51 protein-coding genes and 1 tRNA gene (2 of these 52 cut by a window edge) are annotated in these 57,671 nt (G+C 43.7%); 15 read left to right on the top strand and 37 right to left on the bottom strand.

The window, feature by feature from the left end:
* Both AC1DOV_RS19090 and AC1DOV_RS19085 read left to right on the top strand, forming a co-directional pair.
* Positions 1-583, top strand: partial view of an alpha/beta hydrolase gene (locus AC1DOV_RS19090; protein ID WP_477550762.1) — the 3' portion only. Its footprint begins 437 nt before the window's first position; the window shows 583 of its 1,020 coding nt (coding positions 438-1,020); the start codon falls outside the window, past its left edge; the stop codon is at positions 581-583.
* A 94-nt stretch (positions 584-677) separates the two neighbouring features.
* On the top strand, positions 678-1,535 hold the full coding sequence (locus AC1DOV_RS19085; protein ID WP_477550761.1) for an SDR family oxidoreductase: 858 nt from the start codon (positions 678-680) through the stop codon (positions 1,533-1,535).
* A gap of 119 nt (positions 1,536-1,654) precedes the next feature.
* Here the strand turns inward: AC1DOV_RS19085 and AC1DOV_RS19080 are convergent, their stop codons facing one another.
* Positions 1,655-1,975, bottom strand: coding sequence for a hypothetical protein (locus AC1DOV_RS19080; protein ID WP_477550760.1), 321 nt, complete (start codon positions 1,973-1,975; stop codon positions 1,655-1,657).
* Positions 1,976-2,385: 410 nt separating this feature from the next.
* Positions 2,386-2,598, bottom strand: a complete 213-nt coding sequence (locus tag AC1DOV_RS19075) for a VOC family protein (protein ID WP_477550759.1) — start codon at positions 2,596-2,598, stop codon at positions 2,386-2,388.
* Between the two features lie 336 nt (positions 2,599-2,934).
* On the opposite strand from AC1DOV_RS19075, the gene AC1DOV_RS19070 reads away from it, so the two are divergent.
* Entirely contained in the window at positions 2,935-3,396 is a 462-nt protein-coding gene (locus AC1DOV_RS19070) for a VOC family protein (RefSeq protein ID WP_477550758.1), read from the top strand.
* Between the two features lie 97 nt (positions 3,397-3,493).
* On the opposite strand, the gene AC1DOV_RS19065 is transcribed toward AC1DOV_RS19070, so the two are convergent.
* Together AC1DOV_RS19065 and AC1DOV_RS19060 are read right to left on the bottom strand one after the other, a co-directional pair.
* On the bottom strand, positions 3,494-4,108 hold the full coding sequence (locus tag AC1DOV_RS19065; RefSeq protein ID WP_477550757.1) for a glycerol-3-phosphate acyltransferase: 615 nt from the start codon (positions 4,106-4,108) through the stop codon (positions 3,494-3,496).
* The gene (locus AC1DOV_RS19060) at positions 4,105-5,199 is read right to left on the bottom strand and encodes a glycosyltransferase family 2 protein (protein ID WP_477550756.1); all 1,095 of its coding nucleotides are present in this window, start codon (positions 5,197-5,199) and stop codon (positions 4,105-4,107) included. The genes AC1DOV_RS19065 and AC1DOV_RS19060 overlap by 4 nt, the downstream gene beginning before the upstream one ends.
* Positions 5,200-5,532: 333 nt before the next feature.
* Between AC1DOV_RS19060 and AC1DOV_RS19055 the strand changes: the two genes are divergently transcribed.
* Positions 5,533-6,282 carry a class I SAM-dependent methyltransferase gene (locus AC1DOV_RS19055; protein WP_477550755.1) on the top strand — a complete coding sequence of 250 codons (750 nt, stop codon included), beginning with the start codon at positions 5,533-5,535 and terminating at the stop codon, positions 6,280-6,282.
* Between the two features lie 56 nt (positions 6,283-6,338).
* Here the strand turns inward: AC1DOV_RS19055 and AC1DOV_RS19050 are convergent, their stop codons facing one another.
* The 8 genes from AC1DOV_RS19050 to AC1DOV_RS19015 form a co-directional block, all read right to left on the bottom strand.
* Complete coding sequence (locus AC1DOV_RS19050) at positions 6,339-7,700, bottom strand: sodium-dependent transporter (protein WP_477550754.1); 1,362 nt, start codon at positions 7,698-7,700, stop codon at positions 6,339-6,341.
* Positions 7,701-7,942: 242 nt separating this feature from the next.
* Positions 7,943-8,914, bottom strand: a complete 972-nt coding sequence (locus AC1DOV_RS19045; protein WP_477512163.1) for a hypothetical protein — start codon at positions 8,912-8,914, stop codon at positions 7,943-7,945.
* Position 8,915: 1 nt separating this feature from the next.
* Positions 8,916-9,401: an RNA polymerase sigma factor gene (locus AC1DOV_RS19040; RefSeq protein WP_441882875.1), complete on the bottom strand. Its 486-nt coding sequence runs from the start codon at positions 9,399-9,401 to the stop codon at positions 8,916-8,918.
* A 163-nt stretch (positions 9,402-9,564) separates the two neighbouring features.
* On the bottom strand, positions 9,565-10,917 hold the full coding sequence (locus AC1DOV_RS19035) for a HAMP domain-containing sensor histidine kinase (protein ID WP_477550753.1): 1,353 nt from the start codon (positions 10,915-10,917) through the stop codon (positions 9,565-9,567).
* Positions 10,914-11,588: a response regulator transcription factor gene (locus AC1DOV_RS19030; protein ID WP_441882871.1), complete on the bottom strand. Its 675-nt coding sequence runs from the start codon at positions 11,586-11,588 to the stop codon at positions 10,914-10,916. The genes AC1DOV_RS19035 and AC1DOV_RS19030 overlap by 4 nt, the downstream gene beginning before the upstream one ends.
* 56 nt (positions 11,589-11,644) lie before the next feature.
* A complete protein-coding gene (locus AC1DOV_RS19025) occupies positions 11,645-13,603 on the bottom strand; it encodes a serine hydrolase domain-containing protein (RefSeq protein ID WP_477550752.1) in 1,959 nt (652 codons plus the stop codon).
* Between the two features lie 167 nt (positions 13,604-13,770).
* A complete protein-coding gene (locus AC1DOV_RS19020; RefSeq protein WP_477550824.1) occupies positions 13,771-15,276 on the bottom strand; it encodes a M56 family metallopeptidase in 1,506 nt (501 codons plus the stop codon).
* 13 nt (positions 15,277-15,289) lie between these two features.
* Positions 15,290-15,664 (bottom strand): BlaI/MecI/CopY family transcriptional regulator, encoded by a 375-nt coding sequence (locus AC1DOV_RS19015; RefSeq protein ID WP_430060724.1) that lies wholly within the window; start codon positions 15,662-15,664, stop codon positions 15,290-15,292.
* 243 nt (positions 15,665-15,907) lie between these two features.
* On the opposite strand from AC1DOV_RS19015, the gene AC1DOV_RS19010 reads away from it, so the two are divergent.
* Both AC1DOV_RS19010 and AC1DOV_RS19005 read left to right on the top strand, forming a co-directional pair.
* Positions 15,908-16,804 (top strand): diacylglycerol/lipid kinase family protein, encoded by an 897-nt coding sequence (locus tag AC1DOV_RS19010; RefSeq protein ID WP_477550751.1) that lies wholly within the window; start codon positions 15,908-15,910, stop codon positions 16,802-16,804.
* Between the two features lie 1,656 nt (positions 16,805-18,460).
* Positions 18,461-19,537 (top strand): protein kinase family protein, encoded by a 1,077-nt coding sequence (locus AC1DOV_RS19005; RefSeq protein ID WP_477512166.1) that lies wholly within the window; start codon positions 18,461-18,463, stop codon positions 19,535-19,537.
* Positions 19,538-20,484: 947 nt separating this feature from the next.
* Here AC1DOV_RS19005 and AC1DOV_RS19000 read toward each other — a convergent pair.
* The 5 genes from AC1DOV_RS19000 to AC1DOV_RS18980 all read right to left on the bottom strand — a co-directional run bounded on the left by AC1DOV_RS19000 (position 20,485) and on the right by AC1DOV_RS18980 (position 25,579).
* Positions 20,485-21,687 (bottom strand): trans-sulfuration enzyme family protein, encoded by a 1,203-nt coding sequence (locus AC1DOV_RS19000; RefSeq protein WP_477550750.1) that lies wholly within the window; start codon positions 21,685-21,687, stop codon positions 20,485-20,487.
* Positions 21,688-21,694: 7 nt separating this feature from the next.
* Positions 21,695-22,522, bottom strand: a complete 828-nt coding sequence (locus tag AC1DOV_RS18995) for a carbohydrate ABC transporter permease (protein ID WP_076269999.1) — start codon at positions 22,520-22,522, stop codon at positions 21,695-21,697.
* A gap of 1 nt (position 22,523) precedes the next feature.
* Positions 22,524-23,414, bottom strand: a complete 891-nt coding sequence (locus tag AC1DOV_RS18990) for a carbohydrate ABC transporter permease (protein ID WP_339209580.1) — start codon at positions 23,412-23,414, stop codon at positions 22,524-22,526.
* A gap of 60 nt (positions 23,415-23,474) precedes the next feature.
* Entirely contained in the window at positions 23,475-24,803 is a 1,329-nt protein-coding gene (locus AC1DOV_RS18985) for an ABC transporter substrate-binding protein (protein WP_144376838.1), read from the bottom strand.
* Between the two features lie 95 nt (positions 24,804-24,898).
* The gene (locus tag AC1DOV_RS18980; RefSeq protein WP_441909769.1) at positions 24,899-25,579 is read right to left on the bottom strand and encodes a FadR/GntR family transcriptional regulator; all 681 of its coding nucleotides are present in this window, start codon (positions 25,577-25,579) and stop codon (positions 24,899-24,901) included.
* A gap of 274 nt (positions 25,580-25,853) precedes the next feature.
* Between AC1DOV_RS18980 and AC1DOV_RS18975 the strand changes: the two genes are divergently transcribed.
* The gene (locus AC1DOV_RS18975; protein ID WP_076270002.1) at positions 25,854-26,648 is read left to right on the top strand and encodes a lipid II flippase Amj family protein; all 795 of its coding nucleotides are present in this window, start codon (positions 25,854-25,856) and stop codon (positions 26,646-26,648) included.
* A 35-nt stretch (positions 26,649-26,683) separates the two neighbouring features.
* Positions 26,684-27,400, top strand: a complete 717-nt coding sequence (gene uppS, locus AC1DOV_RS18970; protein WP_477550749.1) for a polyprenyl diphosphate synthase — start codon at positions 26,684-26,686, stop codon at positions 27,398-27,400.
* Between the two features lie 474 nt (positions 27,401-27,874).
* Here uppS and AC1DOV_RS18965 read toward each other — a convergent pair whose 3' ends face one another.
* Positions 27,875-30,424: an adenosylcobalamin-dependent ribonucleoside-diphosphate reductase gene (locus AC1DOV_RS18965; protein WP_477550748.1), complete on the bottom strand. Its 2,550-nt coding sequence runs from the start codon at positions 30,422-30,424 to the stop codon at positions 27,875-27,877.
* A 277-nt stretch (positions 30,425-30,701) separates the two neighbouring features.
* On the opposite strand from AC1DOV_RS18965, the gene AC1DOV_RS18960 reads away from it, so the two are divergent.
* The 3 genes from AC1DOV_RS18960 (at position 30,702) to AC1DOV_RS18950 (ending at position 34,499) form a co-directional block, all read left to right on the top strand.
* Positions 30,702-32,525 carry a DEAD/DEAH box helicase gene (locus tag AC1DOV_RS18960; RefSeq protein ID WP_076270007.1) on the top strand — a complete coding sequence of 608 codons (1,824 nt, stop codon included), beginning with the start codon at positions 30,702-30,704 and terminating at the stop codon, positions 32,523-32,525.
* Positions 32,522-33,481: a YqhG family protein gene (locus AC1DOV_RS18955; RefSeq protein ID WP_477550747.1), complete on the top strand. Its 960-nt coding sequence runs from the start codon at positions 32,522-32,524 to the stop codon at positions 33,479-33,481. The genes AC1DOV_RS18960 and AC1DOV_RS18955 overlap by 4 nt, the downstream gene beginning before the upstream one ends.
* A 124-nt stretch (positions 33,482-33,605) precedes the next feature.
* Positions 33,606-34,499, top strand: coding sequence for a hypothetical protein (locus tag AC1DOV_RS18950; protein ID WP_477550746.1), 894 nt, complete (start codon positions 33,606-33,608; stop codon positions 34,497-34,499).
* On the opposite strand, the gene AC1DOV_RS18945 is transcribed toward AC1DOV_RS18950, so the two are convergent.
* Positions 34,490-34,684, bottom strand: coding sequence for a YqzE family protein (locus tag AC1DOV_RS18945; protein ID WP_339208618.1), 195 nt, complete (start codon positions 34,682-34,684; stop codon positions 34,490-34,492). The two genes, AC1DOV_RS18950 and AC1DOV_RS18945, sit on opposite strands and share 10 nt — an antisense overlap.
* A 136-nt stretch (positions 34,685-34,820) precedes the next feature.
* Between AC1DOV_RS18945 and AC1DOV_RS18940 the strand changes: the two genes are divergently transcribed.
* On the top strand, positions 34,821-35,522 hold the full coding sequence (locus AC1DOV_RS18940) for an N-acetylmuramoyl-L-alanine amidase family protein (protein ID WP_441882839.1): 702 nt from the start codon (positions 34,821-34,823) through the stop codon (positions 35,520-35,522).
* Here AC1DOV_RS18940 and AC1DOV_RS18935 read toward each other — a convergent pair.
* Positions 35,487-36,392 (bottom strand): divergent polysaccharide deacetylase family protein, encoded by a 906-nt coding sequence (locus AC1DOV_RS18935; protein ID WP_477550745.1) that lies wholly within the window; start codon positions 36,390-36,392, stop codon positions 35,487-35,489. The genes AC1DOV_RS18940 and AC1DOV_RS18935 overlap by 36 nt on opposite strands.
* Positions 36,393-36,599: 207 nt before the next feature.
* Positions 36,600-37,190, bottom strand: a complete 591-nt coding sequence (locus tag AC1DOV_RS18930) for a xanthine phosphoribosyltransferase (protein WP_441882835.1) — start codon at positions 37,188-37,190, stop codon at positions 36,600-36,602.
* Between the two features lie 82 nt (positions 37,191-37,272).
* On the opposite strand from AC1DOV_RS18930, the gene AC1DOV_RS18925 reads away from it, so the two are divergent.
* Positions 37,273-37,356: transfer RNA gene (locus tag AC1DOV_RS18925), tRNA-Leu, on the top strand.
* Positions 37,357-37,555: 199 nt separating this feature from the next.
* On the opposite strand, the gene AC1DOV_RS18920 is transcribed toward AC1DOV_RS18925, so the two are convergent.
* Complete coding sequence (locus AC1DOV_RS18920; protein ID WP_477550744.1) at positions 37,556-38,050, bottom strand: DUF2199 domain-containing protein; 495 nt, start codon at positions 38,048-38,050, stop codon at positions 37,556-37,558.
* 262 nt (positions 38,051-38,312) lie between these two features.
* Between AC1DOV_RS18920 and AC1DOV_RS18915 the strand changes: the two genes are divergently transcribed.
* Positions 38,313-38,921 carry a transglutaminase-like domain-containing protein gene (locus tag AC1DOV_RS18915; RefSeq protein ID WP_477550743.1) on the top strand — a complete coding sequence of 203 codons (609 nt, stop codon included), beginning with the start codon at positions 38,313-38,315 and terminating at the stop codon, positions 38,919-38,921.
* Positions 38,922-38,962: 41 nt separating this feature from the next.
* On the opposite strand, the gene AC1DOV_RS18910 is transcribed toward AC1DOV_RS18915, so the two are convergent.
* The 7 genes from AC1DOV_RS18910 to AC1DOV_RS18880 all read right to left on the bottom strand — a co-directional run bounded on the left by AC1DOV_RS18910 (position 38,963) and on the right by AC1DOV_RS18880 (position 45,865).
* Positions 38,963-39,847 carry a GNAT family N-acetyltransferase gene (locus AC1DOV_RS18910; RefSeq protein ID WP_477550742.1) on the bottom strand — a complete coding sequence of 295 codons (885 nt, stop codon included), beginning with the start codon at positions 39,845-39,847 and terminating at the stop codon, positions 38,963-38,965.
* Positions 39,848-39,969: 122 nt separating this feature from the next.
* Positions 39,970-40,173 (bottom strand): hypothetical protein, encoded by a 204-nt coding sequence (locus AC1DOV_RS18905; RefSeq protein WP_339208612.1) that lies wholly within the window; start codon positions 40,171-40,173, stop codon positions 39,970-39,972.
* Positions 40,174-40,309: 136 nt separating this feature from the next.
* A complete protein-coding gene (locus AC1DOV_RS18900; protein ID WP_477550741.1) occupies positions 40,310-41,689 on the bottom strand; it encodes an ADP-ribosylglycohydrolase family protein in 1,380 nt (459 codons plus the stop codon).
* A gap of 30 nt (positions 41,690-41,719) precedes the next feature.
* Complete coding sequence (locus AC1DOV_RS18895) at positions 41,720-42,526, bottom strand: MBL fold metallo-hydrolase (RefSeq protein WP_477550823.1); 807 nt, start codon at positions 42,524-42,526, stop codon at positions 41,720-41,722.
* Positions 42,527-42,612: 86 nt separating this feature from the next.
* Positions 42,613-43,455, bottom strand: a complete 843-nt coding sequence (locus AC1DOV_RS18890; protein ID WP_477550740.1) for a sugar phosphate isomerase/epimerase family protein — start codon at positions 43,453-43,455, stop codon at positions 42,613-42,615.
* Positions 43,456-43,492: 37 nt separating this feature from the next.
* Complete coding sequence (locus tag AC1DOV_RS18885) at positions 43,493-44,452, bottom strand: Gfo/Idh/MocA family protein (RefSeq protein WP_477550739.1); 960 nt, start codon at positions 44,450-44,452, stop codon at positions 43,493-43,495.
* Positions 44,453-44,497: 45 nt separating this feature from the next.
* A complete protein-coding gene (locus tag AC1DOV_RS18880) occupies positions 44,498-45,865 on the bottom strand; it encodes an N-acyl-D-glucosamine 2-epimerase (protein ID WP_477550738.1) in 1,368 nt (455 codons plus the stop codon).
* 312 nt (positions 45,866-46,177) lie between these two features.
* Here AC1DOV_RS18880 and AC1DOV_RS18875 point away from each other — a divergent pair, with 312 nt between their 5' ends.
* A complete protein-coding gene (locus tag AC1DOV_RS18875; RefSeq protein ID WP_477550737.1) occupies positions 46,178-47,716 on the top strand; it encodes a DUF4127 family protein in 1,539 nt (512 codons plus the stop codon).
* Positions 47,717-47,806: 90 nt separating this feature from the next.
* Here the strand turns inward: AC1DOV_RS18875 and AC1DOV_RS18870 are convergent, their stop codons facing one another.
* The 8 genes from AC1DOV_RS18870 to AC1DOV_RS18835 form a co-directional block, all read right to left on the bottom strand.
* Entirely contained in the window at positions 47,807-48,868 is a 1,062-nt protein-coding gene (locus AC1DOV_RS18870; protein WP_477550736.1) for a Gfo/Idh/MocA family protein, read from the bottom strand.
* 3 nt (positions 48,869-48,871) lie between these two features.
* A complete protein-coding gene (locus tag AC1DOV_RS18865) occupies positions 48,872-49,924 on the bottom strand; it encodes a DUF4855 domain-containing protein (RefSeq protein WP_477550735.1) in 1,053 nt (350 codons plus the stop codon).
* A gap of 18 nt (positions 49,925-49,942) precedes the next feature.
* A complete protein-coding gene (locus tag AC1DOV_RS18860) occupies positions 49,943-50,626 on the bottom strand; it encodes an N-acetylmannosamine-6-phosphate 2-epimerase (RefSeq protein WP_477550734.1) in 684 nt (227 codons plus the stop codon).
* Between the two features lie 98 nt (positions 50,627-50,724).
* Positions 50,725-51,720: a carbohydrate ABC transporter permease gene (locus AC1DOV_RS18855; RefSeq protein WP_477550733.1), complete on the bottom strand. Its 996-nt coding sequence runs from the start codon at positions 51,718-51,720 to the stop codon at positions 50,725-50,727.
* A gap of 15 nt (positions 51,721-51,735) precedes the next feature.
* Positions 51,736-52,638: a carbohydrate ABC transporter permease gene (locus AC1DOV_RS18850; protein WP_076270024.1), complete on the bottom strand. Its 903-nt coding sequence runs from the start codon at positions 52,636-52,638 to the stop codon at positions 51,736-51,738.
* Between the two features lie 2 nt (positions 52,639-52,640).
* Positions 52,641-55,196, bottom strand: a complete 2,556-nt coding sequence (locus AC1DOV_RS18845; protein ID WP_477550732.1) for a DUF5696 domain-containing protein — start codon at positions 55,194-55,196, stop codon at positions 52,641-52,643.
* A 4-nt stretch (positions 55,197-55,200) separates the two neighbouring features.
* On the bottom strand, positions 55,201-57,264 hold the full coding sequence (locus tag AC1DOV_RS18840) for a YIP1 family protein (protein ID WP_477550731.1): 2,064 nt from the start codon (positions 57,262-57,264) through the stop codon (positions 55,201-55,203).
* Positions 57,265-57,284: 20 nt separating this feature from the next.
* Positions 57,285-57,671, bottom strand: partial view of a carbohydrate ABC transporter permease gene (locus AC1DOV_RS18835; RefSeq protein WP_477550730.1) — the end only. The gene runs 486 nt beyond the window's last position; the window shows 387 of its 873 coding nt (coding positions 487-873); its start codon lies beyond the right edge, outside the window; it ends in the stop codon at positions 57,285-57,287.

Here is a 57,671-nt window from a genome sequence, read left to right as displayed (position 1 = left end):
GCTCATGCCTGATGATCGAGGTCATGGCGATAGTGAAGGCGATTACATCGGCTTCGGCTGGCCAGATCGGAAGGATTATCTCCTTTGGATAGACGAGGTCGTACAGAGACTTGGTGAATCGGTGCAAATCGTGCTGCACGGCATTTCGATGGGTGGAGCGACTGTGATGATGGTAAGCGGTGAAAACGTTCCAAAACAAGTCAAGGTCATTGTGGAGGACTGCGGCTATACGTCCGTTACCGATCAGCTCTCTTATCAACTAAAGCGGATGTACAAGCTGCCTGCTTTTCCGATTTTGCCTGCAACTAGCTTATTAACCCGCCTTAAAGCAGGTTATAGCTTCGAGGAGGCATCTGCAATCAAGCAGCTGGATAAAAATAAGCTGCCCATGTTCTTTATTCATGGTTCCGCCGATACTTTTGCACCTACAGAAATGGTGTGGAGGCTTTATGAAGCTTGTAAAGCTGACAAAGATATTTATATCGCCGAGGGTGCTGGTCACGGCATGTCCTATGGTACGGATACAACAGCCTATGAACAAAAAGTGGCGGCATTTCTCAGTCGATATGTTATGAATGGATAGTGTCTAAATGATTCTTTATTTTGCACATAACCTATACCACTCCCTGATATGAATAAACAGACAGAATCATTCTGATTCAGAGGAGGGTGTGCATTTGGGACCATTTACAAACGATTTATTGCAAGGAAAGGTCGTTCTCATAACGGGAGGAGCGACCGGGCTTGGACGCGCCATGGGTGAGAAATTTGTTGCGTTAGGTGCTAAGCTCGCAATTGCCAGCCGCCGTGAGGCGGTATTGAAGCAAGCTGCTGAAGAAATGAGCTTGCCCACCAGCACCGTTTACTACAAAAGCTGTGACGTTCGTGATCCATCACAAGTTCATGAGCTGATTGAAGCCGTCGAGAACCATTTTGGACATATCGATATCCTCGTCAACAACGCTGCTGGAAATTTCATCAGTCCTACCGAGAGGCTCTCTCCAAGAGCAGTAGATACGATCTTACATATTGTTTTACACGGCACCTTTTATACGACTCTGGAAGTGGGCAAGCGGTGGATTGAACAAGGAAGAGGCGGTACGATGTTGAACATCGTCACCACCTATGCTTCTACCGGCTCGGGATATGTTGTACCTTCCGCTGCTGCAAAAGCTGGCGTTCTTGCGCTTACAAGATCGCTCGCCGTTGAATGGGCACCTTACGGTATTCGCCAAGTTGCGATTGCACCAGGTCCCTTTCCGACAGAAGGCGCTTGGTCTCGCCTCTCTCCCACTCCTGAGCTTGAAGAGAAGTTGATTAGCCGCATCCCCTTAAAACGTGTTGGCGATAAAGAAGAACTAGCTAATTTAGCCGCCTATTTAGTTTCGGATTTCGCGCATTATTTGAACGGTGAAGTTGTAACGATTGATGGCGGCGAGTGGCTGCAAGGTGCAGGGCAATTCAACAGCTTAGCAGAGGTGTCCGATAAGCAATGGGATGAGCTGGCTGTAATGACGCGCAAGGGTAAAGATTGAGTCGATCAGCCGCATACTATGAATCTTTGAAAAGAAAAGCAGCTCATTTCTCTAAGAGTCATGAGCTGCCATCTTGTTCAAGCATAGTTTCTACAAAACTATAGCTTCATATGCGTCAATTAAACTTCGTTGCCTGGAGCTGTGTCACCTAAAGGATAGCCGCCTGTGCGGTTTCCTCCGGTACGATTTCCACCAGTACGGTTGCCTCCGGTACGGTTTCCACCAGTACGGTTTCCTCCCGTGCGATTACCGCCTGTACGGTTGCCGCCTGTGCGATTGCCTCCTGTTCGGTTACCTCCAGTACGATTTCCGCCTGTGCGATTACCACCTGTACGATCGCCGATGGTATTGTTGCCACCTGTTTGGTTACCCCCAGTACGATTGCCTCCTGTTCGGTTGCCTAGTGAACTGTTTTTTGCATTTTTCTTTTCTTTTGGCATATGCGTAATTCCTCCTCTTAGAAGATACTTACAACATATGAATCATCTCTATCATTTGCAACCTGACATTTGATTGATTTATAGATTTGGTTTAGTACCTATATGCTAGAACCCTACATTCATGATAATGTTTCGAATATTACTCCGAGAAAACAGGGTACGTATATTAGACGTGCTGTTTTCCTTGAAACATTCACATTGTGCTTGGATTAATGCTGCTATGAAATGAGAAGCTTGTTCCGGATATTAAAACCCTAAATCCCATCCCGCAAAACAAAGCTGTTTTCCCCATTTCTTCACTTTTTCCAAGATGCTCGTTAATTATCAGGAAGATTGAATCGTTTCGTCGTTGTCCACAAATCCCTTGCCCCACCGCTTGAATTTGAAGCTCTATTATTCATTTGACCATGTTACACAGCCTTTTTAATTTCTATTCGGTTTCCTTCAGGGTCAATCACAACTCCGATGGTTCCCCAGCTATGTCTATGAATCTTAACTTCAACTTTACGATCCATTAATTCTTTCATAGTATTATCAAAATCAATTACATCGAACCTTAATACTGTTGGGTTTTGAGCTCTTGTTTTTTCAGTGGTCGAGGACACACCATTATCCTCAATCATGAGATAGCTTCTTCCAAAATCAAATATAGTCTAATCCTCCTTCTGTTCTCTAACGGGAAGTCCTAATTTAACCTTATAGAAGTCTAAAGTTTCCTTATAATTTTCCATAAAAATAATGATCCCAGCTTCGTGTAAGTTCATGTGTACCTCCTACAACGATAATTTTAAATTTATTATATTCTTATGTATAAAAATAGACAATAGAAGTCTTACTATGATTATTGTAAAACCAGATTACACACCAAACTTTGAAAAATCTTGCAGGAAAACATTGGTAGATAATCGAATATAGTCAAAAATGCTTAATAAAATTTCTGGTGACAAAGGAGAAATAAAATGAGCGAGCAAGCTGCAAAGACACTTACAGGTCAAAAAGCAAAATTCGGTCACACCATTCAAGTTCGGCTGGTCTCGGACTTAAAGAAATCCCAAGAATACTACCGTGATGTGCTCGGCTGCCATATCGATAACTGGGGGCATGCGGAAAGAGACGGAATGACCGTCATTCTGCAGCAGGCGGCTTCCGCTGAAGATGTGCGGCCTAACGCACGCGCACAAAAACGTCCAGATTATCCTACAGAATGGGAAGGCCCCGACTATGGATGGGACACATTTATTCATGTAAGCTGGGATGACTTGGACTCACTTATTGAGGAAGTGCGTAGACTAGGCGGACATATTGCGGTCGAACCGTTTACTGATGCTCACGGCAATCACGAATTTAAAAACGCTTATATCAAAGACCCAGATGGATATCACATCGTATTGGGCGCTATGCGTGAAAATTCCCGTTCGTAGTATAAATACAACTCCTGATGAAGGCTTGTTTGGCGGGAAGTTAATTAAAGAGATTGTCTCGAAAGGCATCACCTTAAGAGACAATCTCTTTTTCATTTTAGACACCTTTGTCATATCCTTTTTTCCACGACTTCCCTATTTCAACTCTGTGCTTATAAACAAGAATTGCAAAATTTCCAAGCCATACGAGGAGTATGGCAACTGAAAACATCCTTATATACAAATAAACGGAAAGAAGCAGCATGCCAACAACAACCTGCAAGCCATCCGCCTCGGTGGATTTAGGCTTTTTTTTATATATCATACGGCTCACACCGGCCATCAGCGCAAGAATTACGGCATAAGCCAAAGAAACCTCAAACCCCGTGAGCGCACTCCATATACCGAATGAGACAGCAATAGCTTTGCCGCCCTTCCCTTTCAAGAAAGGAGAAAAGGCATGCCCTGCTACAGGCGCGATGGCAAGCGGAACGATTAGATAACCATAATTATAGCTGCTGCCCATTATAAAAAGCACGGGCAAGTATCCTTTCAAAAAATCCAATAAAATACCGGCCACACCGAATTTATATCCAGATGACTTCCAAAGATTCAAAGCACCAGGGTTGCCGTCGCCAACCGTTTTTATGTTTTTTTTGCGAAGTAGACCAAGCCAATACGAAAACATAAGAGAACCCGATAGAAATGAACCCGCAATCCATAATATGATCATAGGTCCCTCTTGCCCCCTACCCGGATGTGCCTGCCTTTCCAGCTTACATGCCCTAGAATAAGCACCTGATACATGGAATAAAGCATAACAATGATAAAAAATAACGAAGCAAAAACATGGAGCATCGGAATAACGATCCCAAAAGCGCCTACATACTTCGTGAAGTAAAATAATTGAAACATATAGACAAAATAACCGATTAAGAGAGGCAAAGCCCATGAAGTATTCGCAAAAATAAACACCGTTTCCGATAGAAGCAGTCCTAGCACCCAAATAGCTATCGGGATAATCGTCCACGGACTAAGCGTCGAAGTGCTTAATACCGCCCCTTTGCTAAATCCTTCAATTTCGCTTTGAATGCCTTGCGGATACATGCGGAAAGAAACCAAGCCATATCCGATAAAATTAGTGACTGGTACCCCCGCTGCCATAAATTTGGAGCCTAGAAACAAATCGTCCAGCACTTCAGCTTTTACGCTTTCGTGGCCATTGATTTTTTCGTAATCCTCCCTTAAAGCAACAATGCAGGAGCCATAGAGCCCTTTCATCCGGTTTTTCTTTTCAAAGACCGATGTAAACGCAAATATCCCAAGCACATTCATAATCAAAGCAAGTTTCTCATATAGCTTCTCGGTGTGATGAAAAGGAACAACTGAAATCACACCCTTCGATCGCTCCCTAGCCTTTATTAATGAAGCCAAGGCGTTAGGCGCCAGTCTTATATCCGCATCTAAAAATACAAACATATCACCAGAGGCATGCAAATATCCATTCCATACCGCCCAGTTCTTACCTGTCCAGCCTTTAGGGAGGCTGCTATTTGAAATAATATTCACCCCATAGCCTTCAGCTATTTCTTTGGTTCGATCATCGGAATAATCATCTACCACAATAATTTCAAAGGGTTGAACCGTTTGCGACTTAAGGGATTCAAGCAAATGTGGTAAATTACATTCTTCATTTCTAGCTGGAATAATAATGGACAGTTTCCGCACGCTCTGATCTGTCTGATTAGTGACGGTCAGAGTATTTTTTCTGAACAGAAAAAAACCAGAGAGACATCCGACTAGCATTAGAATGAGCATCCACATTTTCTAATCCCCCCTCATGTATTTATGTATATGAAGGGGCCGTCTGTATTATTTTAGTTTCATTGATTCCTCCATCCATATGGGATCGGTACACTTTGCACGATGGCTTGATTGATAAGCTCACTTAGCCATATAATGAGAACAATCTTTCAATCGAGGTGAATGGAATGTCTTTCCGAATGGTTCGAAGTAATTAGTTTCCGGGCTGGATAAAACGCGTACCAGCTGCAGAGGGGATCGTCTGTCCTTCTGACCACATGAAACTAAATTTTGAACGGATATCGGCAGCAATCCATTCGTTTTTTATTATCCTCATTGGAAGGTGGAAGAAATATGAATGCAGTAGAATACAAACAATTTTATGATCAAGTCGGGAAAATCAACGGTTGGGATTTCAGCAAAGTGAAATCTGTCTCAGAAGGAATCGCATGGGATTTTTATGATGAAGTCATCCAGTCGTGCAAGAAGTCTGATCTTTTGCTTGATATCGGCACTGGCGGCGGAGAAGCATTATTATCAATAGCAGATTCAGCATTGCTTCTAATTGGCATTGATCTTTCCACAGGCATGATTGAAACCGCATTAAATAACGTAAAACAATCAAATAAATCAAATATACGCTTTTTACAAATGGATGCGGAGAAGCTCGATTTTCCTGACCACTTTTTCAATGTAGTCTCTTGCAGACATTCCGCATTTTCTGCCAAAGAAATCGCAAAAGTATTGGTGAACGATGGTGTATTTTTTACCCAACAGGTTAGTGAGCACGATAAGCTCAACCTTAAAGAGGCATTCGGAAGAGGACAGTCATTTGGTACAAAAAAAGGTGTCTTGAAAAATCAATATATTGCGGAGTTAGCTGATGCAGGCTTCACAGACATTCAGTCATTTGAATACAACGCAACCGATTATTTTGAGACGGCTGAAGACTTCATTTTTCTATTGAAACACACGCCAATTATTCCGAACTTCGGACAATCCGAGACAGATTTTCAAATCCTTCAACAATTTATAAAAAACAACCAAACCGAAAAAGGAATCAGAACAAATTCAGAACGATTTATGATTACAGCAAGGAAATAAAATAGAAAGGGATACCCGGTTATGGGTATCCCTTTCTATTGCTTATAATGTGGATACTACAATAATGAAGTTATTTTATCAAGCACCCCAGTAATATCAAGAAATACGATGATAATGACTAGAGGAATAATAAACCTGATAATAAAAAACCAAATAGTAAAGGCAGTAGCGCCAAAACGAGAATGCTGCAATAACTCCTCTCGCAGAGTGCCTTTCTTCATTTTAAGCGGTACAAAAATCGATATCAAAAACACGCCGAGCGGCATCAAAATATTACTAACTAAATAATCTACTGAATCAAATAGATTTTTCGAAAAGATTAAAATGTCGGCAAAAGCACTATAGGATAACGCAGACGGAATGCCTACCGCAAAAATGAATGCACCAAGCATATAGGCATATTTTGTTCTCTTCTCCTCTTTGCCTTTAACCATAGAAGCTACAATGATTTCTAGCATCGAGAAGGCCGACGTTAATGTTGCAAATAAAAATAATGCTAAAAAGCCTAATAAAAAAACTTCCCCAAAAATAATTTGATCAAATACCGCGGGCAATACAACAAACAACAAGCCAGGTCCTTCCGCTGGTTCTAAACCTAGTGAAAATACAGCCGGAAAGATGGCCAATCCCGCTAATAATGCAATCAGCAAATTCATGGTTACGATGGAAATAGCCGGTTGAATCAAGCTTTCCTTTTTGGACAAATAAGAGCTGTATGTAACCATTACGGATACTCCGACACTTAAGGAGAAAAACGCTTGACCCATCGCAAACAATACACTTTGGGATGTGATCCTTGAGAAATCAGGTGCTAGAAAAAACTTCACACCTTCCATCGCGTTATCCAGTGTAAGTGAGCGAATGATGAGTACGATAAAGAGTACAAATAAAGCTGGCATCAAAATTTTGCTCACCTTTTCAATCCCATTTTGTATCCCTTTTGCCACTACAACAACTGTCAAAGCCAAAAAAACAAATTGTGCCGCAATAACTAAAATAGGATTAGCAATGGTATCGTTAAAGACCGCTCCATAATTTGCACCTTCACTAATGATTCCGCCAAACAAACCTTTTGCAAAATAAATAACAATCCAACCGCCAATAACGCTATAAAAAGACAATAAAAGAAAGCAGGTAAATACCCCGAGCTTTCCGATCCAATGCCAATTGCTATGAGGAGCTAAGCTGCGATACGCACTAATGGCTTCTTTTTGTGTGCTTCTCCCGATTACAAACTCTGCTAATAACAATGGGAAACCCATAAAAAAAGTGAATAAAATAAATAAGAGAAAAAATGCCCCTCCTCCGCTTATTCCCGTAACATAGGGGAGCTTCCATATTGCGCCTACTCCAATAGCAGAGCCTGCCGCGGATAAAATAAAACCAATCTTCGATGTCCATTGCGCTGATGTTTGCATACAAATCAATCCAGTCTATTTTTATTATGTCTTTTTTTAATAATGTAAAAGACAAAAAAAGCCACATCTCTATCTTTAACGATAGGGACGAGGCTATTCACACGGTATCACCCTAATTGAAAACAAATTTTTGTTTCCTGCTTATCGCTCTTACGCTATTAATAGTATACGGAATTATAGTACGGCAACAACGAAAGGTCAACCTTTATTGTCGATATTTTATTACCAAAAAACTTGCTGCCTTATTGCAAACGATCCCATAGCGCTGAGAAAGCTGCCGGCTCTAACTGAAAAAAGACAGGTGCATTTGAATATTTCACATAGTTTCCTTTAAACAACCACATCTGCACTTCCGTCTGATCCTCCAGCTTAAAGAACAAAACCTTCTGATTTTGTGCACCTTCGTTGTATATGCCTTCCTTGTAGAGCTTATCCCCATCAATAGGTTTAGCATCATATAATGCTGTCATGAACACATGAAGCGTTTGATCAATTGGGAACTTATTAAATTGCGGCTTGCTATAATTCCAGCTATTATAATCCTGCCATCTTACTGATTCCATATGATCCTTTACTTTCGTTTTTCCTATTAAATCTTCGCCATTCGCAATCGTAATGCCATTTAGATGTTCATACAATTCAGCATAGATCTGTCCCTCATGCTCTTGGTAGGACATAATTCTAAAATCACTATCATATCCGTTCACGGAATAAATGTCAGCAACGCCAATCGTTGAAGCTAGTTCAACATAATCTGTTTGCTTGCTCCACTCGTCAATACCAGATTTTGTACGTCCAAGCTTTTCGCCGCGCAGCTCCTTCGCATTTTCCGCAGAGATGCGAGTTTGCGTTTGTGTATAAATATTGCCTTTATAGACGATTAGACCGATCATATCAGCCATGGCATTTGATTGATCTGGAAGCTTTATTTTCGGAATCGTAATTGCATTCGGGTCGTTTATAGGTTCAACTGGATCTCTTTGTACAATGGGCTCCGTTATATCAATAAGAAGTTTATTATCACTCATCCACCTATCTGCACTTATCCATCCAAGGATAACGACCAACAGTAAACTACCCACAATATATTGAAATCGTTTGATTCGAAATGGACTAGCTGGTTTCTGACGAAGCAGCTGTTGAGCAATTCTATTCTGTAAATCTGCCTCCGGCTCTATTTGATCCATAACATGCTTGTACGCCTTGTGATTCATATTATCGTTCTCCTTCCAATTCCAGCTTTAACCGCTGCCTTCCCCGTTGCAAACGCATCTTTACTGCAGACTCACTAATTTGCAAAATGTCTGAAATTTGGTTGACCGAGTAATCCTCATAATAATAAAGGTGAATAACCGCTTTGAATTTAAACGGCAATGCCATGACATGATCCATAACGGTACGATCCGTTTCCGATTCAAAAAAATCATTCATTTCTTCCATCTTCACTACACGTCTTCGCCATAAGCTGCCTAACATATTTTTGCACTGATTCGTGATGACTCTTATGAGCCATGCCTTTTTATGATTCTGATCATTGAATTCAGGTGATTTATACAACAATTTCGCAAATGTTTCCTGCATGGCTTCTTCTGCGTCCTCTTTGTTTCCGAGGTGAATCATTGCGATTCGGTAAAGCATTTTGCCGTATAAAAGATAGGTTTCCCCAAAATCCACGCCCGGCCGGAGCGAACTGCTTGGCATTGTAATATGACCTCCTTTACCCATTAACACAATTAAGAACGTAGATTGGTCACATATTGTTTTTACTTTTTTTTGAAAAATCGTTTTTTAGTTTCAAATTGGGTTCTACATTATGCTAAAAAAAAAAAATGATCGGTCATTTGACCGATCACTCCAATTATTATTATTGAATGGGTAAACATACCATTACTGTCGTACCTTCGCCTAGCCTACTTTTCATTTCGATCGTTCCATGATGAAGAGTAACAATTTTTTTGGCGATCGCAAGCCCCAAACCATTACCGCTAATATTGCGGTTGCGTGATTGGTCCGACTTGTAAAACCGCTCAAACACATGTTCAAGCTTATCCGCCGCAATGCCAATACCTGAATCGGTTATTGTGAATAGCACTTCGGTACCGGATTGAGTTATAGAAATTTCGATAAGTCCACCTTCAGGTGTGAATTTGATGCTGTTGCCGAGTAAATTCATCCATACTTGGTTCAACTGATCCTGATCTGCTGTAATCTTGATCGTGTTCGCCCATTCTAATTCGATACGAATGTCTTTGGCCGACCATTGAGGCTCGCAAGTAACGACGATTTGCCTAATTTGCTCGTCGAGATTATACGTCATCGGCTCGAATGGATGCTGATCGGAATCAAGCGAGGCAAGCCTCAGCAAATTATCGCTAAGCCTCGATAGCCGCCCGCTCTCCATAATAATAATATCCAAATAATAATTGCGATTATTTTCTGCTACCAAGCTGTTATTCTTCATCGCCATTGCAAAACCCGATATTGACGTTAGCGGAGTTTGAATTTCGTGTGATACATTCGATACAAAATCCTGCCGCATCTGCTCCAGCTGTTTCAGTTCACTAGCCATTTCATTAAAGCTATGGCTTAAGACTCCTATTTCATCCGCGCTTTTCAGTTTGATTTCTACATCGAAATCTCCCTTGGCAAGCCTCTTGGTCGCTTGTGTCATCGCTTGAATCGGTTTCACCAAATAACGAGCCGCAATGAGAATGCATAGGCTCCCAATAAATAAGCCAAGAAGCAGTATGAGCAGCATCATTCGATTTATAATATTTTCATTTTGCGCTGAAAACTGCATAAACATGGCCTGTATCTTCCCATCGATGGGAAAAGGAATACCAACAAATGTTTGACCTTCCTTACCAGGTGAGCGATAATATTGCCCTCGAAGCACCTGCTGAACAGCTTCCGGCGCAATTTTCACATTACTCGTATTGTTTAAAGCATAGATCGTAACATTTCCGGATGCATCATACATGTGGATTGGATAAGCGGACACCTTTACCATTCTTGTTAGGAAAACACTCAGATCATCCGGCTTTGTTTGTTCATAGAGAGTAATCATTTCCTCTCCTGCTGCAAGCATGTCGTTCTGACCGACATGGTTTATTTCTTTCTTGAATATAAAAAAGCCTATAAAAAATGAAGACAACAAGCTGAATATGATGACGGCCAGAAACGTGCAAATGATGCGGACATATAACGTATTAATCATGTAATGACAAGCCGATACCCCAGACTACGGGCTGTTTCAATCTGAAAATGTTGTGCATCGCCAGCAAATCTTTCCCTTAGCCGTTTAATGTGAACATCGACGGTTCGATCGTCACCTTCATAATTTTTGCCCCAGATCTGGGTGATCAGCTGTTCCCTCGTAAAAATTTGCCCAGGATGGTTCGCCATTTTAAACAGCAGCTCAAACTCCTTCAATGGAAGTGTTAGCGTTTCATCTCCTCGAATCACTTGATAGTTGCGGCGATTGAGGGTAACACCGCCAAGCTGTATCGTTTGTGAAGACACGATCATGTAACGCTTCAGCAGCGCTTTTACTCTCATCACAAGCTCCATTGGGTCAAACGGCTTCGTTAAATAATCGTCCGTTCCAAGCTGAAATCCCTTCACTTTTTGCACTGACTCTCCCTTGGCTGTGACCATCAGGAGAGGAATATTGGAATCAATACGTCTAATCTCCCTGCATAATTCCCATCCGTCTACGTGAGGCATCATAATATCGAGGATAACCATATCAATTTGATTGTTTTCCCAAATTTCTTGCGCCTCCGCACCGTCTTTTGCCTCTAAAATTTCGAAACCTTCGTTTTTCAAAAATAAAGACATCAATTCGCGAATATGTGCATCGTCATCCGCGATCAGAATTTTGGCCATTAAGATGTACGTCTCCCCTCTTTAACATGCACTTCCCATATGGGTGGATTGCTGTTTCAACCAAAATGCCATCCAAGCAAGTTCCAATGATAGAAAAACAAACTGAGTGCTACTGCCGATAGCATAATAAGAGAGTAATGCACGCGTTTTAGTACCGTCCAATATTTGTTTTTCCAAGCAAGCACACTCAAAACGATCATTGCCAATGTAAATCCAACGAGTAGAATAGGCATAAACAAATAAAGATTCAACGACTGTGTAATGCGGCTAAGTCGAGTGAGCAAATCCATATTCATCACGATAACAAGCGTCGCAACAACGGTTGATAGTGCCCAGACGGCGGTGGCTGCAGACAGCCGATGTGCCCACTTCTGCTCTTTCGGCATCGCGCTGATTTCACGTCTGCGATTTAGGAAGCCCAGTATCACCGTAATAAATAGAAAGACTGAGATGCCAAGCAATGGAAACCAGAACGATGTTTGATCCAGCAGCGACGCGCGTTCAAGCGGCATCGCAGGTAAGAAATCAAGAAGCAAATGCGTGACTTTTCCTGATTCGTCGGTGCGGAATCCAATCCGTCCCTCTCCGCCTACTTGTTGAAATACATCAGGTCCAATAGGTTCAAATACTTGCTGTTCGGCACCACTCCCAATGAATAAACGATTACCGGAAGCTGCTACACTGATCTTGGACATAAAACTGTAAAACTTATCAATATCGGTATGATTGCGACGAGTAAATTGATAGGAACCCGCATATTTTTGTACAGCATCATTAAGTTCAGCGGATACTGGAGGCAGGCTGGCTTCCTCGACTGGGAAATAGCGGTCTAAAAAGGCTTTTGCGAGCCCATCCGCAGCTAATGCGCCGTCACCGCCATTGTAGGAAACAAAAATGCCAATCTGCTTATCTGGAACAAGATATAGCTCCGTATTAAACTGCATATCTGCTCCGCCGTGGGAAATAACCTTCCGCCCGTTCATGTACAGCTCATAGAAACCAAGATCCATTGCTGGTAAATCCTTATGAAACTGGAAAGCTGGTGCATGCATCAATAGGGCAGTTTCTGGCTTCAAAAGTTGCTTTTCTCCATAACGTCCATTTTGAAGATGAGCAATCATGAAATGAGCCATGTCAATTGCAGATACTGCAGCTGATCCCGCGGGCCGAAATCCCCCCTCAAACGTTGGCGGCTGAGCTGCGAATACGCCGTTTTCCTTAGCATAACCCGGTACAGAAAAAGCTTCTAATGCAGCAGGAATAGGCTCTTGAACCGTAGCGTATTTCATATCGAGCGGATCAAAAATATATTTCTGTATATAATCATTGTACGCTGTCCCGCTAACTTCCTCGACGATTAATCCTGCTAGCGCGGCGCCATAGTTGGAATAAGACGACATCTCGCCCGGAGGTCTTACTCGTGCTGGCATATGCTTGGCAAGCGTTTCCGAAATCGATACCGGCAGCTTTTTAGGATCTGTAGTAATTTGATAGCCGACTCCGCCTTCTTCAAAGCCAGCGGTATGGGTCATTAGATGACGCATCGTAATCGGCTCTGAATAGGTTTTCGGTATTTTCACCGTTTTCAAATAGTTATTGACGTCTGTGTCCAGATCGATCTTGCCTTGCTCAACAAGCTGCATCACAGCGGTCCAAGTAAACAGCTTCGTTGTTGAAGCGATTCGAAATAGATCTGTCTCTGGGTTCGCCAGCTGGTTCTTCTCGAGGTTAGAGTAACCATACCCCTTAGCGAGCAGGATTTCCCCATCCTTGACGATTGAAATAACCGCACCTGGAAACTTGAAATTGTCCATATGCACTTTCATAATACCATCAATGAACGCCGTTAGCCCAGCGACATCGTTTAGAGAGTTGGCTTCTCCCTCAGACTTTACGGGTGTGGACTGCGCTGCCGATACCGGCGCTTGTGCTCCGAATAAGCTCACTCCCGCAACAGCAACCAGTAAAGTGACTAACATTATTTTGTAACCTATTTTCTTCATAATCGATAACATGATAAGCCTCCAACATTCTGCGTATTTTTTTTGACAACCTACTCTCGACTTGCTTGTGAGAGCATATCATAAGCTTGTGAACGCAGAGTGAACCTCGCTAGTTTTCACAAAAAAAAGAGCCGCCCGCATGCTGCTTGGGCGACTCTTAATCGTAATAAACCATCTATTTATTCGGGAAACTGCTCGTAATCAAACTTTCCATCCGAAGCAAAAACATATTCGCAGCTATTTTGCCCCCAAGTGGCTGTGATGCTATAAACTCGGCCAGTTGTCGGAATGTCGCTCACAGCTGTTGGTGGATTAATGAATGCATACTTTCCATTAACATGGTTTACGGCAACTTCTTCAATCGGCAATAACGATTGCTCAAAGCTTTCAGTCAAAAAAGCCATTTTCACTGTAACTTTATCTGGTGTATTTTCTCCAAAATCGACTTTCAATTTCTCACCTGGCTTTAAACGACGCAGACCTGTTAGAAGAGTAGGCTTACTATGCCAAGCTGCTTGGTAAAAGGACATTCGATCATACTTAACCCCATTCCAACTTGATTTTAGAATTGTATAATTTTCGATGGGATCAGTATTTCTCTCATGTGAGATGACAATAGCGGGTGGTTCAACTGGACTGATGCTGCTTCTTACATTGGAATTGCTTGCTCCCACACTAGCCCCAAGTGCAATTGCACTAAAAATGACGACTGCAGCTAATACGAATGAGGATAATATTATGAATGTCGATCTTTTGCTAGGTCGCATAATAGCCACCAGCCTTTCTCTTAAAATCGTCTTCTCATCGCTAAAAGTAGCCTGTAATCCTCCAACGGGGTATTGTTCATTTGAGGCTACCGCAATTAAGGTTTCACCGTATTCCTGCTTCTCTGATGAGGTGAATTTACGAATAACCACTTCATCGCAAGACAGCTCACAAAGACGGTTAATCTCTTTTTCTACAAAATAAACTACGGGGTTAAACCAATGCAGAGAAGTAACGAGCATGGAAAACCATTTTACAACAATATCAAACCGTTTCAGATGTGTGATTTCGTGAATCAAAATATTTTTGAGCTGAACCTCAGTGAAGTGGGTATCCGGTAAGATGATTATTGGCCTAATCATTCCTATAAGCATAGGAGTGGTGATGTAGGAGTTGCGTACAAGCTTCGCTTTATACCGTCCATTCAACATCATGCCAAGCATCCTATTTTCCCAATCATATGCAGGTTTGCTTGCTGTTTTCATATACTTTAGAAATCGAGTATAGCCTCTTAATTTTATAAAGAGTGATAGTATTGTCCCAATTAACCAAACGTAAATGGCATATTGCTTAATTATTGTAATCACAAAAATTTCTGAATTATCAGCTCTGATACTTTCTACTGCTTGAGCATCATTAGCTTGAGGTAGGGTGATCGCATGAGTTGGGTCGATCTCTATATCAAAGTTTGCAGCTTCCCCACCTTGTAAAATGGGACCTGTTAGAAATGGATTTTTGTTAAAAACATCATTCATGATACTCCCATCAAATGAAAACGGAATCGTCAATCTTAGGAGAACCACGATCCAGATGTAATACTGAAGCGACTTCGAAAATTTATGCTTGATTATTGGCTTCATTAAAAACAATAAAAAGAAGAGGATGCTTCCTGATATCGAAAGCGACAATATAAGTTTCATGATGTCATTCAATTCAGTCACCTACCTTAAATAAGGTACGCAGCTCCTTAATGTCTGCTTCATTTAGCTTATTGCCTCCTAATAGCGTTGCAACTAGACTTTTTGCACTGCCTGAATATAAACGATCGATTAATGTTTGTGTCGCATGCTCGTTATATTCTTGCTCGCTCACTTGTGGCTTGTAATAGAACACTTCCTTCTTGGTTGCAATGACTACACCCTTCTCGCACAATCTCCGAAGCAATGTTTTTATTGTAGAGCTTTCCCAGCTGCTTGATTTTTCAAGACATTTTCTAATTTCAGATATAGGCAGCTCGGTCCCGGCTTCCCATAATACACGCATAACCTCAAGCTCTGAATCCGTTATCTTTGAAACTAAGCTGCTCATCATCCCACTCCTAAAGGTTACATATGTAGACTCTGATTAGAGTTTACAACAGTAACCTCTGACTGTCAAATCATTCCTGTAGCTAACTGACAGCTGTTGGTGGAGGTTAATTATTGAAGGATTCAAACCATTAAGTTTACATCGTTTTCTCCTAGTCTTTCAGATTAACGACGAACCTTGAGGGGTAATAGTAAGTGTTAAGGAACGAACTCAATAGAAATGTCCATAGAGAGGATACTATTTATGAAAAAAGCGATGATCATTATTAATCCCACTTCTGGTAAAGAAGAGGCACTCAACTATGTCAGAAACGTGGAAGACCTTTTGACTGATCAAAGGTACGAGGTTACGGTCAAGGAGACGGCAAAAGAACAGGACGCAACCCTGTTTTGTATTTCTGCGTGTGAGGACAGTTATGATTTGGTCGTTTCAATCGGAGGGGATGGAACGCTTCACGAAACGATTAATGGTCTTATCAATCAAGAACATCTTCCAAAGCTTGGAGTAGTCCCTCTTGGAACAGTTAATGATTTTGCTCGCGCATTACAAATACCGCTTCTTCCCGACAAAGCGATTCAGACCCTCTCTTCTTCCCGAATAAAAATAGTAGATTTGGGCCAATTAAATGACCAATTGTTCGTCAACACCGTTGCTGTAGGCTCATTTGCTGAATCACTCTCTTCCGTTACGTCAGACGATAAATCTCGGCTCGGCGCTTTAGCCTACGTAAAAGAAGGGATCAAAGAGCTTATGAACCAGCCGACTCATCCTCTTTGCATTCAATATGATGGAGAAACATGGGAAGGAGAATCTCCACTCTTTCTCGCTGCGTTAACCAATTCAGTAGGCGGATTTGAGAGGTTGGCACCCGACGCGGCTGTTGACGATGGTCTGCTTCACTGTTTTATTATAAAGGATTTGACTATATTCAACACGATTACAGCCAGCCTGTCATTGCTGTTCGGCAATTTCAAAAATCATAAAGACGTGGTTTATTTTACAGCCAAAAATGTAAGTATAAGCTCGCCTGAATCAGTAAGGACTAACGTTGATGGTGAAGAAGGGCCCTCCTTACCCATCCAAATAAGCAGTATGCCTCGTCATATTCAGGTGATTGTACCGGAAGAGGCTACATTGTAGTCCTAGTCAGTAGCTATTCGTAGATCAAGATCAATATAATCGGCTGGTGGAATCAATGAAATCGATGGAGTCCGTGCGATCGGCGAGATAGATGGATTCGGTGAGATCGGTGGGGTCAGTGGATCGCTGCAGAATCAATAGGAATGCTAAGATTGCTGGGGGCATTGGATCGATGAGGTCGGAGGTGTCGGTGAGATCGTAAGGATCACTGAGGTCGATGGGATCAATAGGAACGCTGAAATTGGTGGGGTCAGTGGGATCGGCGTGATAAGTGTCCTTGTCAATGGAGCATTACAAGCCTTTTCGGATTCTACAACGTTAGGTCCATTCATCGTTTTTTAAGAGGGCCAATACTAGCCTTGGAGCAAGGTTGCCTACCAAGATTGGACAGATGAATGTAAGACGTAATGGCTAGCATCTGCTCATTTTGCTTATTTTACGGACATAGGTTCCACTATTTGTGAATATTAGCTCATTATGCTCGTCGTATGGACATTGATCCCAATCTTCGAACATTTAACCTATTTTCGCTTATCATACGGACATTGGTTCCGCTATTTGTGAATATTAGCCCATTTTCATTTTGTGAGTTTTACGGACATAGGTTCCGCTATTCGCTATGAATCTGTGTAATTTCGGGGGTTTTATCGCAAATAACGGATCTCATGTCCGTTAAAATCTCAAAACCCCCTTTAATTGTTATTTAGCGGAACTGATGTCCGTTAGCACTGCTCAAAACCTTTGATCCTCGAAATTGCCGCTTCTATTCAAGTTCTTCCGATGCAAAATCCCGCTCTATGAACACTTCGCTGTATGTTACTTGTCTTATAGACACATTTCCACTCTTCAAACTCTTCATCTCACATTGCTCGTCTTACAGAGATTGGTGCTGATCTTCGAACTCTTCGCCTCATTTTGCTCGTCTTACGGACATAGGTTCCGCTATTTGTGAATATTAGCCCATTTTGCGAGTTTTACGGACTTAGGTTCCGCTATTTGCTATGAATCTGTGTAATTTCGAGGGTTTTATCGCAAATAACGGATCTCATGTCCGATAGCACTGCTCAAAACCTTGCAACCTCGAAATTGCCGCTTCTATTCAAGTTCTTCCGATGCAAAATCCCGCACGATAAACACTTCGCTGTATGTTATTTGTCTTACAGACACATTTCCACTCTTTGAACTCTTCATCTCACATTGCTCGTCTTACAGAGATTGGTGCCGATCTTCGACAATATTCCGTTCTATAAACAATTCGCGTATGTTACTTGGCTTACAGAGACAGGATCCGCACATTGAACACCTCTCCTCATTTTGTTCGGCATTCAGACATAGATTCCATACTCTGAACACTTCTTCTCATGTTGCTCGTCTTTAGGATAAAGATTCCGCTCTTTGTGTTAAAAGAAAATAAACCATTAGACCGAAAAATATAGTATTAGACTCGGAAAATATAGTTGTAGACTGGCGATAGTGTTAGACTAACTGGGAGATTTGCGCAACTTTCCAATATTGAACTGCGGATCGAGCGGATTATAAACGGCTTGGTGCCGGAGACGCATTTTCGGCTACGATGGGAACGTGTTATGCAGGATAATTGGTTAGTGGCCGGGAATTTATGGTGTAAGAAGGAAAAGAAAGGATAGTGATCTATCTATGAAAACTTCCCAAGAAGAACTCTATGTATCTCACGAAACTCGACTTACCCGTTATGCAGACGTGTCTACTGCCTTATCGTTGCTCAGCGATGAACAGCTTCGAGAACGAGTGGAAGATGCTAAGGTTCTTGGTACGGGCATAGGTGGTGCGACGGCGCTGTTGCAACTTGAAGACACATCCATATTCGTAAAAATTATACCGATTACGGAACTAGAAAGACGCAAAGAGAATATCATGTCCACTAGAAACGTGTTCGAGCTTCCTTCGTTTTTCCACTATGGCTTAGGTTCATCAGGTAGTGGCGTGTGGCGTGAGGTAGCCGCCCATGCCATGTCCACCAATTGGGTGCTAGCGAAACAGTGTGAGAGCTTTCCATTAATGTATCACTGGCGGTTGTTACCTGGTTTAAAGCGATCTTCGCCAATTGATGTTTCCCGTATGGTTGAGTTTTGGGGATCTGAGGCAGTGCAATGTCGTCTCGAGGCCATTGAGCAATCCGTGGACAGTGTTGTACTATTTTGTGAGTACATCCCCTATAACCTTCATGACTGGCTTATCGAACAGGTCAATATTGGTGAGGATACAACTACCTCAGCGTTTGCCATGGTGGATCTCAACCTGCGATCTGCTGTCTCATTTATGATTGCGAATGGGTTATTACATTTCGATGTTCACTTTAGGAACATTTTAACCGACGGATACCGTATTTATATTGCGGATTTCGGTCTTGCAACATCTTTTCGGTTTGAACTGTCCGACAGCGAATCCGAGTTTCTCAAATTGAACAAGGCTCATGATGGGTATTTTGTGGTAACAGAGCTAGTAAACTGGATTGCAAGAATTTTAGGCGGTGCGGCGAATCATATAGAAATTATAGAATTCATACGCCGATATGCTGAGGGCGAGATGCCTAGAGAGGTAATGGATTCAGCAGCGGCGATTATCAGGAGGTATGCTCCAATAGCCATGGTGATGAATGATTTCTATATGAATCTCGTTTCGGAGAGCAGAACAACGCCATTTCCAATCGAGGAACTTCAACGAATCTGTGCAACAACGGGGTTCGAGCCGTAATATCAAAGGGCTTTTGGGAATCACGCTAACGGGACACATTAGTTGAATGACTTCAGCGGCAGTCTAAAACTTTGTTTCTCAAGTCTTGGTCCGCCGCTGTTTCTTTTATAGCATCAGTCTAAAATTATTTTTCAAAAGCTGACGATTCATCCATTCAAAAACCGTATTAAATCCACGACTCCCTCCTAAACTATATTTTCATCGCACTATTTGAACACTTCAGCTCATATTGCTCAACTTTCGGATATAGTTCCCGCTTTTCGAACACTTCAACTCATTTAGCTCGTCATTCGGAAATGGATTCCGCTCTTTGAACACTTCGCCTCATTTTGCTCGTCTTACGGACATAGGTTCCGCTATTTGTGAATATTAGCCCATTTTGCGAGTTTTATGGACATAGGTTCCGCTAATTGCTATAAATCTGTGTAATTTCGGGGGTTTTATCGCAAATAACGGATCTCATGTCCGTTTCACACTTACAAACCCCCTTAAACCATAATTTAGCGGAACTGATGTCCGTTAGCACTGCTCAAAACCTCAAAAACTCGAAAACTCGAGACTGCTCCCCCTTGCTACGCTCTACTAATACAAAAAGACCACTTCCGAAGAAGTGGCCTTGAAGATGTTCGCATGATATTAGCATAATTTTCAAAGGATGTCCGAAAATCGTTAAAAAAGTGCTCGAGCAGCAGGTCGAGAAAGTTCAATCCACTAAAGCAATCGTATCCTTCAATGGTTCTCAGCAGCCTTCTTTTCCTATCCCAATATCCGCAAGTTGCTCCAATTACACTCGATAAGCTCTGCAAGGAACGAGGATTCTAAAGCTCCCAAGCTAGCAATCCGCCAAGCGTCCCCCGACAACCTGCACTTCAAAAAATAATACTGCTGCTCGCTATAGCTAATACGGTGAAAGAGCAGCTATTACTCCCGATGAGTCACTATTTGCCCTAGTAAGCTTTTACTAGCTTCCACGCTCTCTCCATATCATCAATCAGCGTATGCGGATCTTCCATTCCGATGTACAATCTGGCTACTGATGGGTTTGTTCCGTCCGGGTTTCTACGCTCTGGCGTTGTATTGACCGTAACGAGACTCTCATAACCGCCCCAGCTGACTGCAATCCGGAAATAATGCAGCGCATCAGCCCACTGCTTCATGACAACAACGGGAAGCTTGGATTCGAAAGAAAACAAGCTGCTGTATCCGTCCAGTTGTTTCTGTGCCAATTCATGCTGAGGGTGTGAACGAAGACCTGGATGGTTTACACGATTGACCATAGGGTGTTTCTCCAAATACTCCGCGATGATCATGCCGCTCTTCTGATGGCGCTCCATACGAAGCGGAAGCGTACGTAAACCACGAATCATTAACGACGCTGTATGAGCGGTCATGATTCCTCCTAGCAGCATATACCCTTTGTTCTCAATTTTACTAATTAGCGCAGCACTTCCAGTTACAACTCCGCCCAGACAATCACTATGTCCTGAGAAAAACTTGGTCATTGAATGCAGCACGAGATCAATGCCCATAGTCAGTGGCCTTTGGAAGCAAGGTGTTGCCCAGCTGCCATCTATCATTGTAATGATCCCTGTTTTTTTCGCCAGCTCAGCTATTCCTTCAAGATCCTGCAGCTGAAAAAGGCCTGATGTAGGGCTCTCCACGTATATAATTTTTGTATTTGGCTGTACTGCATCCTCGAAATCGGAGAGCAAACTGCCATCTACATAAGTGACTTCAACCTGATATCTCTCTGACATTTCGTTTAGAAACTCTCGTGTTGGCCCGTAAGCCTGATCAACACAGATGACATGATCGCCTGAACGAAGCAGCGCATGCAGCGTTCCTGCAATTGCAGCCATGCCCGATGCGAAGCAGCGCGACTGCTCACCGCCCTCCAATTCGGCGATTTTGCTTTCCAAATATTTTACCGTTGGATTGTTGCCGCGGGAATATACGTTGGCAGCTAATACATCCTGCATCGCATGATCGAAGGTTTCATGATTCTCGAAAGTAAATAAGCTATTTTGATAGATCGGTATGGTTACCGCACCGTAATGTTGTTTATCTACCTGATCGTGAGAGACTTTTGTATGCAGTTGATTATCCATTTCTTTTCTCTCCATCATGTCGTTTCCCTCTATCCATTCCATGAATTTATTATCCTTTTTCTGCTCCCTGTGTTAATCCCTCTACGATGAAACGCTGGGCAAAAGCGAACAATACGACGGTAGGAATGACTGATAGAACCGTTCCAGCCGACATTGCACCCCAATCGACATCAAATTTCATAACGAAGGAGTTCATAGCTACCGGCAACGTCTTTAATGCCTCGTCATCGATAAACATGACAGCCATAAACAGCTCATTCCAGTTTTGTACAAATGCAAAGATGAAGGTTGAAGCAATGCCCGGCAGCATGACCGGAATGATCACTCTTAACAACGCCGTCAGACGCGAACAACCATCAATCATGGCTGCCTCCTCTAAGCTGCTCGGAACGCGTTGGAAAAAGCCTCGAAGCATAATAGTTGAGAATGGAATAAGCATAACCGTGTAGCAGATAATTAATGACATCCTTGAATTAATCAAATCCAAGTCCGCCATCAATAAGTACAATGGAGCTAGTGCAATAAATCCCGGAAGCATTTGCGTAACGAAAAACGCCATCATAATCTGTTTATGCCCTCTAAACTGAAAGCGGGCCATGACATAAGCGCTTAGAGTCGCTATAAAAATAACGATAGCAGCAGCAAGGACGGCTACTAATAAGCTGTTGAAAATGTAAATATGGAATTTCGATATTTTAAAAATCTGGATATAGTTATCCAGCGTGAATTGCTTTGGCCAATATTGAAGCGGAAAAGAGAATATATCCTTTTGAGGCTTAAGTGAAGTAATGACGATCCAGTATAAAGGAAATACCATGATTACAAAATGCAACGCTAGATACAGCACCTTCAGACCTGTCAGTATGCGTGGCTTCATCTTAAAAATCACCCACCTTTTCCGACTTGGTCACAAACAAATAGAAAATCGTGTACAAGATTAGTATGCCGATCATCGTAACACCAATTGCCGATGCCATCCCGTAGTCCCCGCCGTAAATGATTTTATCCAGCATTAGTGAGGATAAAATATGGGTTGTTCCCGCAGGACCGCCGTTAGTCAAACCGTAAATAATCGTTGGGTCATTGAATATCCATATCGCTCTGAGCAAAGTCGTTGCGATAATCGTAGGAAGAATAAAAGGAAAGGTGACATTAACAAATTTGCGAATGCTCCCCGCTCCATCCATATCCGCTGCCTCATACAAATCAGCTGGCACCGATTGAAGTGCCGCAAGCAGCATGATTGCAAAAAACGCAATGCCGTACCATACATTGGCGATAATGACCGATGACATCGCCCAATCTGGATCAGAGAGAAAACCGATTCTAGTATCAATAAGACCGATGCGCATTAATAGATCATTAATAACGCCCATTTGGGAGTTGAACATCCATTTCCAAATCAAGCCGATTAAGAAACCAGACAAAGCCCAAGAGTAAAAGATAAACCCTTGATATACCCCTCTGCCTTTAAACGGTTTGCGTAAAATCAGTGCAAGTGATAGGCCAATCAAAAATTGAAACGTTAAGGAGAAAAACACCCAGTATGCGCTATTCGTCATTGCTTTCAGAAACTTAGCATCTTGGAATGCGGTTACAAAGTTCTGGAATCCGATGAATCGAACGTTCGTCAGATCGAACAGAACATAATTCTGAAACGCCATGACTACCCCTTGCAGGAATGGATAAAACGTAAATATGAGCAGCAACACCAAAGCTGGTAGCAAGCTGAGCAAAATATACGTTCGCTGCTTTCTCAATGCAATCACCGCCCTTGACTTAGAAAATGCGATGGGCGGCTGCTGAGCCACCCATCACTATTTTTCAGATTATTTGTTCATGTCCGCTTTCGCTTTCGCCCAATATTCATTCCACTTCGTTAACGTATCCTCAACTGAAGTTTGACCTAGCAGCATCGCCTGACCACTTTCCATAGCGACGGTACCCCATTGTCCATTAGCTGGATATTCGAATGGCGGTTTGAAATTGATGAACGTATCTGGTTTGTTCGTCATATCAAGCAAAGTTTTGTAAGGTCCTTTTTGGAAAAACTCATCCTCTGTAGCAGAAGAGTGGATCGGTACAGTACCATGACTTTTGGATAGCTGTGTATTCTCCTCAGGCGAGGATAGGAACGTAATTAATTTCCAAGCAGCTTCTTTGTTCGTCGAGTGGGAAGTGATACCCCAACCTGCTCCACCTGCAGAAATCATCGCTTTGCCTGATGGGCCAGTAGGCATTGGAGCCGTTGCCCAAGTGCCTTCTTGCATGTTCTCGCTCAATACTTGAATAACGTCTGGATCTTGCAAAAGGAATGCAGTTACACCAGAAGTAAATGCCTGTACCTGCTCTTGGAAGCCCCAGTTAATAGAATCCGGAGGTGATCCTTCTTTGTACAGCTTCACATATAGATCTAGTGCCGTTTTGGCTTCTGGAGAAGAGTAGATTGTTCCGCCATCTTTCAGGAACATCGCATCATCAACATTGATTTTGTCTGCGTCGTACGCTTGGATCAATGTATCAGGAACACCGTTCGCACCAGGACCGCCACGGAATGAGAAGCCATAACGGTTCTTCGCAGCGTCCGTCAGCTTAACAGATGCATTAACTAACTCTTCGTAGGTAACCGGAGCATTGATTCCCGCTTCCTTCAACCAATCTGCACGATAAAACAATTGGCGCTGATACAATCCGTTTGGTATGAAGTAGAGCTTATCCTTGACGGAAGCAACGGATTTAGCAACAGCCGTTACAGTGCCAAAGTCGCTCCATGAGCCTGTGTAATCGTTCAATGGCTCTACGTAGTTGTTATTTACGAACTCCGCAACGTTAAGATCGCGTACTTCCAAAACGTCTAGCGGTTGTTTGGCGGCCAACATCGTTCTGATTTTGTTATCAGCCTGATCAAACGGTGGAGAAATCAATTCAACCTTGATGTTCGTGTTCTGGGCCATGAATTTGTCGATGCTTGCTTTAATCAATGCTGTACGACTCGGGCTGGTCAAGCTTTCAATCATGCGAAGCGTAATTACTTTCTCTTTACTTCCGCTGTCAGGCTTTTTCCCATCATTTGAAGAACTGCAAGCTGTAGTGAGAGTAAAAACCATTACAGCCGTCAAAGCGGATAACATCCATGTTTTCATTGGTTTACCAAACATATGAATCCCCCTAGAGACATAGTGTCATACTATCTACCTGTATGATAGGTTAAATATAATGTAAGCACTTTCATCTTGTCAATAACAAATTTTAATTAATAATGACGTATCGTTTCCTCGATAATATCCATCATTTTGTTAAATTCAGCTAATGCATGCTGTACATCATGTTTGGCAATACCATCAAATAACGTACGATGGAACGGATACGTGTTATCAAATAATTCCTTGACGCCGAATGGGCCAGCAAAGAAACGTTTGATTAATTCAGAGATAGATTCATAGACGCTGTGAAGCAGCGGATTAGCGGCAGCATCATAAATATGCTGGTGAAACTTATAGTCAATTGCCGATGTATCCAGACCTCTGTTTTTGCACACATCATACTCTTCTAAACACAGTCTCATCTTCTCGATTTTTTCGTCGCTAATCCGTATAGCAGCAAGCTCTACAGCCTTTCCTTCCAAAGCTCTGCGCACGTCAAGAATATGAAGAAGAAACTTCTTCTCATTCTCAATTTTCACCTTTCCGCTATAGCGATAGGACTCAGAATCATTAACAAATATACCTTTTCCATTCACCACTTTAACAATATCGATAGCTTCAAGATACCTCAGTGCTTCGCGCAAAGAGGAACGTCCTACACCTAATAATTTAGTCAGTTCTTCGGCTGATGGAAGCTTGTCCCCCTCCTGCAAACCTTTAACCTCGATGTATTTTTGAATCTCTTCTGAGACCAACTCATGAACATTTTGTTTCTTAACTTTCTGAATCATTTCTATCATCCTTTTTACCTTTCAGATAGGTGAATCTTATTCGATTATATGTATTTTGTCAATAAAGCGCTCTCTTTTTGCAAGCATTGCTTACAAGCTGATAGAGTCTGAGTTTACCATTTTCACAACTAATATTTTGCTAGATGAGAGATGAGAACGCTCCTTCAAACATAAAATAAGAAAAACTTGCTTATTTACTTTCTATTTTTTAATTTCGGTATTTCCTATTTAATGATAGTAGAATCTTACCTCCATAAGGGAAAGAGGTGCTGCCATGCTTGAGCAGATTATTCTAGTTAGCAGCTTTACGTTTATTATTCATTTTGCAGAAACGATTACATACTCTCTTCGATTAGCTGGCGTGCGTATGGGAAAAATAGCAGTCGCTATATCACTAACTGGCATTATCCTGCTCGTATCGCGAACAGCCAACATGGTGCAAGCACCGCTTATGGGAAAGCTCATCGATTCCGCCAAAACTTCCATGGAGTATTCACTGATTGAGCAATTTCGAATCATAATCTTAAGTGCGTCACTCGGAACAATTGCTGCGATGCTAGCATTCCCAACCGCGGTCATGCTGGCTAGACGAGTCATTGCCCATTTGGAGGTAGCAGGCTCTATCCCAGGCTTGCTGAGAACGACGGTATCTATTGAGAAACTTAAAAACTCGCGCTCACATATCCGTCTACCAAAGCTGGGGATGCTGGCGCGATTAAGAATTGGCGGCATACCGAAACGATTGTTTTTACTCAACATTATCGTAACCGCGGTATATACGATTGGCGTGCTGGCCGCTTTACTCGCTTCTTCTATGACGACCGAGCATGCGATTTCCGCTTCTCAATCATCAGGGCTCATTAATGGGGTAGCAACGATACTGCTAGCACTTCTTATTGATCCTGAAATCGGCTTATTGACGGATAAAGTGCTAAAGGGAGAGAAAAAAAGCGCTGCGTTAACTAAAGTATTCGGTCTGCTTATGTTGTCCCGTGTGATGGGCACCGTGCTGGCACAATTACTGCTCGTACCGGCAGCAACCTTGATATTGTGGGTCGTATCTAGATAAAAAAAAGAATGTTAACTTGCTTGAGGAGGAAAGTCATGCTGTGGTCACATTTATTTTTCAAGCAGGAACGTTACAAATATTTTCCAAAACATATCGCGATCATTATGGACGGCAACGGGAGATGGGCAACTCGCAAAGGGCTGCCGCGAAACGTTGGACACTTTTACGGGATGAAAACGATGCAGAAAATCATAAAAAGATCGATTTCGCTAAAGCTTAGCTGCTTGACCTTATATGCATTTTCAACAGAGAACTGGAGAAGGCCGAAAGCCGAGGTTGATTATTTATTGGAGCTGCCTATCAAATATTTTCAGAATCAAACGATCGACGAATTAAATAAAAAAAATGTAAAAGTAACTTATATCGGCGACATTAGCTCGTTTCCTGCTCATACAGTGGATGTCATACAGCGAACCTGTGAAATAACGAAGAACAACACTGGCATGCTTCTAAATATGGCTCTTAATTACGGGGGGAGAACTGAAATCCTGCAAGCTGCAAAAAAGCTCATCGCAAGCGGAGCAGACCCGCTCACTTTCGATGAACAATTTGAGAAAGCGATCGCTACCTCCGATTATCCGCCAGTTGATTTAATCATTCGGACAAGCGGTGAAAAGAGGCTGAGCAACTTTCTACTATGGCAGGCAGCGTATGCTGAATTATGGTTTACGGATAAAAGCTGGCCGGATTTCAACTATGCCCTATTGAACGATGCGATACAAAATTATTCGAAAAGAAAAGAACGGGAATAATGAACCTGCAAAGACCAAACCCTTCACCTATACGAGGAGAATGGTCTTTTTTGTTTGAAAATCATGCTAGTTTTGTTTCGCTATTTCTACAAACTTGGCATTGAATTGCTGAGCAATCTCATCCAAATGTGGAGTCAAAACATTAGATTTTTGTTTTAAAATTGTAAGCTTATTCATTAACGCTGCGATTTCATAGGGGGATCCATCGATTAATCATTTGCATGAGCAGCTTTTTGTTCTTCGCCATTTTTTTGAATTGATTATCGCTTGTTATGCTAATTGCGTTCATCGCCAATACGGGGACGATATGACTTTTAAGCCATATCGTCGAACAATTGTGGACACTGCTGGAGCGTCATCATATCTTTCCAGAGCCAGCCTAACTCTTTTGCATTATTGGAAAGACTACACAAAATAAAAAAGAGAACCATGAGGTTCTCTTTTTTTGCTTGCCTAATTCATTTCTATACCCTATTAATTACACTTGCTAAAGCCGCACTGCGTACACTGCTTGCAGCCTTCTATATTAATAAGCGCTGCCGAGCCGCAAGAGGGGCACAAATCTACGGAAGTAGTGTCTACAGCAGCTTTGGAGATCGCCGGATAATCCGCAGACGCTGCTGCTTCTTCTCTTTGCACTATTTTCGCTGCCGTCTCCTGCTCCGTCCCATTCTCCATATGAATCTCAAGCGATTTTGCAACGGCATCCGCAATGGACTCCACTCGGTTGACTCCGAATCCAATTGCCCCCGATCCGCCGATCCCTTTCAAATGCTTGACGAGCAGCTTCACCTTGTTTCCATGATCACCATAACGCAGAAATAACGAACATACACGCCCTAATGCTTCAGCCATCGCAAACACATCCGAACCTGCCTTGCCTACGTTCAAGAAAATTTCTGCTGGTGTGCCATTCAGATCATTTATCGTAATATAAGCCATGCCAAATGGTGTGTTCACCTTATAGGTCGCACCCCGCAGCACCTGCGGTCTGCGTTTATACTGCTTATCCAGCTCCTGCTCAGGTTGCACGGCTGCTGGGACAACGGCTTCCACCAAATCCGCATCAAATGATGCTTCTGTTTTCTCTTCTTTTGAAGACGTTGAGAGAACTTGAACATCACGACTGCCATCTCGGTAAATCGTCACACCCTTGCAGCCGAGCTCAAAAGCAAGCTCATACAATCTTCCTGTTTCTTCCACTGTGAAATCTGCCGGGCAATTGGCTGTTTTGGAAATAGAGCTGTCCACCCAGCGTTGTATAGCCGCCTGTACCCGAATATGATCCTCAGCCGACAAACTCATCGAGGTTACGAAATAATCTGGAAGCTCCTCCCCCGGATGAGACGCCTTCCAAGACGCTGCAATCGGAACATCTTGTTTGTCAAAACCAAGACGACTTTGACGATAGTATTCGAATGCAAAATAAGGCTCGATTCCCGTAGACGTTCCGACCATTGTTCCTGTGCTGCCAGTCGGCGCTTGTGTAATGACCGTCACATTTCGCATGCCGTTCAAGGCCACATTGTCGCCAATCTCCGGAAATTCGGCTATCAATTGCTTCATAAATCCGCTTTGAACATATTTATCAGCTTCAAACGCTTGGAACGAACCTTTCTCAGCAGCGATTTCTGAAGACGCCAAATAAGACTCCCTAGCCATAAATCCATACAACTTATCTAGAAAAACCAATGACTCTGCGCTGCCGTATCGGATACGCAGCTTAATCATAAGCTCAGCTAGTCCCATCGTTCCGAGCCCAATACGCCGCTCAAGCTTTTGATTGCGCTCATTTTCTTCAAAATGATAGGGTGTTTTGTCGATGACATTATCAAGGAATCTTACAGACCAGCGTGTAACTTTAGCAAGTTCATCCCAAGCAACGTCATGCTTCTCTTCATCATAAAACTTCGATAGGTTTACAGCTGACAAGTTACAGACGCCCCAGCCCGGCAAGCCTTGTTCACCGCAAGGGTTCGTACTAATAATGGGATTGAAATACCAGCTGTTCGACATTTGATTATAATACTCCATAAAGACAACGCCAGGCTCGGCTGACTTCCATGCGGATTCAATAATCGCTTGCCATATTTTACGAGCGCGCACCGTTTTGTAGGGGATAACCTTTTTGCCAAGCTTGCGCCATGCATCCAGATCACCGGTCCATAGCTCGTTATATTCTATATCTTTGGTATCTGGAAATACGAGCTCCCATTCCAAATCTTCCTTTACAGCCCGCATAAAAGCGTTGCTGATACATACCGACAGATTGGCATTGGTCACTTGACCCATCGTTTGTTTGACCGTTATAAACTCTAATACGTCCGGGTGCCAATCATTTATCATAAGCATCAAGGCGCCTCGGCGGCTGCCGCCCTGCTCAATGAGTCCCGTTGCATAGCTGAACAGCCCGCCCCATGACACGGCACCGCTCGATGAACCGTTCACTCCTGCAACTATCGCTCTTCGAGGTCGCAGCGAAGATAAATTCATCCCAACGCCGCCGCCGCGCGCCATAATTTCAGTCATCTCCGTGAGCGTTGTCATGATGCCTCCGCGGCTATCCTTAGGCGAGGGAATGACATAACAATTAAATAGCGTCAGCTCTTCACTAGCTCCAGCCCCCGCTGCAATTCTCCCGCCCGGAACCAGCTTCCAATCATCTAATAAGTATCTGAATTTGTCCCGCCATTCCTTTTGTTTCTCTGATCCATCTTCAACGGATGCCATCGCATCTGCAAGACGATCCCACATTTCCTCAGGCGTTTTCTCAATCGTAAGCGTAAGTTTCTCTGTTGTAGACTCCACATGCTCGCCGTTTCTAAGCTTTACGGTAACCTTGCTGCCATCACGGGCGATAACTTCTCCGACTTCCTTGACAGGGAATTTCGGATCATCCTTCGTTAGAACAAGCACGATATCGCCGATCGCCGTTTTACTCGTATCTGCATTTTTCCACGCATATCGATCCAAAAAGATTTTTTCACTAAGGCCCTCAAGCCGATTTCCACCAGACATCTCCATCGCAGCTGCTTCCTCCCTCATACTAACGTGCTGAAGGCATAAGTAAGATCAGATATGCTTTTAGCACAATATATTGTGTCATAAAACCATTATACTATACTACATATTGATTTTCATGCTCGTTTGTGGCGAAATTTAGCAAACCTGTCCGCTTACATGCCCACTCTCGTTATATTGCTAGTCCATCCTCTTTTTTAAGCAGCATCTTATTAATATTAGATGAAAAGGCAATACTAATAACAACTTATCCCTTTTACTGCGGAAGGAGCTGTACTAGATGACATTTCAGACGACGCCGCAGGCTGCCTCAGGAGAAGCAGGCACTGCCTTTACTTCTCGCAAGCTTCATCCTTTAGTTGAGCTGCAGCATGACCGCTCTTGGTTTGAAGAACTGCAAAACCGTTTAACAAAAGGCGGCCCATGGGATGATTGGACGTTATATCAGCTCGCTATGGAAGCCGAGCAAGCGAAACGAATTGAAAGCTTCGAAGAATTGTTATGCTTGCGATCTCTTCCAGCCTTCGAGCCAATGGCACATCAAATCAGCACAGCGCGCAAAGTGGTGCATGAAATGGGCGGCCGTGCGATTTTGGCCGATGAGGTTGGACTTGGCAAAACGATCGAAGCAGGACTCGTGCTCAAAGAATATATTGTGCGCGGTTTAGCTAAGCGTATTCTTATTCTTGTCCCCGCTTCACTTGTGCTTCAATGGGTGCGTGAGCTTAATCAGAAATTCGGCATCTCTGCCGTAGCCCAGAAGAAGGAGCATACATGGGGATATGATGTAGTTGTCGCTTCTATCGATACCGCAAAACGTGATCCGCATCGCGAGATTGTGCTTGGAACAGATTATGACATCATCATCATCGATGAAGCACATAAGCTGAAAAACAAGAAAACGACGAACTATCAGTTTGCTAATCTTTTACGCAAAAAATATTGCTTGCTCCTTACGGCTACCCCTATCCAAAACGATATGGACGAGCTGTTCAATCTCATTACGCTGCTCAAGCCTGGTCAATTGGGCGGCCAAAGTGAATTTGCAGCAAACTTTGTTGTCGACAAGCGGCTTCCGAAAAATGAAGATCAGCTGCAGGAAGCACTCTCTGGCGTCATGATTCGGAATCGGCGCGGGGACGGCGGCATTCATTTCACGAAACGTTTTGTCAAAAATATACCGCTTACTCTCTCAGAAGAAGAGAAAGCGCTGTACGACGCGGTGACGGGCTTCGTTAAGGAACGGTATGAAGAAAGCGGCGGCGATTTATCGAGCATGCTCTCACTCGTTACCCTTCAGCGTGAAGTATGCAGCAGCCGCGATGCGGTTTTTCTAACGCTTGTAAATCTATTTAAGAAAACGTCCGAGGACTCCCCTATGCGTCCAAAAATATGGGAGCTCGTAGAGAAAATTCGTAATATCAAAGCTAATACCAAAGCAGAGAAAGCGATGGAGCTTGTCAAAGAGATGGATGACAAGGTTATCATTTTCACTGAATACAGGGCTACTCAGGAATATTTGCTGCAGTTTTTCCGTGCTCAAAATATGATTGCCGTCCCTTATCGCGGCGGTATGAACCGCGGCAAAAAGGATTGGATGATGGATTTATTCCGCGGGCGCGCGCAAATCCTCATCGCAACGGAAGCTGGCGGCGAAGGGATAAACCTGCAATTTTGCCACCACATGATTAATTTCGATCTGCCTTGGAATCCAATGAGAGTCGAACAACGCATTGGACGGGTGCATCGCCTTGGGCAAACGGAAGACGTAAAAATCTACAATCTGTGCACAATCGGTACCATTGAAGAGCATATCGTCAACCTATTGCATGAAAAAATAAACCTGTTCGAGCTTGTTATTGGCGAGCTTGATCATATTTTGGAGCGTTTTGAAAAAGGGGATGGCTCGCTGGAGCAGCGACTTGCTCGAATGCTGCTAGAATCGGGCAACGATACGGATTTAAAACAAAAAATTAATCATTTGGGCTCCTCCCTCAGCCGCATTCGTGAAGAGGTGCTGACAGGCGAAAACCCGCTGCCGACAAGTCCCGACCTGCTAGTGAATTTGGATACGCTTGGACAAACCGTGGAGGTGCAGCCTTGAACGAAAAACAGGTGCACAAATTTGTAAACCGCTATTTAGAAGCTACCGAATGCTCAATTTTAGAAAAATCACCAAGCCATTTCACGGTGAAGCTCTCTCCTCACGCCGACCGTGAACTTACGAATCGTCCCTACTACTGGAGCTTCGTCGATCGTGTCGACGCAGAACCAGAGACGATGACATTCTTGTTTGTAACGGACAAGAACAAATATGACGCTGCCGAGGAGCTCAAAAAAATTGAAGTCGTGAACGCCGAACAGGATGCTGCGCTGAACGCGCAAGATACAGCAGCGAATGCCGCTCTTGGGCGTTCGCTAGGCTTCATTCACGGCAGCTTAGCGGCACCCGTTCGCATTCCGCGTGAAGACTTGTTTTTTGGCGCACGCAAGCTCGAGCAAATATTTGATGCTGCAAAAGCTAAGGGCAGCTTCGTCCATTTGTTTCAGGAGTCAGACAAACGCTCGAACAATCCCTTTACCTCGACCCCTTACACCGCATGGCTGTCTGTCAATATGCGGGTAGAGTTCGCTTGTGATCGCAAGCGCGAAGAAATTCATAGTTACGGTGTCTCGCTCGCGACTGGCCAATGTGTGGAGCATTTCTACGATCGCTTGCTTACGCACAAGCTTACGCCTCGCCTGCCGGCAAATATTCATATCACCAAAAATGGCCTCTCCTTCAATAAAGCGCTTAGCATCATAGAGCAAACGTTGGAGCGCAAGCTTCGCAGCTATGATTACAGCTGGGCTGAGAGTGCATCAGCAAGGTTGAAGGAAGAGCTTGACCGAATTAACGGCTACTACGAGCCGCTTGTTAAGAATGCAATCGAAGAAAACAAACCAGCGATTGAGGAGCAATTCGCTCAGCGTCAATCCGAAATCAGATGGCAATATGAGCCTAGAGTGACTGCGTCCGCCATTAACTGCGGCATCTTTCATCTCGAGGGTATCGATTGACATGGATCTGACGTTATCCGCAGCAATACGTCAAAAAAAGGCGGTCACAAGGCCGCCCTTACGCGACAGGTTGCAACAGCCTTCTTAAAGCTTGTCCTATACAATGATATGGAGGTGATTAATTATGCCAAAAAAATTCATCAAGCTTACAGCGGCATGTGTTTTGACCGCTATTGTATTGTATGCAGGCGGATTGCAGCCACAAGCTGCTGCGGCCGTTTCTAATCCTACAACCGTTTATGAGCCTGTTCAGCAGCAAGCGCAGCGCTGGGTCGAAGAACTGGCTGTACAGCCTTCTTTTGCCGCATGGAAGAAGTCGACGCTCATTGTTTCTCCTATTGGCCCTGGAACGCATAGCTGGCTTGTGCTTGTCATGCAAAATAAAAATACTGTCGGTTATCTTGTCATTAATGCGGTGGAGTCAGGTGGATATCAGCTGGGTGAATACGGAACAAACAGTCATCCATTATTCGATGAAAGCACCCTTTCTAGAGCGATAAAGCAGCTGGAGCTTTTAAAGCCTGCAAACCAAATCGAAAGAATATATGTTCATCCTCTCCTTGCCGCATGGAAAATAACGACAGATAAAGAAACGTATTATGCAGATGCTGTCAGCGGTGAATCGCTCCCTGCCAAGAAGGAAGATTGGACAAATGCTGCCGCAACTAAGCTTGATAAAGCGGATCCATTACTTAACACTCAGAAAGCAGTCCTTATTAAACAAGTCTCGCTGCCGTCATTTAATCCATTCGATAAGCTTCCCTGGCTAACGAACAAACCCATCACATTAAGCTCTAATTCCTACACACCTCTCTTTGCCAAAATAAACAACAAAGAACAGCTCCGCTTTACCGCTGAGCTGTTTGATGGCCAGATGTTATATGTCTGGTCTGTCGTCGGATATAACAAATGGGATAACGGTCAAATCTATGTCGCGCTTGAAGCAAGCGAGGACGGTTCTGATCGCCGTTATATTCCCCTTCAGCTTTTAATCGAGCTTGGTCACTTTTACCGATGACGCTCAGCGCGTCCACGCCACCATAACATTACACTCACTGGTCCCCATCCGAACCAACGCGTCAGCCAAGGCTCTCTCCGAGATTTGGCTAATACGTTGGTTTGTTTCCGTTCTTCCCTTGGTGTCTCCATATAATTTATAAATTTTTCGGTCATAAATTTCACGTATTCATCGCCTTTTGCCATGCTAATCAGTCCTTTCAATACCGTATGAATTAATAATTTAAGTTTGCCCCTTAACCATCCAATCTAAACATGCATGAGTTTCCCTCCAAACAGCCACGCTAACCGTATGTCAAAGAAATCTGGAGGAACAATCAGCATGTTTCGTAAAATGGCACTAACCTTTGTTGTAGTATGGCTGGCTGCTTCCAGCAGCTCATCCAGCGCTTTTGCATGGCCTCTTTTGCCGGTAGGCTACAATCAGGACTGGGCGCTTCCGTCAACTGTCGTCATCATCGATGCTGGACATGGCGGAATTGACGGGGGAGCCTCATCAGCTGATATTTTAGAAAAGGACATTAATTTAGCTGTTGCGCGTAAGCTGTATTTTATTTTGCGAAGCCAAAACATACCGGCTATACTCAATCGAACCGGCGACTATGCACTCAGTGACGATAATCGTTGGCATAATACACGTTCGAGACATCGTAAAGATTTATCGCAGCGCCGGCAATTAACCGATGAAATTGAAAGTGAACTGCTCATTAGTTTGCATGTCAATTGGTCTAAGAAAAGTATGCAGAAAGGCCCTCTAGTGCTGCATCAGAGCAGCGGTGAAAGCTCGTTGCTTGCATTTTGCATACAAGATGCGCTTAATCGACAACAAAATACGGCTTTCCTCCCAAGGGAAGGAAAACCGTTTTATTTACTTAGAAGGGTGCAGGACCCTGCTGTAATTGTAGAAATGGGCTTTATTAGCAGCGAGCATGATCGTACGATGCTGACAGATCCGCAGCGTCAGCAAGAAGTTGCTGAAGCGATTGCTTCAGGGATTAGGCAATACAAGTGGATCGTTCATTGATTCTCCGCCAATAAGCGCAGTCAGCTTCACGAATCTCACGGTAGGCTGCATCGCAGGTATGGACTGATGGAGAACCGAGGATGTATATTTCCCAGGTGCTCCAACATGTCCGATCGTGATGCAGCTGTCATGTGACTCCAAATGCTTGCGAAGCACGCCGATTTGTTTGGATATATGCTGAACGGTATAAACGTCATCGAGAAATACATCATTGGAGACAGTCGGCACGCCCAGCTCTTTGGCTAATTTGGGAACAACCGTTTTGAAGGTGGTCCGGCTATCTAGAAAAAAGAGCCCCCGCTCCTTGCACACGCTTAGCACAATTCGCATCATTCGCTCATCTGCTGTCACCTTTGAGCCCATATGATTATTCATCCCAATGGCATGAGGCACATCGTCAATGGCATCCTCTACCCGTTTACGCACCTCAGCATCGCTTAAATCAGTTGTGAGCGCTCCAGGGCCTAACCAGCTTTTTAGCCCTTTGTTCGGTTCCATCGGCATATGAACAATGACATCATGGCCAAGCCTATACGCTTCCTCTGCATCCTTCTTAGTCGTTGGCATAAAAGGCATAATCGCCGCTGTAATTTTGACTGGAAGCTTCATCATTTCCTCAGTTCCGCTCATGTTATTGCCAAAATCGTCAATTACGATTGCCACTGGCTTCCGTTCATCCACCTGCTCAGCCGCACTTATCCCTTTAGCTGAACTTTGAGCAGAAACATGATTATAGCTGAGCGGACTCATAGCAGCTGAAAGTGCACTCAGCAGCATGACTACCGCAGCTGCCTTAGCAACCGATGACCATCTCAATTTACGAAATTTCTGTATTTCTCTTTCCTCAATTAATTTATGCTGTCTGCTCATTGCCGCACGCACCTTTCACCGTTTGCTGTTATTGTTTGTGAAAATGCTGGAAAATATGCGAATGCAGCATAATATCAGAAGCATAAACCTAACTTATAAATATAAAAAAAAGAGACCTGATTTAGGTCTCTCTTGTCATTGATTCCTATTTATAATTTATTCGAACTTAAATTTCTGTGAGCAATTTAGTTATATACAACTTGTTGTTTAAGCGTGAGCGACTGGATGTGGTGCAAATGTTACTTTTCCGCCTGCTAATGATGCCACTCTTGCCAATGAATGTACAAGATAACCATGCTCGATCAGCTTTTCACGTCCTGGCTGGAACGCCTTCTCGATCACGATGCCAATTCCGGCTACCGATGCACCCGCTTGCTCAACGATTCGAGCCAAACCAAGTGCTGCATCGCCGTTTGCTAGGAAGTCATCTATAATGAGGACACGATCTTCAGCTGCCAAAAACTTGCGTGAAACAGTAACTTCACTTTCCTCTTGCTTCGTAAAGGAATAGATTTTCTCGGTATAGAGATCATCCTTAAGTGTAAGCGACTTGCGTTTACGCGCAAATATTAATGGCACGTTCATTTGCAGAGCGGCCATAACCGCAGGTGCGATGCCTGAAGACTCCAGTGTAAGCACCTTCGTAATTCCTTGCGCTTCGAATAGGGAAGTGAACGTTTTACCTATGGCAAGCATAAGCTGCGGATCTACTTGATGGTTTAAGAATGAATCCACCTTCAATACATTGTCATTAAGGACGATTCCTTCTTGCATAATTTTTTGCTCTAATTGCTCCACAGCATTTTCCCCCATTTTTATAAAATATTGTTGACTATTCCAGCTTGTTCATGATACGATATTTTTTGTTAAAACATGTTTTGCGGTCGTGGCGGAATTGGCAGACGCGCTAGATTCAGGTTCTAGTGGTGTAACAGCCGTGGAGGTTCGAGTCCTCTCGACCGCATCCTTATTGGGTTTATAGACTATTTTAGACGATGTTTAATCTAGTGGTCAATATCAGACCTCATTTTGTAAATTTAAACCACTTCGTTATCATGATACTTAATTCATGATTACGAAGTGGTTTTTTTGTTGCGTAATTTTGCGATTCACTCATTTCATTTGAAAATATTTGTTCATAAATGTCAGTTTTCATTGGCTATTCAATCGTTCATGTGGTGATTGGTTAAATGAGCAATCTCTATTACTCTCTCCATTGTAATTCCTTCTCTTTGTTCAACTGCAAGTGGATGATCAGTCTGTTCTAGTTCTATTAATGGAACAGCGCCTACTTCTTGTGTATGTACCATTGTTTTCAACGACAGTGTAGATATTGGATATATTGAAAGTTCCGTCGACAACCAACCAAAATATGGTTGCTCATTTTCTCTTCCTTGCACATTCAATAATTCATTGGATTTCAAAAAATTTTCACCACTAAGTGAAACCCAAACACTCCATATAAATTTTTCATGACTATCAATAATTGGTATTTCAATGTGTCCCCTAATATAAAAAAATTGTTCATCAATTACGCAAAAATCTCTAATTAACTCTGTTCTTTGCACTTCTGGCACCTTGTAAAAATAGTCTGGTGCTTCAATTCCGTAACATAAAGGGACTTCACTTAATTCGTTGTTGCAATGAGGGCATTTCATCGTTTCTACTCCTGCCTGTTTGCTAATATTTTTATAACCACTAAATTATGTTAATTCTTAAAGCACTTTACTTCTATATTCTACCGTATAAAATTGCATTTTCTTAATAATAATCCGTTCTATTGTACCATATTGTATTTCATTATCCAGTCATAAAAACTACTAGGTCAACAACGGTTGAACGAAATTAGTTGTTGTATATTAATTCATTTAAATGCATAATAATTCCTAAGAATAAACTAATAACTGGAGGCATTATGCTATGAACATATCGTGTGAGTCGGATAACATAGAAGATTATTTGGAGGAAACAGAAGACATCGATTTCAGTCACCCGACAATCAACAATTTATCAGATGAATTATTTTCTAGATCTTCTAACGTAGTCGATTTTATAAAAAATGCTTACGAATTTGTTCGAGATCAAATAGCGCACTCTTGGGACATTCAAAGCAATCGGATAACATGCAGCGCTTCAGAAGTCCTATTTTATAAAGAAGGTATTTGTTACGCCAAATCAAATTTATTATCTGCACTGTTAAGAAGCAAAGGGATTCCAACAGGGTTTTGTTATCAACGACTTACAATCGGGGATACACCCGACACAGGATACTGCATTCATGCTCTTAATGCCGCTTATATCAACAGCATTGGAAGATGGGTTCGCTTTGATGCTCGTGGAAATAAAGCCGGCATTGCTGCGGAGTTTTCTTTAACTGAAGAAAAATTAGCTTTTCCTATACGGCAACAATATAACGAGATAGACTATTTAGAAATATATAAACAGCCTAACTCTAAAACGATTCAAGTACTTAAACAAAATACAAACGCTATTCATATGTGTTTGAATGGATTGCCTTCCGAGCTTTAGATTCATTTCCAGAGTCACTTTTCAGCATCCATAAGTATTGTTTAATAATCGTCGGGTGGAGCACTTAGTCTTGTATCCGGTCTAAAATATTTAATATAGTGGTGATAAAACGCCGTTTCTTCAAACCCAAGGCTTTCATATAACGTTTTCGCAAAATTACCTTTTGCAACGTCAAGGATTACCTTGTCTTCACCCCTGCTAATGATTTCATTAACCAGGTATTTCACAAAAACTCTTCCATAACCGCGTGATTGATGTTCGATGGAAATAGCAATGATACATATTTTATTTCCTTCAATTTTCCCTATTGCTACTATAGTATTATCAACTATCATGACAAACATATTATTTTTATTTTGGGCAAACTGCTCGCGTTCCCATTCCACAGGCTTATAAAAAAACGAAGGATACAATCCTATACGTTGTCGCATATGATAGAAAGCTAATTCGCAAATTCTATCCCATTCAAAATAATCATTCTCTTCATAATTTCTAACTATGATGTTATCTGAGGGGAATGATTCACCCTTACGCTCCATAATGTAGGAGGATATATATAATCTGTATCCATTATTGTCCAAAAGATTAATTAAATCAGTGTCACGATGAGAACACGTAAATAGGGTATGCTCTACTTTTTCATTTGGAATAAGCATTTTTTCATATTGTTGTATTAGCATTGGGCCGATATCCGCTGCTTCATATTCTTTGTTCACATATAATATGGCCTGAGGTTTTCTGCCGAAACCATTAAATGAAAGAAACCCAACGGTTGTAGTGTTATTAAGAGCAACCAAGATATTATCTTTGTTTCCTTTTTCATCATTATAAAATATATTCAATAGATGATTATAATTGAGCAGCATGCGTTCGATTTGAGCTTTATCTCTTTGAGGATCATATTTTTGTATAATAATTTGGTTCAATTCGCACACCTCGATTCTGTTTTAGTTCAATCCATACACTTGTCAAAAACTCTTTCGAATTCATCATTTTTAATTAAATGTACAATTACCTCTTCAATACTTCAACAAAACTCTATTAACTCTTAAAAAAATAAATTTTTTATGCTGTCATTGATTTTCTTATCTACATTCTCTCTATCAGCACTGCCTTGATCATAGGCTTTATTTAATTCCTCAGCAATTTTCTCAGCAAAAATTTTATCCGTCATTCCTTTTATGATCTCTTTTCGGCCAGCTACAATATCCCATTTCTGTTCTATCGCATTCAATCTAACTTCATAACGCATCGAATGATCTCCTCCAAATATAGCTCTTATTATAAGATGAAATGATTACCCTTTTCTCCCAGTATACAATAAACCCAACACCTTGGCGGTATTGGGTTTATTGTAGTTGTATCGCTTTCAAATTGTAGCAACCCCATCATTTCAAATAAGGATTATTTGCAATCAATTTCACCGTTCGCTCTGCCAAATGAGAAAGAGATACGACACCGAAGCCATCTACGCCGGAACGAATTTTATCGTTTAGCGGCTTCACCCATTTCTCGGGTAGTTGGCTCGCACCTTTTTGCATACCTACAATAGAACCTGCGGTAGCCGCATTGCAATCCGTGTCAAAGCCCGAAATGATTGCTAAACCTATTGTTGCTTCCAGGTCACCTTCACCATAAAGCAGAGACGCGGCCACAATCATCGCATTTGAGATCGTATGGCACCAATGATGTGCATTGCTTTCATCATATTTATGGTGGATACGCTCTACTACTGAATCGAAGGTCACCTGCTCCTCATACCAGCGTAACACCGTCCGAATATCGTCTGCAAGCCGGCAATTTGCAGGAATTTGACCGAGACCGGCTCTGATTACATCCTGCCTGTTGTCCGTCACAGCAGCCATTGCCAGCATAGCTGCAGTCCACATGGCGCCGTAGATGCCATTTTTCACATGCGAGATCGAAGCATCTCTCCATGCCATTTCAGCTGCTTTCGTTGGATTCCCAGGATTAATGTAGCCATACAAATCAACACGAATCTGAGCGCCAATCCACTCTCTATAGACATTGCGATATGTAGCTGAGAGTGGTGGATCTAAGCGATTAACGAGATTCCGGTAAGCAACGCGTTCTGCAGTACAGGTGCGCAGCAATGGCAACAGGTTAAGCCATGTTTCTGCTACATCGTCAGGAGAGAAGTCATAGCCGAATTTTTCTAATACAGCAAGGCTGATGATTGTATAATTCATATCATCGTCCTCGACCATATGCTTCACATTATTAATCCAGCTTACGAGCTCGTTTCCATACGACCCGCCTTCGTTAATGACGCCGTACTTCTCCGCAATTTCCGGATCAATTTCGGATGAAATATAATAATGAACTGGAAGATTGTTTGTTTCCTTTAACAAGCCTGTAATTCGTTCCTTTCTCCACCCTTCGATCGGCTGCCCCAATAAGCAGCCTGCGGATCGACCGAGCCATGCACCATACATTTTATCCGCTAAATTTTCAAATAGAGCAGTTTGATTCACCGGGAATTCGGCAACTGGTCGTTCCGCTACGATTTCCGGCAGGTTAGAAGGCTCAACAAACGGAAAGTCAGCTCTTAAAGGCAGCTCTCCCATTTCGTCTATATAAGCCGCAGCCATTTGTTCACGTTGCGGGTCATTCCACGGAATGGAAGCCAGCTTCTCATACGTAGCAGCCAATTCTGCGCTGATCTGTTTCCCCTCATCCATTGCCTGCTGCCTTTCAATTTCAACATGATGGCTGAATTGCAAGTAATACTGCTCGGAGGCTTTCATAAAGGGCATTCACTCCTTTCAGGAACTGTATTATAGCTGCAAAATCATACCGTCAAAAGCTACTATGATATCCTCTTGATCAAAAAACTGCGTAAGATCATCGTGCAGCAATCCTATATTGTGAGAGAAATGTGTAACCACAACCTTGCTTTCTCGGCTGAATATTCCCTTGCTGCGTAACCGATTCCTAATATCAAGAACGGCTTCGATGTTGAGATGTCCGCCTGTAAACGGCAGATGGCCGTTCGTACAATCCAATATAGCGAGGTCCAATTTCGTCTGTTCCAGCCATCGCCATGTTTCTTCAGGAAGAAGCCCGGTATCGTGCCCATAAAAGATGCGCTTCCCATCCTTTTCGATTAGAAAGAGCAAACAGGTTTCATCGGGATCATGATTAGCCGGCAGTGCCGTCACTTTCGTATTTCCGGTATCGACGGTTTCGAACAGATCAATTTTTCGCAGCACCAACCGCTCCGCATCTGATCTGCCAACAGCATCCCGGCATTTGCGAATGACAGCATCGTGGCCGTAAACGTGCAACGGCGCATCCAATCCATGAGCATAAACAGGCATCCGCATCGCCAAGTCCTCTGCACGAAGATGATCCAGATGCGTGTGCGTGATGAACAAATCCTTCACAAGACCGAGATCGATGCCGCCCGTCAAAACATGATGAAGCGTATCTGGCGGAAAATCAACCTTCAACACGCCATCAATAAGGACGGAGCTCCGTGTTCTCACATTTTTACCGCCAAGCTCTCTTGCCTTCAAGCAGTGCACACAACGACAAAACATCGCAGGAAAACCTTCCGCAGCAGCAGTGCCAAGAAAATGCACCTTCAAAATATATCTCCTTCCAAATCGTTCTTAAGTTTTGGTCGTAGACAGAATCAATTAACTATCCTTTATCATTTAATGCTTTCTTAAAGGCCGGCCACTATTCGTGTTACATGATTAACTGCTTCAATTGAGCCAAGCTTAGGCTCTTCTTCGCCTTCGAACTCTACGGTAAGCCACCCGTCAAAACCGGATTTCTTCAGCTCGCCGAAAATATATTTCAAATCGACAGCGCCTTCTCCAGCAATTTTCCCTAGAAACAACTCCCCCGTTAAAGCCCGAGTGACGCCGCCAGCCGTACCTTCCGGCACTGGTAGAAAATCCTTAACATGCACATGACCAACATACCCATTCAGCTCATCAATCGCATCGCTAGAGCTTTGGCCAACGAGCAGAAAATTTCCGGTATCGAACGTGCTTCGCAGTGCATGGGAATTAACCTGTTGGATAATAGCCATAACCTGGTCGCTGCGTCCTGCAAATAACCCGTGATTTTCTAGGCAAAGTGTTACACCCTTCTGTTCGGCATAATCAGCCGCTGCACGAAGTCCATCAATTACGAATTGCATTCCCTGCTCAAACGATATGGAGTCGTTGGGCAAATCCCCTGAGAATACACGAACGACCTTGGCTCCAAAATGAACAGCCGAGTCGACAGCATCCGTTACTTCCTTTAATTGTGCTTGCCTTTGTGAATCTTCTGCTACCACAAAGTTGTTGCACGCGCTGAAGCACGCAACCTGCAAACCATATTTACGAAGCGCTTCATCGATTAGTGGGATATCCTTCTCCTTTTCCTTCCAAAAACAACTGAGCAGCTCCACTCCCTTAACCCCTGTCTCGGAGGCAAATGCTAGGAAATCAACGGTATCCCATTTTCCCTCGTACCAATATTTATGCACGCTCCACATACTCAAGCTAACGTTCAAACCAATCACGCTCCTCATGGAAATTAGAAGTGCCAAATCAAACTTGATAGTCTGCTGAACGATATATCGCTTCAGTCAATTGGATAACCTTCCTAGCATATTCTCCCGATACCAATATTTCATGTTCTCCTCTGATCGCGTCAATGAAGCTTTTGTCCTGATTCGTGCTTTGAGCTGGCAGCTGAACTGGCAGAACGCCATCCTTATAGGTTGAAATTTCAATTCTGCCATTCTCGAGATAGATCACGCCTAAATCGCCGCAGAAGGAATAAAACTCCTTATAGCCCGGTACATAACCAATAATGTTCAGCGCAGCAATGGCACCCTCTTCAAAGGTGATGCTCGTAAAAGAATCGATTTCCACCGGTGTACCATGGTTGCTAAGCGTCGACTTCACCTCAAGCGGCGTAAGGCCTGTCGTCCATAACAGAACGTCAATAATATGGCTGCCTGAATCCATTAGCATACCGCCACCAGAAAGCGCAGCATTTTGTCGCCATGTGCCTGTTTGGCTGCGTTTCCAATCCTGATAGAGCGTTGCGTTAATCGAGCTTAGTTTGCCAATTACGCCATCTGCTATCGCTTGGCGAATAAAGATGAACTCCGGTTGGAAATGCCTTTGGTAGGAAACCTGAAGCAGCCTCGAATTTGCCTCTGCAGCATTTATTAATTGCTCAGCTTCTTGGGAGGTGCAGGTCATCGGCTTCTCAATCAATACATGACAGCCTGCGTTCAATACATCAAGTGCTTGGGCAAAATGCAAAGTATGTGGTGAGCATATAATAACGGCATCCAAGCCGCCTTCTTCGAGCATTTCTTTATGGCCTGCGTATCGTCGGGTATTGGTCAAATGGAATGTTGATAGAAACTGCAGAGCAGACTGTTCATTTGGGTCTGCCACTGCAACGATTTCCACGCCTTCCAGCGCTTGCATCTGACCAGCATGAAGCTGTGCGATACCGCCAGTACCTATAAAACCAATATGAATATTTTGCATTTAATCATCTTCACTCCCCATGAGTAATGATTGCTGCGTTCTTGCTCAATAAACTCCTAGAATGGACAATCTCGTACCATTTGGAATCACATTTGCGGGTCTATCCTTAAACAACCATCTCTCCGGCGTATCACGAATATCACTTAGTTCTAGCACAAATGAAGCTGCCGGCAGCTGTTCCGAACGAAGAATAACTCTATTTCCATCAACCGCTATACGATCCCATATCAGAGAAATAGAAGCGCCGTTATTCCAAAGTTTGTAGCAGGAATCATTCATAGCCGAGTGTTCGTCAATCCGTTTGTTGAATGAAATCACAATTTCGTTTCTGCTTCTCCGTTCAGTTAGCATGGGAAACGGCTTATGATCATACATATAACCGCCTGTATGATACTCATAAGCTGTCCAAGATGCATAGCCGAGCGCAAAAGCCGTTTGACTGAATGTCTCCAGCCATTCCCCGCTTTTAATCATTGGTTGTGCAGAACCGATATCCGCCTGAACGGCTAATGGCAGCTCGGGAAATCGCTCCTTGATCTGATCGACAAAGGGCTGGTAGCCTTTAACGTAATCAGCTGGCAGATCACCGCGCAGCCAATCGGGCCAATGCGTTTGCAAGAAATGGATATCCGGCTTAACCTTTTCAATCATCGATGGAGCATCTAGGCCTTGGTCTTCACGGAGTCGTTCAACGCTATCCTGTCCTGCATTAATCGCAAGCGACCAAGTGGCGACAACGATATCTGGCCTAACCTCACGAACGCCTCCTTCTCCATTTATCATTTCATTTATAAAGCCATTGACTGCTTCTACACGGAACTCGATCCACTTGTTGTAGGTTTGAACATCCCGAAGGTAATAGTTAGGAGCAGCTGCATTTGTAAAATCAGGCATATCTACGCCGTAACGTGCTCGGAACGCCGACTTAGCAAGCGGCCCAACATCTCCGTAAACCCCTCTCTCAATCCCGCCCCACTCTGGAAAATACGGTTCGGCAATTTCTATCCCGTCAAAAGGATACTCCATCACAAGCTTAGCCATCGCTGATTTTTTCCACTGCACGTAGCCTTCACTAAATGGTGACAATCGCCAGAAGCCGTCATTCGGCTCCTTAAGCAGCTTCATCTGCCAAGAGGGCCATTCTTCTGGAAACCTGTCGGTAGAGAAGGTACCGTTTCCTATCACCATCGCCCACACCGGAATTCCATTTTGACGGAAGGCAAGCAGCAAGTCCTTCTGAATGACATGTTCATTTACAACAAAATAATGGACGCTTTGATACCCTGCAAGCATAATTTCTTCAACAATACTCTCTGGCGACCTTTGCTGATAATAGGGAAATGAGGGATCAATCTGGATGCTAGGACCAGAAACGGCTTGGTTGCGAAATGAGTCCTTAAACAACGTAGACAACCATTTATACCTCCTTTTTCCAATTTCACTTGTAGTGTACCACCTATTAATTAATAACGGAATATTTTTTTATTTATTTTAAATTTTTAGAATAAATCCTCCAATCGTTTCAATTTCGACTTTTCTAGTAGAACGAGACCACGCCTCATAAATGATCATCCAACAGCTGATGTGAGATCTCATAATCCAATTTTTATGATCCGTTTAGAGAAAAAATCCTTTTTATATTTTTTTATAAAAAAATATTCCATTTACTCAGCTTGATGTATAATAGGTGTAATTCATCATTTATCCAAAAATGGAGGTCATTGTATGAGTAAAGTCGTTTACCTTCCGCTAGACGAACGTCCTTGCAATGCAAAATTTCCACAAATGATAGCTGCAATCAGCGATCTCTCGCTCGTCGCTCCGCCACTAGACTTGCTCGGAAGAAAGAAACAGCCTGCCCGCTATGAAGGGGTACATGACTGGCTCATGCAGCAAGCTGTTGATGCAGACTACTTGATACTTTCCGTTGATATGCTCGTTTACGGCGGCATTGTTCCTTCCCGTCTGCATCAATTATCGCTTCAAGCATGCATGGAACGTCTTCAACTGCTTGAGCAGCTGAAGCAGCGCAATCCATCACTTCGCATTTATGCGTTCAATTTAATTATGAGAGCCCCAGCTTACAACAGCAGTGACGAGGAACCTGACTATTACGCGCATTATGGACACTCGATTTATCGCTATGGCTGGTTAAAAGACAAGCAGACTTCCGAGCTGCTGAACGATGATGAACAAAACGAATGGCTTCAGCTTCATAGCTCTATACCAAGCGCCATTCTAAATGACTTTCTAAAGCGCAGAGAAACGAACTCACAAGTAAATGAGCATATTATTACACTCGTACAATCCGGCATCATTGATCATCTCGTTATTCCTCTGGACGATAATTCGAAATACGGCTTCAGTCCAATGGAGCAGCGCAAGCTTCTTATCTCGGTAGAGGAGTACAATCTCATGGATAATGTGCTTATCTACCCTGGTGCTGACGAAATAGGAAACATCTTATTCGCCAAAGTGTTTTGCACGATCAAAAAATATCAACCTGAGGTTTTTGTTCGTTACTCCTCGACACTTGGGCCAACGATCATTCCGAAATACGAGGATCGCAGTCTGAATGAAAGCATAAAATCTCACTTAACTTCAGGAGGCGCCTTCATGGGTGATTCCTCGATGACAGCCGATTTTGTACTCATGGTAAATTCTCCTCCAGTGTCTTCGCATGATGCAGCTGAATCACCAAATTTATACCGGGATCGTCACCGTTCCTACTTCTCTGAGATACATATAGCTGAATTCGTTACGGCGATTGAAGCGATAGCTAATAAAGGGGGCATGGTCGCACTGGCGGATGTCGCTTCATGCAACGGCGCCGATAATAGTCTCTTAAAGCTGTTATCCAAGAAAAACCTAATTTCCCGCCTCTCCGCTTACGCTGGCTGGAATACGTCCGGCAATACACTCGGAACAGTGATAGCGCATGCCATCGTAGCTTCCTTCTATCGCCAACAAAGTAATAACCAAGAATCAAGCACACAGATGAGCGAGCATTTCATGCTCTATCGTTTGATTGAAGATTGGGGTTATCAAACGATCGTAAGACAGGAAGTCGCTCATCACTTGCCAGAGCTCGGAGCCAACTACTTCGATGTGAGCCAAGTTAAAGAGCATGTATCTCAGCTCATCACCCAAAAGCTGCAGCGCTTCTGCAATGATTATTTAGCTGAACTCGCTGAGGGCAGGATCGACGAATTAAAAGCCGAGCTCCCTTGGAATCGCATGTTTGAAGTCGATTTATCCTTATAGCACAGCGCTCGCAAGCCATCAACATCAGATATGAAAATGCTGTTCCAAGGCTTGCCCGATGGAACAGCATTTTTAATAATCCTTTAAAGCTCAGCTGAACTGAATTTCTTCACCCTTCTCTGCCGATTCGTATATGCCGCACAGCATTTTCATCACCTCAAGACCATCTTGTACTGGACTTAATGTTTCTTTTCGTCCGAGACAGCTGTCGATGAAATGGTTGATTTCATTTTGGAATCCGCTGGCGAAATCAAAGCCTAGCTGGTCAACCTGCGGCGTAATGTTCAGAATCGTATCATGTTTTTCCGCAACGATGAACAGCTCCGGCTCGATTTCGGCGCCGCCCTTGTCACCAAAAATTTTAACGGTAATCTCATCTTTTTTGGCATGCAGCGTAAAGCTTACATCAACCAAAAGTGATGCCCCGTTGTCGAAACGGATAAGCGCGTTTGCCAGATCCTCAACGGTGTTTTTGCTGGAATCATAGTCGGATGCTTTGTAAAACGATAGATTTTGGACATTTGCCCGATTCCCAAGCTGACGATAGGTATTGCCGCTGATCGACTTTACTTTCGGCTTGCCCATTAAGTACCAGCATAAATCAATGATGTGTACGCCAAGATCGATTAAAGGTCCGCCGCCCGAACGCTCCTTGTCAGAGAACCAACCGCCTGGGTTCCCTAACCTTCGTAAACAAGTCGCCTTTGCATAATAAATGCTGCCGAGCTCACCTGCACTGATGAAACGCTGCAAAACGTCTGTATTCGATCCATATCGCCTCACGAAACCAACCTGCAAAACCTTACCGCTATTTTTCACCGCTTGCTCTACCCGCTCCGCTTCTGCAACGGTTTTGCAAAGCGGCTTCTCCACGAGCACATGCTTGCCTGCCTCTACGGCAGCAATGCTAATTTCAGCATGCGAGTTGTTCCATGTGCAAATGCTTACTGCATCGATTGCTGAATCAGCGAGCAGCTCGCGGTAGTCGGTGTACACCTTCTGCGCGCCAAATCTACTCGCTTTGTTTTGGGCCCGTTCTTCATTTAAATCACATATGGCATAAAGGTTAACTTCTGGATTGCCTGCATACGCATTCAGATGAACCTCCGAAATAGAGCCTGCCCCGATCACGCCAATATTCACTTTTGTCATCGTTTATAACGCCCCTTTTATAAATTTATAGGTCAAATCATAAATGTCCCTTTTCTCCGGCTCCTCCGCATATGCTGCATCAAAGAGCAGCTTGACGTCTTGATAATAACCTTTAAATACTTCCCCGCTATAACCATACCTTGCGCCGCCTGCCAAATAATTTTCATATTTTGCGCGGAAATCGCCATTGCTTTCAAAAACCCGAGAATCGACCTCGATCTCTACGCCCATGCCGGCTTGTTTGGCCATGTTGGCTGCGATCCCGACTCTCGATTCGCCTGTCTTAGTAAAAAAGTGATTAGGCTGCATAGCTGCTGCGTCAAAGCCTAGCTCCTTCCATTTCCAATACAAGCTGGCCCTGTAATAGGGAATCCAGAAAAATTTCAACCCCTTTGCGCGAACCTGATCTCCCGTCCAGCCAATCAGCCCTTCCTCGTAGGGAACGCTCGTATTCACAGCTTCATTCATCCAATAGAGCGCCTTCAGCTCGAGAAAGGGAAAGTCAGCATTCTCCCAGCGCTCTAGCAGTTGACCAATATACCACTCAAGCGCTTTTTGTTTATTTCGAGTCGCTTCGACTGCAGAAACAATCGTATGATCGAAGCAAAGCGAATTGCTATCATCGCTTATTGCTCCAAAGTTCTGCTGATTCGGTGCCGGATAGGGAATCATGAGCACAACCTTCATTTTATGCTCTGGGTCTGCTAATTTTAGAGCAACTTCCTCCATGGCTTCATTTAATGCCGATAGTTCACCTGATTCCGCAAAAGTCTTATCCAAGTACCATTGCCAGTCATTTTGATCGTTTGGATGCTCCTCTGATTCTTCAAATCCTTTTGATGAATGAGACCACTTGGCTAGAAACAAAGCCCCGTCAAACAGCCATTCGAGCGGCTTGCCTTCAGCATCGATGTAGCTGATATAGGGTATAAATTGCTCTTTCCTCCATACGCCCGCATCGTTTTCATAATGACCGTTATAAAACAACATCAGATTGTTTATTCCTGCCGTTTGTTCCCCTGAACGAAGAAAAGCTCCACTATCCGATCGCTCCATGTCGCTGCCTCCTACTAATTACTTGATGCTCGTTACAAAACGTCTCACAACCTCTTGCGGCCTTGTAATAGCGGTTCCGATTACGACAGCGTGCGCGCCAGCGTCAAAGCAGCGCAAGCAATCCTCGATCGACCATATTCTTCCTTCCGCAAAAACGGGTGTCTGACCAAGCGCAGCTAATTTCCCGATTAACTCAAAATCAGGGGTTTGTTGCTTCGGACTTTGTGGCGTATAACCCGACATCGTCGTAGAGACGACATCTACGCCAAGCTTCATAGCGGAAACGCCTTCCTCAAAAGTAGAAATATCCGCCATGATCAGTGTATTAGCGAATTTTTTGCGAATAGCAGCAATGACATGATCCAGCTTCTCGTTTCTTGGCCTCGGCATGGAAGTGCAGTCTATAGCCACGATATCAGCACCCGCTCGAATCACTTCCCCTACCTCTAGCAAGGTTGGAGTAATGTAGACATCGCTATCGGGATAATGTTTTTTATATAGTCCGATAACCGGAATCTTGCATTTGCGTTTGATAGCGGCAATATCCTGCGGCGTATTGGCACGAATAGCTGATGCCCCTCCGGATTCCGCTGCCGCTGCCATCGCAGCCATAATATCGGAGCCATACAATGGCTCATGCTCAAGCGCCTGACAGGATACGATAAATCCTTTTTTTAGTCCGGCAATTAATAGTGGGATCATAGGGTCACCTGCTTATCCAAGAGCCCCTCGCTATCTACTCCTATGGCATCGTTCATTGCAGAACCCTCCAATCGTAAGTACGGTTGCCCGAATAATCGCTAGCCTACCAATCCTGTGCGCTCTACGCTCTCTACAAAGTATCTTTGTGCGAATAAATAAAGAATAAAGATCGGTAAAATGCCGAGCAGTGTTCCAGTGTTCAAATATAAAGATGTATGAGAAATACCACCAACATATTCGGGTCGAACAGCACCAGGCAGCAAATCGAGCATTCTTGCTAGAAGGGTATAATTTGGCGCAAAGAGATTTACAAAGTAGCTGTCATTCCATTGCCAGATGAACGAGAACAGCATGACCGTAGCTATCGCAGGTACAGCATTAGGCAGCATGACTCTTGCAAAGGTACCCGGAATGCCCGCTCCGTCCACATACGCGGCCTCCTCCAAATCCTTCGGCAGTGAGCGGAAAAATTGACGGAAAATATAAATATACAGACCGTTTTTCAAGCCCATCGCAAGCCCCGAAGAAATAAAGAAAGGCCAAAAGCTCTCCAGCAGATTCACACCATCTTTTCCTGTGAACAGTTGATAGAGCCCAAACACATCAAAAAAGCGATAATGCAAATACGTAGGAACCATAATCGTTTGCGGCGGCACAACGATGGTGAAGATGACGACTCCGAACAAAATGGCGCTGCCCCGGAACTTGAGCCTTGCAAAGCCATAACCAGCCAGTGCACAGGAAGCGAGTTGAAGCAGCGACGTCCCAAGGCTAAGCAGCAGCGTGTTAGTGACGGATTCCGAATATTTTAAATAACCCATGACGATTTTGATATTATCCAGTGTAAAATGCCGCGGCAGCCATACGACGGTTGCATCGAACATATCCTGCTTGTCGCGCAACGCGATGGACAGCTTCGTAATGATCGGATACAAAATGATAAAACAAATCCCGACGATGAGTACTGAACGGATGAATATCCAAAGCCAATGCTTCGCTTTTTCAACTGGGCTATGGCGATCGTACCAGCTCGTTGCGGCCCGCACTAAGGCAGAGTCCGAGATGCGGCTTTTCACCTTCGTCTCAGCTTCCATATCCCTTCCTCCTTGTTAGTCATAATAGAATACACGCTTCGAAATCAGATACGTCGATACGACTAGAATGATCGAGATGACTAGAAAGTAAATCCACGACATCGCCGAGCTAACGCCAAAGTCCAATCGACCAAAAGCTGCGTCCTGAATCATTTGCGTCATTTTATTGTCATAGAAGGAATCAATGATGGTATACACCACATTCGTCAGAATGAGCGGCGAAATCATGGGAAACGTTATTTTCCAGAAGGCTTCATAACCTGTGGCCCCTTCCATCTTCGCCGCTTCATAAAGAGAAGGCGAGATCGACTGCAGCCCCGCTAAAAAAATGAGTATCTGGACGCCAGACGAGCTGATGATCTGGTAGATTCGATCCACCGCACTCGTCAAATACTCCACAATGTCCCGGCTAAGACCGGCTTGGAATAACAGCGGCCTAAGCTCAATGCTTCGCAGTCCAGAATAGTTGCCCTCCATGTCGGTTGAAGCGGAGCCGATCATTTGAGCAAGAAAATTGCCGTTATCAAGCTTAGCTATAACCCCTGAGGCTAACACGACTGGCAGGAATATGATCGCTCTCGCAAGCATTCTCCCTCTGAATTTCTGCACCAATAATGTGGCTGTAAATAAACTGAAAAAAATAATGAGCGGTACGTTTAATGCCATCACCGTAACGGCTTCCGTTAAGGAACGAACGTACCACGCATCAACGAAAAAGATGTTGCGATAATTTTCAAGGCCGACGTATTGAAGCGAGTAGCCTTCCGAATTAAGCGTCAGCTTATGGAAGCTGAATTGAAGCGACTGGACGAATGGGATAACCATCAGCAGTACGAATCCAAGCAGCCAAGGGGTTACGAACAACACGCCGTAAATTTCCTTTTTGCGCTCCAAGCTCAGTGTTCGTCTCTTCGACATCCTTATCCCCCCTTAACGATGTAATCATGGGCTTCAATGGTCACACCATCCGTATGCACAACTGCATCGCTGTAATTTACGTATACCGTCAAGCCACTCTCATATACGGTTTTGTAAGTGCGTTCCGCCAGCTTTTCGTGCTTGATCATGCTCTGACTGCGGACCTGCCTGAGCACTGCATTCACTTCGCCATAAGCGTCGACAGCCTCATCAAACCATTGCCCATAATCATTCGAATAAAGATAACTGAATCGAGTGTCCTTAAGGACGGACGGCTCCGCATAGAACCAGCTAAAGTAGACATTTGAACCCGTTTCAAGCGAGCGCAGTACACTTTCCCGAATGTCTTGCTCATCAGCCATGTTGTATGCTTTTCCCGCATATTCGATATAACCATGCAGCACCATTTGGTTAAACGGTATCGACTCACCGGCTAGCTGATATTCATTGCTTTTTTGCGGCATGTTTAGAATATGCGATACATACGGGAGAACATAAGCATTGCCGCCATTGACCATTATGCTTGGAGACATCTCCGAAATGGCTTCGAGCTGATCTGTAACGATTCGTTTTGCGTCCTCTCTTGTCACCTCTGCATTTCTTCGAAAATCCGAATGAAGCTCAGAGCCCAGATCCCTCAAGGAAATAGCTCCAGGATTCAGCTTCTTGAAATCAGACAGAAAACCGCTGACCGTTGAACTTAGCTTTCTTGGAGTCAACAAATAGTGTGACAACAGCTCGTTATGCCGAAAATATGCTGCGCGATCGAATTCATAAATTTTCGCATAGCGCCGAGAAATGTACTGGGCAGAGTCTTTGCTCGGGCTAAATTTCCCGGAATTCTGATAGATAAGCTGGAAGGCTGCATCCGGATAAAACCCGCCTCCGCTCTTCTGCAGCTTTTCCGCTAATCGCTTCCAATCGCCTCTGCTCCCTATCACGTTATCCATGTCGATATTCGATGCTATCGTATGATTTAAGCCTTCATTAAACCAGCCCTTGTAACTCAGCCGTATATTTTGTATTTGCTTGCCGTGAAGCTGATCAACGAGCTGCTCAGCTTCCTTCAAATTCGTTAAAGGCACAAGAGTCTCATAAGGAAAACCTAACATGTTTTTCTTTTTCGGGATGCTGCCAACAAGCTCCATATAAAATGGCGCATCTCCTTCTGCTTTCAGCTTTGTTAGCCCATCCGCCTTCTCCAGATAAGTGCGATAGCTTGCTGCCATGCCCGAGTAATCAGCCTCATCGTCACTTAATAAGGAATAACGAATTTTCAAATTCCCCTTGTACGTCTCCTTTGGCGTTTTGTGCATGATCTCATTATTGCTTAAACGCACCTCGTCCTTCGGCAAAATAATGAACTGGGCAGCAATCGTATTAAACTCATGCAATCGCCCGCTTATATCCGCGGAAAGCTTGGCGAGCGCTTCCCCCTGCTCAATAATGGCAAGAAAAGCAGCATCGTTCTTTTTCATTCCGAATACCGGCAACCGGTTTGGCTCAAGCGTATTAAACTTTTCATTTACATAGATCGAGCTATCTTCACCGTATATCGGGATCAGGATAGGCTGCGCTTGGATATTTCCAGTGTTGAACCTAATAAGCGTTCCTGACCCGTCAGGAAGAAAGAGGTAGCCGTCATCCTTCTGGCCCGAAGCTCCGAAATTTTCTAGAAGACTGATCGAATGAATCCGATAAGGCGGAGTATCTTCAGTGATGGTCGACGTATCCACTGAAGCGATTAGATCTCTGCCATCCAATGTGTATTCAATCGCTGCTGAAAATTTCGGTTTAACCGATTCTTCAGCTGCTCCACCGCCGTCTCCCTCACCATTATCGATAGCAAAATCCTCTTCCGTATATTCCGCCTTCTCAAAGATTGCCAATAGCTTTTTCACGACAGCTTTTGGTATTTCTCGGCGTTCGTAAATACCCTGCTCCTCATTTAGCTTGTATCTAACCTTCAGCTGTTCTTGATCCGCTGGATCTTCCAATCGCTTCAGCAATCTTTCTTCGAACCGCTCCTTGCTTATCTTCTGCGGTATGGACTCGAGCCCTTTCTGTGGATCACCGAACTGATAGGTGACCGTCACCCCATTATCCGCTTGCTTAATTTCAAACTGATTAAATTTCACGCTGTTGTTATAGCTGTCATAATCCTTGTTCTGACCGCTCTTCGTGAGGTAAACGAAAGAGATTTGGGAGGATAATTTCCCCTTTAAATAAGGTGAAGCAAGGTTATCCTCCGAGCTGTCTGGATTCGAGCGCCATATGTTCCCGCTTTTTTTATCCACGACCGCAATTTCAGCAGTAGCTTTGCTAATATACAGCCGAAGCGCATCGTTCTCCAGCACCGGATCAAGACCTTCTATTCGAGGCTCCACTTGAGCTGATGCGTCCAGTGCACGGAGCGAAGCATCCGTTGCCGCGGCAACTTTACTAGGCGTCCCGGATGTAAGGGTACTGTTAACCGTTCCCGATGTGCAAGCCGGCAGCGACAGCATCGCAAGCAGCAGGGACAATGCCACCCATTTCCGTGTATTATGCTTTGACATGGCATTATCCCTCCCCTAGTCTAAACATCGCTTCTTTGTATACCGTAGCCGCGAAGGAAAGCATTTGCTGCGCTAAGCTGAAGAAAAGCAAGCCTAAGAAGATGATGATGCCCATCACAAGCATCGTTAGCAGCATCGTAATGACCGTTTTCCCCACCGTATACTGATGAACGGTAAGCATCCCGATAAATAACAATCCAAAAAACCACAAGAAGCCGATTGACTCCAGCAATCGATAGAACGAACCTTCCTGAATCGTAATGACATTGGATAATAAAATAAGCGGAATTTGCATCAGCACAACTGGAATAAGCGCATAGGCGGTAGCCATTACAATTTCTTTGAATTTCCCCTCGCCATCCATCAGCGTCGTCATCGACCAATTGGCGATGCACCATAGAAAAAACGGGAGCACGATAAATTTAATCTCATCAAGCACGTTTACATTCTCTGCATTGACCGTTGGATTAAAGATAAAGCCGGTAAACTGCCTTTTGAGTACGTAGAGAAGAGAGAGAATAAGCAGCAGCAGCAAAGCAAACCAGATCTTCCCTTTTCGCTCAAACTTCAGTTCCCAGAATCCATTAAACGGATGGAAGATCGTATACCAGCCCATTCCCACTACGCTAGGCTCAGCTGTTCTGCGCTTGATAAGCACTCTCGCAGCGATGAGCAGAACGACTGCTGTTATGGCTACTGCCGCAATTTTCCCGAAATGCTCCCACATGAAATCCTTGCGGTAACGTTCAAAAGCCCGTGAATAATACTGCGTGTGCATGCCCAGCTCAAAATGCTTCATCGCTTCGTAATTATGTCCCTGTCTGAGCTCCGCTTTCCCAATCCCCAAATAAGCGATTTCGAGATTGTTGTTTAATCGCAAAGCCTCGCGCCATTTCTCGACCGACTTTTCTTCCTCGCCAATATCATTATTAATAACGGCTTCCCGAATCACCTTTCCATAGCGCGTTGGCTCAAACATGACCAGCTGATTCAAGCCTTTATCCAGCACAATCATCTTATCGCCTAACATGTCAATGTCGGCTGGCGTCTTAAACGTCCCAACCTGCTCACCAAGCAGTCCGTAAATATACATCAGCTTGCCTTCTCTGTCGTACGTAAAGATTCTCCCGCGCGTGCTGTCCAAAATGCTGTAAATCCCATTTCGATCAAGCGCGACGCTTTGAATAGCTGATGTTCCGGGCCGTGTGCCTCCTGTGCGGAATCGAATATCACCTTTTGGGGGCTGGTAGCCCGTTCTCTTCAGCACATCCGTTCCAGATGGATTCAGACGCTTAACTGGTGTATCCGAGAATGCCTCGCTTGTCGTAGCATAAACAAAGCCCTCACTATCAATATCGACGTTGTTGAATTCGACAGGGATAAAGAGCACCATTTTGGAACGCTGCTCCTTCGTCATGACGCGCTTCCAGAACAAATCCGCGGCACTGTAGCGCACTTTATTGACGCCCATAAACCCTGAGAACTTGCCGCCGGAATCAAACTGCATAATGCCATTGAACACGCCTTTTCCGACAACATATAAACGACCCGCTGAATCTCCGACCAGCTTGATCGGCTCATAGACAAAGTTTCCGCCCAGCACATCGCTCTCCGGAGCGCCAATGACGCGTACCAGCTCGCCTTCCTTCGTTAGTTCAACAATGCGTTTGTTTCCTGTATCGGCAATGAACAAATGTCCATTTGAATGTACGAAGATCCCTTGCGGAGCTGAGAAGCTATCCGCTTTATTGCCATTCACAAAAGCATCAATCGTCTGAATTACGCTTGCTTGCTCATCAAGCACTACGATGCGGTTATTGCCTGTATCCGCGACATAGATCTGATTGTCAGCGGTGATGAACAAGTCCTCTGGCGATTTGAATGGTCCGGAGCTTAACTGCTCCCCGCCGATTTGCTTCACTGGCAAGTACGGCACAGGCGCTGGCTCAGGATCTCCCCACCACGAATAATTGTAGCCATCGTATGGTGCAGCATAGACCGGAACCGAAATGCCAACCAGGATCAGCATTAGTGGGAAGAGCAGCAGCAATTTACATAATCGATTCAACGTAAGCCTCCCCTTTCCCATCATTCTTTCATGCCGGAGGTTGACATCGTTTGAATAACGCTGCTCTGCGAAAGCACAAAGATGAGAATCGGAACGGTGAGCAGCAGCAATGTTGCTGCCATCGAAGGACCCGTTCGTGCGATGCCTCCCGCCAGAATCTGACTTAACGCGTAATCAATTGTTTTGAGCTGCTCACTGTAAATGTACATCGAGCCCGCTGCTCCGCCTGCCCCCCATAAACCTTGGAAAGAAAAAATAACTAGCGTAAGCCATGCAGGTTTGACGACAGGCATAACGACACTCCAGAAAATGCGAACTTCACTGCAACCATCAATCTGTGCAGCTTCGAGCAGCGCATCCGGTATTTGCTCCATAAACTGTTTCATAAGATACAGCCCAAGCGAGGA

It is taken from the genome of Paenibacillus sp. 01T47 (assembly GCF_056398245.1).
The sequence above is the reverse complement of the archived record's forward strand: the minus strand, read 5'-3'. Positions and strand labels throughout refer to the sequence as shown.

What these genes read in the sequence shown, in the direction of transcription:
- AC1DOV_RS19035 (WP_477550753.1), bottom strand. Translation starts at nt 10,917, where the DNA reads ATGATTAATACGTTATATGTCCGCATCATTTGCACGTTTCTGGCCGTC.
- AC1DOV_RS19075 (WP_477550759.1), bottom strand. Translation starts at nt 2,598, where the DNA reads ATGATTGAGGATAATGGTGTGTCCTCGACCACTGAAAAAACAAGAGCT.
- AC1DOV_RS18945 (WP_339208618.1), bottom strand. Translation starts at nt 34,684, where the DNA reads ATGGCAAAAGGCGATGAATACGTGAAATTTATGACCGAAAAATTTATA.
- AC1DOV_RS19080 (WP_477550760.1), bottom strand. Translation starts at nt 1,975, where the DNA reads ATGCCAAAAGAAAAGAAAAATGCAAAAAACAGTTCACTAGGCAACCGA.
- AC1DOV_RS19050 (WP_477550754.1), bottom strand. Translation starts at nt 7,700, where the DNA reads ATGCAAACATCAGCGCAATGGACATCGAAGATTGGTTTTATTTTATCC.
- AC1DOV_RS18950 (WP_477550746.1), top strand. Translation starts at nt 33,606, where the DNA reads ATGCCAAAAAAATTCATCAAGCTTACAGCGGCATGTGTTTTGACCGCT.
- AC1DOV_RS18940 (WP_441882839.1), top strand. Translation starts at nt 34,821, where the DNA reads ATGTTTCGTAAAATGGCACTAACCTTTGTTGTAGTATGGCTGGCTGCT.
- AC1DOV_RS19045 (WP_477512163.1), bottom strand. Translation starts at nt 8,914, where the DNA reads ATGAATCACAAGGCGTACAAGCATGTTATGGATCAAATAGAGCCGGAG.
- AC1DOV_RS19015 (WP_430060724.1), bottom strand. Translation starts at nt 15,664, where the DNA reads ATGAGCAGCTTAGTTTCAAAGATAACGGATTCAGAGCTTGAGGTTATG.
- AC1DOV_RS18965 (WP_477550748.1), bottom strand. Translation starts at nt 30,424, where the DNA reads ATGGAGATGTCTGGTGGAAATCGGCTTGAGGGCCTTAGTGAAAAAATC.
- AC1DOV_RS18875 (WP_477550737.1), top strand. Translation starts at nt 46,178, where the DNA reads ATGAGTAAAGTCGTTTACCTTCCGCTAGACGAACGTCCTTGCAATGCA.
- AC1DOV_RS19030 (WP_441882871.1), bottom strand. Translation starts at nt 11,588, where the DNA reads ATGGCCAAAATTCTGATCGCGGATGACGATGCACATATTCGCGAATTG.
- AC1DOV_RS18845 (WP_477550732.1), bottom strand. Translation starts at nt 55,196, where the DNA reads ATGTCAAAGCATAATACACGGAAATGGGTGGCATTGTCCCTGCTGCTT.
- AC1DOV_RS19055 (WP_477550755.1), top strand. Translation starts at nt 5,533, where the DNA reads ATGAATGCAGTAGAATACAAACAATTTTATGATCAAGTCGGGAAAATC.
- AC1DOV_RS19010 (WP_477550751.1), top strand. Translation starts at nt 15,908, where the DNA reads ATGAAAAAAGCGATGATCATTATTAATCCCACTTCTGGTAAAGAAGAG.
- AC1DOV_RS18960 (WP_076270007.1), top strand. Translation starts at nt 30,702, where the DNA reads ATGACATTTCAGACGACGCCGCAGGCTGCCTCAGGAGAAGCAGGCACT.
- AC1DOV_RS18865 (WP_477550735.1), bottom strand. Translation starts at nt 49,924, where the DNA reads ATGGAGCGATCGGATAGTGGAGCTTTTCTTCGTTCAGGGGAACAAACG.
- AC1DOV_RS19065 (WP_477550757.1), bottom strand. Translation starts at nt 4,108, where the DNA reads ATGATCATATTATGGATTGCGGGTTCATTTCTATCGGGTTCTCTTATG.
- AC1DOV_RS18885 (WP_477550739.1), bottom strand. Translation starts at nt 44,452, where the DNA reads ATGCAAAATATTCATATTGGTTTTATAGGTACTGGCGGTATCGCACAG.
- AC1DOV_RS19000 (WP_477550750.1), bottom strand. Translation starts at nt 21,687, where the DNA reads ATGGAATGGATAGAGGGAAACGACATGATGGAGAGAAAAGAAATGGAT.
- AC1DOV_RS19020 (WP_477550824.1), bottom strand. Translation starts at nt 15,276, where the DNA reads ATGAAACTTATATTGTCGCTTTCGATATCAGGAAGCATCCTCTTCTTT.
- AC1DOV_RS18975 (WP_076270002.1), top strand. Translation starts at nt 25,854, where the DNA reads ATGCTTGAGCAGATTATTCTAGTTAGCAGCTTTACGTTTATTATTCAT.
- AC1DOV_RS18920 (WP_477550744.1), bottom strand. Translation starts at nt 38,050, where the DNA reads ATGAAATGCCCTCATTGCAACAACGAATTAAGTGAAGTCCCTTTATGT.
- AC1DOV_RS19070 (WP_477550758.1), top strand. Translation starts at nt 2,935, where the DNA reads ATGAGCGAGCAAGCTGCAAAGACACTTACAGGTCAAAAAGCAAAATTC.
- AC1DOV_RS18915 (WP_477550743.1), top strand. Translation starts at nt 38,313, where the DNA reads ATGAACATATCGTGTGAGTCGGATAACATAGAAGATTATTTGGAGGAA.
- uppS (WP_477550749.1), top strand. Translation starts at nt 26,684, where the DNA reads ATGCTGTGGTCACATTTATTTTTCAAGCAGGAACGTTACAAATATTTT.
- AC1DOV_RS18855 (WP_477550733.1), bottom strand. Translation starts at nt 51,720, where the DNA reads ATGGAAGCTGAGACGAAGGTGAAAAGCCGCATCTCGGACTCTGCCTTA.
- AC1DOV_RS18985 (WP_144376838.1), bottom strand. Translation starts at nt 24,803, where the DNA reads ATGTTTGGTAAACCAATGAAAACATGGATGTTATCCGCTTTGACGGCT.
- AC1DOV_RS18900 (WP_477550741.1), bottom strand. Translation starts at nt 41,689, where the DNA reads ATGAAAGCCTCCGAGCAGTATTACTTGCAATTCAGCCATCATGTTGAA.
- AC1DOV_RS18850 (WP_076270024.1), bottom strand. Translation starts at nt 52,638, where the DNA reads ATGTCGAAGAGACGAACACTGAGCTTGGAGCGCAAAAAGGAAATTTAC.
- AC1DOV_RS18905 (WP_339208612.1), bottom strand. Translation starts at nt 40,173, where the DNA reads ATGCGTTATGAAGTTAGATTGAATGCGATAGAACAGAAATGGGATATT.
- AC1DOV_RS18935 (WP_477550745.1), bottom strand. Translation starts at nt 36,392, where the DNA reads ATGAGCAGACAGCATAAATTAATTGAGGAAAGAGAAATACAGAAATTT.
- AC1DOV_RS19005 (WP_477512166.1), top strand. Translation starts at nt 18,461, where the DNA reads ATGAAAACTTCCCAAGAAGAACTCTATGTATCTCACGAAACTCGACTT.
- AC1DOV_RS18980 (WP_441909769.1), bottom strand. Translation starts at nt 25,579, where the DNA reads ATGATTCAGAAAGTTAAGAAACAAAATGTTCATGAGTTGGTCTCAGAA.
- AC1DOV_RS19040 (WP_441882875.1), bottom strand. Translation starts at nt 9,401, where the DNA reads ATGCCAAGCAGTTCGCTCCGGCCGGGCGTGGATTTTGGGGAAACCTAT.
- AC1DOV_RS19025 (WP_477550752.1), bottom strand. Translation starts at nt 13,603, where the DNA reads ATGTTATCGATTATGAAGAAAATAGGTTACAAAATAATGTTAGTCACT.
- AC1DOV_RS18860 (WP_477550734.1), bottom strand. Translation starts at nt 50,626, where the DNA reads ATGATCCCACTATTAATTGCCGGACTAAAAAAAGGATTTATCGTATCC.
- AC1DOV_RS18995 (WP_076269999.1), bottom strand. Translation starts at nt 22,522, where the DNA reads ATGAAGCCACGCATACTGACAGGTCTGAAGGTGCTGTATCTAGCGTTG.
- AC1DOV_RS18870 (WP_477550736.1), bottom strand. Translation starts at nt 48,868, where the DNA reads ATGACAAAAGTGAATATTGGCGTGATCGGGGCAGGCTCTATTTCGGAG.
- AC1DOV_RS19060 (WP_477550756.1), bottom strand. Translation starts at nt 5,199, where the DNA reads ATGTGGATGCTCATTCTAATGCTAGTCGGATGTCTCTCTGGTTTTTTT.